55 protein-coding genes (1 of these 55 only partly in view) are annotated in these 56793 nt (G+C 65.5%); 30 read left to right on the top strand and 25 right to left on the bottom strand.

Annotation, left to right across the window (positions count from 1 at the left end):
* From HCZ97_RS07455 to HCZ97_RS07445, 3 genes are all read right to left on the bottom strand, one after another.
* Positions 1-166: the start of a DctP family TRAP transporter solute-binding subunit gene (locus tag HCZ97_RS07455; RefSeq protein WP_167688060.1), read on the bottom strand. The gene continues 845 nt to the left of window position 1, outside the view; 166 of the gene's 1011 nt are visible here — the first part of the coding sequence; the start codon lies at positions 164-166; its stop codon lies beyond the left edge, outside the window.
* A 352-nt stretch (positions 167-518) separates the two neighbouring features.
* Complete coding sequence (locus tag HCZ97_RS07450; protein WP_167688059.1) at positions 519-1766, bottom strand: sigma-54 dependent transcriptional regulator; 1248 nt, start codon at positions 1764-1766, stop codon at positions 519-521.
* A gap of 79 nt (positions 1767-1845) precedes the next feature.
* Positions 1846-3567: an ATP-binding protein gene (locus HCZ97_RS07445; RefSeq protein ID WP_254871407.1), complete on the bottom strand. Its 1722-nt coding sequence runs from the start codon at positions 3565-3567 to the stop codon at positions 1846-1848.
* Between the two features lie 117 nt (positions 3568-3684).
* Here HCZ97_RS07445 and HCZ97_RS07440 point away from each other — a divergent pair, with 117 nt between their 5' ends.
* Positions 3685-4869, top strand: a complete 1185-nt coding sequence (locus tag HCZ97_RS07440) for a cytochrome P450 (RefSeq protein WP_167688057.1) — start codon at positions 3685-3687, stop codon at positions 4867-4869.
* 254 nt (positions 4870-5123) lie between these two features.
* Here HCZ97_RS07440 and HCZ97_RS07435 read toward each other — a convergent pair whose 3' ends face one another.
* Positions 5124-5585: an Lrp/AsnC family transcriptional regulator gene (locus HCZ97_RS07435; protein WP_167688056.1), complete on the bottom strand. Its 462-nt coding sequence runs from the start codon at positions 5583-5585 to the stop codon at positions 5124-5126.
* Positions 5586-5731: 146 nt separating this feature from the next.
* On the opposite strand from HCZ97_RS07435, the gene HCZ97_RS07430 reads away from it, so the two are divergent.
* From HCZ97_RS07430 to HCZ97_RS07395, 8 genes are all read left to right on the top strand, one after another.
* Positions 5732-6724, top strand: a complete 993-nt coding sequence (locus HCZ97_RS07430) for an NAD(P)-dependent oxidoreductase (RefSeq protein WP_167688055.1) — start codon at positions 5732-5734, stop codon at positions 6722-6724.
* On the top strand, positions 6724-7023 hold the full coding sequence (locus HCZ97_RS07425) for a DUF2849 domain-containing protein (RefSeq protein ID WP_167688054.1): 300 nt from the start codon (positions 6724-6726) through the stop codon (positions 7021-7023). The genes HCZ97_RS07430 and HCZ97_RS07425 overlap by 1 nt, the downstream gene beginning before the upstream one ends.
* 3 nt (positions 7024-7026) lie before the next feature.
* Positions 7027-8700, top strand: coding sequence for a nitrite/sulfite reductase (locus tag HCZ97_RS07420; RefSeq protein WP_167688053.1), 1674 nt, complete (start codon positions 7027-7029; stop codon positions 8698-8700).
* 7 nt (positions 8701-8707) lie between these two features.
* Entirely contained in the window at positions 8708-9451 is a 744-nt protein-coding gene (locus HCZ97_RS07415) for a phosphoadenylyl-sulfate reductase (protein WP_254871406.1), read from the top strand.
* Positions 9448-9834, top strand: a complete 387-nt coding sequence (locus HCZ97_RS07410; protein ID WP_167688051.1) for a DUF934 domain-containing protein — start codon at positions 9448-9450, stop codon at positions 9832-9834. The genes HCZ97_RS07415 and HCZ97_RS07410 overlap by 4 nt, the downstream gene beginning before the upstream one ends.
* A gap of 61 nt (positions 9835-9895) precedes the next feature.
* Positions 9896-10744 (top strand): ferredoxin--NADP reductase, encoded by an 849-nt coding sequence (locus tag HCZ97_RS07405; RefSeq protein ID WP_167688050.1) that lies wholly within the window; start codon positions 9896-9898, stop codon positions 10742-10744.
* Between the two features lie 161 nt (positions 10745-10905).
* Complete coding sequence (infC, locus tag HCZ97_RS07400) at positions 10906-11451, top strand: translation initiation factor IF-3 (RefSeq protein WP_167688097.1); 546 nt, start codon at positions 10906-10908, stop codon at positions 11449-11451.
* Between the two features lie 148 nt (positions 11452-11599).
* Entirely contained in the window at positions 11600-11992 is a 393-nt protein-coding gene (locus tag HCZ97_RS07395) for a VOC family protein (protein WP_167688049.1), read from the top strand.
* 165 nt (positions 11993-12157) lie between these two features.
* On the opposite strand, the gene HCZ97_RS07390 is transcribed toward HCZ97_RS07395, so the two are convergent.
* From HCZ97_RS07390 to HCZ97_RS07380, 3 genes are all read right to left on the bottom strand, one after another.
* Positions 12158-12622 (bottom strand): (2Fe-2S)-binding protein, encoded by a 465-nt coding sequence (locus HCZ97_RS07390; RefSeq protein ID WP_167688048.1) that lies wholly within the window; start codon positions 12620-12622, stop codon positions 12158-12160.
* 109 nt (positions 12623-12731) lie between these two features.
* Positions 12732-13727 (bottom strand): molybdopterin-binding protein, encoded by a 996-nt coding sequence (locus HCZ97_RS07385; protein WP_167688047.1) that lies wholly within the window; start codon positions 13725-13727, stop codon positions 12732-12734.
* Positions 13724-14692, bottom strand: coding sequence for an XdhC family protein (locus HCZ97_RS07380; protein WP_167688046.1), 969 nt, complete (start codon positions 14690-14692; stop codon positions 13724-13726). Before HCZ97_RS07380 ends, HCZ97_RS07385 begins: the two co-directional genes overlap by 4 nt.
* 177 nt (positions 14693-14869) lie before the next feature.
* Here HCZ97_RS07380 and pyrC point away from each other — a divergent pair, with 177 nt between their 5' ends.
* The 15 genes from pyrC to HCZ97_RS07305 all read left to right on the top strand — a co-directional run bounded on the left by pyrC (position 14870) and on the right by HCZ97_RS07305 (position 30378).
* Positions 14870-15919: a dihydroorotase gene (gene pyrC / locus HCZ97_RS07375; protein WP_167688045.1), complete on the top strand. Its 1050-nt coding sequence runs from the start codon at positions 14870-14872 to the stop codon at positions 15917-15919.
* Positions 15920-16029: 110 nt separating this feature from the next.
* Positions 16030-16707, top strand: a complete 678-nt coding sequence (locus HCZ97_RS07370; protein ID WP_167688044.1) for an orotate phosphoribosyltransferase — start codon at positions 16030-16032, stop codon at positions 16705-16707.
* 509 nt (positions 16708-17216) lie between these two features.
* A complete protein-coding gene (locus tag HCZ97_RS07365; RefSeq protein WP_167688043.1) occupies positions 17217-18701 on the top strand; it encodes a replicative DNA helicase in 1485 nt (494 codons plus the stop codon).
* A gap of 347 nt (positions 18702-19048) precedes the next feature.
* Positions 19049-19882 (top strand): DUF1194 domain-containing protein, encoded by an 834-nt coding sequence (locus HCZ97_RS07360; RefSeq protein ID WP_167688042.1) that lies wholly within the window; start codon positions 19049-19051, stop codon positions 19880-19882.
* A 286-nt stretch (positions 19883-20168) separates the two neighbouring features.
* Complete coding sequence (gene alr, locus HCZ97_RS07355; RefSeq protein ID WP_167688041.1) at positions 20169-21218, top strand: alanine racemase; 1050 nt, start codon at positions 20169-20171, stop codon at positions 21216-21218.
* Positions 21215-21997 (top strand): ABC transporter permease, encoded by a 783-nt coding sequence (locus tag HCZ97_RS07350; RefSeq protein ID WP_167688040.1) that lies wholly within the window; start codon positions 21215-21217, stop codon positions 21995-21997. Before alr ends, HCZ97_RS07350 begins: the two co-directional genes overlap by 4 nt.
* Positions 21994-22740: an ABC transporter ATP-binding protein gene (locus HCZ97_RS07345; protein WP_167688039.1), complete on the top strand. Its 747-nt coding sequence runs from the start codon at positions 21994-21996 to the stop codon at positions 22738-22740. Before HCZ97_RS07350 ends, HCZ97_RS07345 begins: the two co-directional genes overlap by 4 nt.
* Before the next feature lie 461 nt (positions 22741-23201).
* Complete coding sequence (locus HCZ97_RS07340) at positions 23202-23984, top strand: DNA repair protein (RefSeq protein WP_167688038.1); 783 nt, start codon at positions 23202-23204, stop codon at positions 23982-23984.
* Between the two features lie 168 nt (positions 23985-24152).
* Entirely contained in the window at positions 24153-25520 is a 1368-nt protein-coding gene (gene radA, locus HCZ97_RS07335) for a DNA repair protein RadA (protein WP_167688037.1), read from the top strand.
* Positions 25521-25543: 23 nt separating this feature from the next.
* Entirely contained in the window at positions 25544-26116 is a 573-nt protein-coding gene (locus HCZ97_RS07330; RefSeq protein ID WP_167688036.1) for a CvpA family protein, read from the top strand.
* Between the two features lie 358 nt (positions 26117-26474).
* Positions 26475-27968 carry an amidophosphoribosyltransferase gene (gene purF, locus HCZ97_RS07325; RefSeq protein ID WP_368484333.1) on the top strand — a complete coding sequence of 498 codons (1494 nt, stop codon included), beginning with the start codon at positions 26475-26477 and terminating at the stop codon, positions 27966-27968.
* Positions 27969-28140: 172 nt separating this feature from the next.
* Positions 28141-28701, top strand: a complete 561-nt coding sequence (locus HCZ97_RS07320; protein WP_167688035.1) for a DUF2199 domain-containing protein — start codon at positions 28141-28143, stop codon at positions 28699-28701.
* 177 nt (positions 28702-28878) lie between these two features.
* Complete coding sequence (locus HCZ97_RS07315) at positions 28879-29136, top strand: pilus assembly protein PilP (protein WP_167688034.1); 258 nt, start codon at positions 28879-28881, stop codon at positions 29134-29136.
* A 39-nt stretch (positions 29137-29175) separates the two neighbouring features.
* A complete protein-coding gene (locus HCZ97_RS07310) occupies positions 29176-29598 on the top strand; it encodes an iron chaperone (RefSeq protein ID WP_167688033.1) in 423 nt (140 codons plus the stop codon).
* Between the two features lie 126 nt (positions 29599-29724).
* On the top strand, positions 29725-30378 hold the full coding sequence (locus tag HCZ97_RS07305) for an SDR family oxidoreductase (protein ID WP_167688032.1): 654 nt from the start codon (positions 29725-29727) through the stop codon (positions 30376-30378).
* A gap of 233 nt (positions 30379-30611) precedes the next feature.
* On the opposite strand, the gene HCZ97_RS07300 is transcribed toward HCZ97_RS07305, so the two are convergent.
* From HCZ97_RS07300 to HCZ97_RS07260, 9 genes are all read right to left on the bottom strand, one after another.
* Positions 30612-31922 (bottom strand): LysM peptidoglycan-binding domain-containing protein, encoded by a 1311-nt coding sequence (locus HCZ97_RS07300; RefSeq protein ID WP_254871404.1) that lies wholly within the window; start codon positions 31920-31922, stop codon positions 30612-30614.
* Between the two features lie 73 nt (positions 31923-31995).
* Positions 31996-32655, bottom strand: a complete 660-nt coding sequence (locus HCZ97_RS07295; protein WP_167688031.1) for a protein-L-isoaspartate(D-aspartate) O-methyltransferase — start codon at positions 32653-32655, stop codon at positions 31996-31998.
* Between the two features lie 138 nt (positions 32656-32793).
* The gene (gene surE / locus HCZ97_RS07290; RefSeq protein WP_167688030.1) at positions 32794-33576 is read right to left on the bottom strand and encodes a 5'/3'-nucleotidase SurE; all 783 of its coding nucleotides are present in this window, start codon (positions 33574-33576) and stop codon (positions 32794-32796) included.
* A 245-nt stretch (positions 33577-33821) separates the two neighbouring features.
* Entirely contained in the window at positions 33822-34691 is an 870-nt protein-coding gene (locus HCZ97_RS07285) for an ATP-binding protein (RefSeq protein ID WP_175581662.1), read from the bottom strand.
* A gap of 7 nt (positions 34692-34698) precedes the next feature.
* Positions 34699-35601: a twin-arginine translocase subunit TatC gene (gene tatC / locus HCZ97_RS07280; protein ID WP_167688028.1), complete on the bottom strand. Its 903-nt coding sequence runs from the start codon at positions 35599-35601 to the stop codon at positions 34699-34701.
* Positions 35602-35869: 268 nt separating this feature from the next.
* On the bottom strand, positions 35870-36490 hold the full coding sequence (gene tatB, locus HCZ97_RS07275; RefSeq protein ID WP_254871402.1) for a Sec-independent protein translocase protein TatB: 621 nt from the start codon (positions 36488-36490) through the stop codon (positions 35870-35872).
* A 15-nt stretch (positions 36491-36505) separates the two neighbouring features.
* Positions 36506-36721 carry a twin-arginine translocase TatA/TatE family subunit gene (locus HCZ97_RS07270; RefSeq protein WP_167688026.1) on the bottom strand — a complete coding sequence of 72 codons (216 nt, stop codon included), beginning with the start codon at positions 36719-36721 and terminating at the stop codon, positions 36506-36508.
* Positions 36722-36963: 242 nt separating this feature from the next.
* Positions 36964-38070: an ABC transporter ATP-binding protein gene (locus HCZ97_RS07265; RefSeq protein ID WP_175581661.1), complete on the bottom strand. Its 1107-nt coding sequence runs from the start codon at positions 38068-38070 to the stop codon at positions 36964-36966.
* Positions 38071-38083: 13 nt separating this feature from the next.
* Positions 38084-38863, bottom strand: a complete 780-nt coding sequence (locus tag HCZ97_RS07260; RefSeq protein ID WP_167688093.1) for an SDR family oxidoreductase — start codon at positions 38861-38863, stop codon at positions 38084-38086.
* A 154-nt stretch (positions 38864-39017) separates the two neighbouring features.
* On the opposite strand from HCZ97_RS07260, the gene HCZ97_RS07255 reads away from it, so the two are divergent.
* From HCZ97_RS07255 to HCZ97_RS07230, 6 genes are all read left to right on the top strand, one after another.
* Positions 39018-40049 carry a Hint domain-containing protein gene (locus HCZ97_RS07255; RefSeq protein ID WP_167688025.1) on the top strand — a complete coding sequence of 344 codons (1032 nt, stop codon included), beginning with the start codon at positions 39018-39020 and terminating at the stop codon, positions 40047-40049.
* A gap of 209 nt (positions 40050-40258) precedes the next feature.
* Positions 40259-41866: a peptide chain release factor 3 gene (locus tag HCZ97_RS07250; protein ID WP_167688024.1), complete on the top strand. Its 1608-nt coding sequence runs from the start codon at positions 40259-40261 to the stop codon at positions 41864-41866.
* A gap of 38 nt (positions 41867-41904) precedes the next feature.
* Positions 41905-43650 (top strand): glycosyltransferase family 2 protein, encoded by a 1746-nt coding sequence (locus HCZ97_RS07245; RefSeq protein ID WP_167688023.1) that lies wholly within the window; start codon positions 41905-41907, stop codon positions 43648-43650.
* Positions 43647-44606 carry a glycosyltransferase family 2 protein gene (locus HCZ97_RS07240; RefSeq protein WP_167688022.1) on the top strand — a complete coding sequence of 320 codons (960 nt, stop codon included), beginning with the start codon at positions 43647-43649 and terminating at the stop codon, positions 44604-44606. Before HCZ97_RS07245 ends, HCZ97_RS07240 begins: the two co-directional genes overlap by 4 nt.
* Positions 44607-44840: 234 nt before the next feature.
* On the top strand, positions 44841-46481 hold the full coding sequence (locus HCZ97_RS07235; protein ID WP_167688021.1) for a DEAD/DEAH box helicase: 1641 nt from the start codon (positions 44841-44843) through the stop codon (positions 46479-46481).
* Positions 46482-46601: 120 nt separating this feature from the next.
* Positions 46602-47018 carry a PilZ domain-containing protein gene (locus tag HCZ97_RS07230; RefSeq protein ID WP_167688020.1) on the top strand — a complete coding sequence of 139 codons (417 nt, stop codon included), beginning with the start codon at positions 46602-46604 and terminating at the stop codon, positions 47016-47018.
* Here the strand turns inward: HCZ97_RS07230 and HCZ97_RS07225 are convergent.
* The 9 genes from HCZ97_RS07225 to HCZ97_RS07185 form a co-directional block, all read right to left on the bottom strand.
* Positions 46958-48631, bottom strand: coding sequence for a ribonuclease J (locus HCZ97_RS07225; RefSeq protein WP_167688019.1), 1674 nt, complete (start codon positions 48629-48631; stop codon positions 46958-46960). The two genes, HCZ97_RS07230 and HCZ97_RS07225, sit on opposite strands and share 61 nt — an antisense overlap.
* Complete coding sequence (locus HCZ97_RS07220; protein WP_167688018.1) at positions 48628-49407, bottom strand: type III pantothenate kinase; 780 nt, start codon at positions 49405-49407, stop codon at positions 48628-48630. Before HCZ97_RS07220 ends, HCZ97_RS07225 begins: the two co-directional genes overlap by 4 nt.
* 24 nt (positions 49408-49431) lie before the next feature.
* The gene (locus HCZ97_RS07215; RefSeq protein ID WP_368484332.1) at positions 49432-50193 is read right to left on the bottom strand and encodes a biotin--[acetyl-CoA-carboxylase] ligase; all 762 of its coding nucleotides are present in this window, start codon (positions 50191-50193) and stop codon (positions 49432-49434) included.
* A gap of 3 nt (positions 50194-50196) precedes the next feature.
* A complete protein-coding gene (gene nuoN / locus HCZ97_RS07210; RefSeq protein WP_167688017.1) occupies positions 50197-51633 on the bottom strand; it encodes an NADH-quinone oxidoreductase subunit NuoN in 1437 nt (478 codons plus the stop codon).
* Positions 51634-51648: 15 nt separating this feature from the next.
* A complete protein-coding gene (locus HCZ97_RS07205) occupies positions 51649-53199 on the bottom strand; it encodes an NADH-quinone oxidoreductase subunit M (protein WP_167688016.1) in 1551 nt (516 codons plus the stop codon).
* Positions 53199-55349: an NADH-quinone oxidoreductase subunit L gene (gene nuoL, locus HCZ97_RS07200; protein ID WP_167688015.1), complete on the bottom strand. Its 2151-nt coding sequence runs from the start codon at positions 55347-55349 to the stop codon at positions 53199-53201. The genes HCZ97_RS07205 and nuoL overlap by 1 nt, the downstream gene beginning before the upstream one ends.
* Positions 55350-55353: 4 nt before the next feature.
* Complete coding sequence (nuoK, locus tag HCZ97_RS07195) at positions 55354-55659, bottom strand: NADH-quinone oxidoreductase subunit NuoK (protein WP_167688014.1); 306 nt, start codon at positions 55657-55659, stop codon at positions 55354-55356.
* An 81-nt stretch (positions 55660-55740) separates the two neighbouring features.
* Complete coding sequence (locus HCZ97_RS07190; RefSeq protein ID WP_167688013.1) at positions 55741-56349, bottom strand: NADH-quinone oxidoreductase subunit J; 609 nt, start codon at positions 56347-56349, stop codon at positions 55741-55743.
* Entirely contained in the window at positions 56346-56753 is a 408-nt protein-coding gene (locus HCZ97_RS07185) for a carboxymuconolactone decarboxylase family protein (protein ID WP_167688012.1), read from the bottom strand. Before HCZ97_RS07185 ends, HCZ97_RS07190 begins: the two co-directional genes overlap by 4 nt.
* Between the last annotated feature and the right edge of the window lie 40 nt (positions 56754-56793).

The raw sequence follows: 56793 nt of genomic DNA, 5'->3' as shown, positions 1-56793 counted from the left end.
CCTGCAGCAGGCTGGCCGCGATCCCCTTGGGGTGCTTGTCGGTATTGGTGACGTGGCTGAACTTGATGACGGTCTCGCCGTCGTCGCAGCCCATCGTGTCCGCGCTTGCGGCACCGGCGGCAAAGGCCATGCCCAGTGCAATGGCAGTGGTGGTCATGAATTTCATCTGGATCTCCTCCCGAGTGTCCTTGTCCACGGCCTTCGTCCCCCGAAGACCTGACTGAGGTAAAATTCAGCCGAAGGGCACTCGCACTCAAGAAAAACTATTCAAGGCGTGGTTGCGCCGGAATTTATATTTGAAAACTTCAATTTAGAGCGCGATCTTCACGTATTAATGAAAGTCCGCGCGGGATTCCGTGCGAAGATCCGCACAGTAAGCGGCGCAATTTGTGCGGATTTCCGCACACTCCCCCAACACGGGAATCATGGCAACCCGGGGCGGCAACGCGGGGCCACCCGGGGCACGCGCCCGCCGGGATCACGCCCAGCGCGCAGGCAAGCGCATCGCGCCCCGCCGGTCACTCGCCCTGCCGGTAATCCCCCGGCTTCAGCCCGTATTTCGCCAGCTTGTCATAGAGCGTCTTGCGCGGCAGCTTCAGCGCCTCGGCCACTTCGGCCGCACGCCCCTCATGCCGGCGCAGGGCATTGGCCAGCAGGCTCTTCTCGATCTGCGCCATCTGGTCTGTCAGCCCCAGGTCGCTCTGCCCCACGGCAGAGGCCTCCTCGCCCTCGCCCCCGCTCAGAACGAAGCGCATGGCGGCACTCATCAGCGCACGGGCATTGCCCGGCCAGTCGCGCGCCATCAGGGCGGCGATGACCTCGGGCGTGACCTCCGGGGCGGGCAGACCGGCCTGCTCGGCGGCCTGCCTGACATATTGGCGGAACATCACCGGGATATCCTCCGGGCGTTCCTTCAGCGCCGGGCTGTGCACCCGCATGGTATCGAGGCGATAGAACAGGTCCGGGCTGAACCGCCCCTCCTCCACCGCCGCTTCCAGGTCCGCGCTCGATCCCGCGATCAGCCGCGCGCCGGGCCCCTGCTCCAGCCGATCGACCAGCGCGAACTGCACCTCTCCGGCAAGCTGGCTGACCTCGTCCAGGTACAGCGTCCCCCCCGCGGCCTCGGCAAAGGCGGCTTCAAGCCCCGCCACGCCCAGCCCGGCAGAGGCCCGCTTGACGAAGGGCCGCTGGGCCGCGCTGGAAGACAGGTGAATGACCTCCGCCACCTTGAAGATCCCCGCACCGGGCGCCCCGGTCACCAGGACCTCCGCCGCCGTGGCCGCCACCTGGCGCACCTGGCGACGCAGCACCTGGCTTTGCTCGGACCGCCCGAAGATCATGCGCGAGGCCGGATCGCCCTGTTCCAGCTGGGCCTTCAGACGCCGGTTCTCCAGCACCAGCCCGCGGGTCTTCAGCGCCCGCTCGATCACCGGCAGCAGCTCCGAGGTGGCACAGGGCTTTTCCAGGAAGCCGAAGGCCCCGCGATCCATCGCAGCCACGGCCATCGGGATATCCCCCTCTCCGGTCAGCAAGATCACCGGCAGTTCCGGATCGGCCTTCAGCGCATGATCCAGCAGGTGGAAGCCATCGCGCCCCGGCATCCGGATATCGGACAGGACCACCCCGTCGAACCCCGGCCCGATGTGATCCTTGGCCTCGATGAAAGAGCCCGCGACCATGGGCGACAGCTCCGCCAGCTCAAGCGTCTGGGCCAGCGCCTCGCGCACTGCCTGGTCGTCATCCACCACTAGGACCGTCTTCGTCATCTCGCCTCCGCGCCTTCACAGCCGAAACCTACCCAGCGCCGCCCCGAATGGCGAGTGGTCCCCGCCCCGGCACCGCCCCTCACGCCGCCCGCTGCCCCACGCCGGGCAACTGCACGGTGAACTCCGCGCCCCCCTCGGGATGGTTGCGCCCCCGGATCGCGCCGCCAAAGCTCTGCACCAACCCGTAAGAGATCGACAGCCCCAGCCCCATCCCTTCCGAGGCCCCGACCTCCTTGGTGGAATAGAAGGGATCGAAGATCTTCTCGGGCGCGGCGATCCCGGGGCCCGTGTCCCGCACCCGGATCTCGGGGCGCGGACCGCCCGTCAGCACGATCTCAAGCACCTTCTCCTGTGATCCCGCCATGGCGTCGATGCCATTGGTGATCAGGTTCACCAGCACCTGGGCCAGGCGGACCTCACCCCCCATGGCAAAGACCGGATCATCCGGGGCCTTGCGCTCCAGCCGCACCCCTTCCTGGGCCAGACGCCCCTCCGTCATTTCCAGCGCGGTGGCGATGACCGCCGTCACGTCGATGCGCCGCACCGGGGCGCTTTCCTGGCGGGCAAAGGCGCGCAGGTTGCGGATGATGCGCCCCATGCGCCCGGCCAGGGCCTCGATCCGCGTCAGGTTCTCCGCCGCCTTCTCCGGCTTGCCCCGCTCAAGGAAAAGTGCGCCATTGTCGGCGAACTGGCGGATCGCCATCAGGGGCTGGTTCAGCTCATGGCTCAGCCCCGCGGACATCTGCCCCAGCGCAGACAGCTTGCCCGCCTGCACCAGCTCATCCTGCGCGCGCTTCAGCCGGGCCTCTGCCTCCTGGCGCTCGGCCACCTCGCGGCGCAGCCGGGCATTGGCGCCGGACAGCTCCGCCGTGCGCTCGGCCACCCGGCTTTCCAGCCCCGCGTTGATCTCTGCCAGCGCCTGGCGCCGTGCCTGGGCCGCGATCAGCGCGCCCCCGAAAACCAGCAGCACCAGCCCCACGACAGTGGCCTGAAGCGAGGCGATCCTGCGCGACGGCGCGGCATCCACAAGCGCCTCTGCCTGCATGCCCACCTTGGGCAGGTCCCGGATCAGGTGCAGGGCGCGGCGCGGCAGGTAGGGCGACCAGTTGATTCGCCACAGCTCCCGCCCGCCGATGAACCGCGCGTTGACCGGGCCGCCCTCTCCGCCCGGAGCATTCACGGACAACCCGTCGGCACTGCGCCGCCAGCCCAGCACCTCGGAGCGGTTGGTGATGAAGACCTCGCCCACGTCATCGGTGAAGAAGACCGCCGGGCGATCCCCGCGCCATTCGTCCTCCAGCAGCTCGATGTTCACGCTGACCACCAGGATCCCCATGACTCCGCCCTCCGGCGCATAGCTGGGCGCGGCAAAGACATAGGCGCGCAGCTCCTCGCCGGGATCGACCCCATGGGCATGGCCCAGCGCGCCCTCCCGGGCCCGGTCGATGGCCTCGCGCATATAGGCGGTATCGGGCACGGCCCCGGGGCGCGCCTCTGCCAGGACATTGCCCGCATCATCGAGGTAGGCCATGTTCAGCACGCCCGTGCGATCCGCCAGCCGCAACATCAGGTCCGCCGCCGCCCCGGGAAAGGCCCCGGCACTGACCGACCGCAACGTCGGATGATCCGAGAATAGAACGGCCAGGTCCTGGTAGCGCTGCAATTGCCCCGTCAACCGGTCAGAGGCCAGGGCCAGGTCCGATTCCCCCCGCTGCGCCAGCGCGTTCAGCGACTGCCGGTAGCCTACCTGGAACACCGCCGCCGAAACGACGGCCACCGCCAGCAGCAATGCCAAAACCATCCCGCCCCGGCGCATCGATGAAAACCCTCCCTTGCAGATGACGACGACCCGGGATCAAGACTGGCCCGGATGAACACTGGCTCTTGCCAAGCGCCGCACCGTGCCTATCAAGACGGAATGGCTATCCTCACGCAATCCCCCACCGACCCCGCCTTCGTCCAGAATCCCTATCCCTTCTATGAAGCGGCCCGCGCACAGGGTCCGCTGCATGACTGGACGGATTACGACATGCCCGCCGCCTTCAGCTTCGCCGCCGTCAACGCGATCCTGCGCGATCGCCGCTTCGGGAGCCAATGCCCGCCAGAGCTGGCCCAACCCATCCCCGACCATGTGCGCGATTTCTACGCCGTCGACGGCCTGTCGATGCTTGCGCTTGACGGCGATCCCCACAAGCGCCTGCGCGGTCTGACCCTGCGCGCCTTCACCTCGCGGCGCATCGCCGGCCTGGAACCGGAAATCAAAGCGCTGGCCCACCGGCTGATCGATGATTTCCCCCAGGATGAACCCTTCGACCTGCTGACAGCCTTTGCCAACCACCTGCCTGCGATCATCATCGCCCGGATGCTTGGCGTGCCGGAAGAGATGGCGCCGCAGCTGCTGGACTGGTCCAACACCATGGTCGCCATGTACCAGGCCCGCCGCGACCGCGCCCTGGAAGAGGCCGCCAATACCGCCGCCCTCGATTTCGCCGCCTACATCCGCGACCACGCGGAAGCACGCCGCACCTCGCCGGGCAATGACCTGATCACGGAGCTCCTCCAGGCCGAGGAATCCGGCGACCGCCTGACCATGGACGAGCTGGTCGCCACCTGTATCCTGCTGCTGAACGCCGGGCACGAGGCAACCGTCAACACCACCGGCAACGGTGTGCTGGCCCTGCTGCGCCACGGCGACGCCGCGCGCTGGCTCACCCCCGAAACCGTCGACGCCACAGTAGAGGAAATCCTGCGCCAGGATCCCCCGCTGCATATCTTCACCCGCTACGCCCTGGAAGAGATCGAGCTTCACGGCCGCACCTTCCGGCGCGGCGACCAGGTGGCCTGCGTGCTGGGCGCGGCCAACCGCGACCCCCAGGCCTTCGAGGACCCGGACCGCTTCAACCCCGCCCGCCCCATCAAGCCCAATACCGCCTTCGGCGCCGGAGCCCACTTCTGCATCGGTGCGCCACTGGCACGGCTGGAGCTCAAGCACTCCCTGCCGATCCTCTTCGAACGCTGGCCGAATCTGTCCCTTGCGGAAGAGCCCCGCTACGCGGATCTCTACCACTTCCACGGGCTCGAGAAACTGATGGTTCGGATCTGACGGCCACCGGAGTTCGGGGGCCAGCCCCCGTCACCTACGGTGACTCCCCCCGAAGTATTTCCAGCCAGATGAAGACAGGATCCCTCCTTCATCTGGCCCAAAATACTTTGGGGGGCGCCGCGTCAGCGGCGGGGGGCTAGCCCCCCTGCTCAAACCTTACCGAAAGCACACCGGGGCGTTCGGAGCGCACCGACGTGATACCGACGCAAGACCGACACGATACAGATGCTGTACCGACGGGGATTTCGCCTCTTTCAGAGGGGCAGCGCGCTGGTCGATTTGATCTCTTCCATGGAGAGCAGCGCGGTCACGTTGTGCACCTTCACCTCAGAGATCAGCGCCTGGTAGAAGGCGTCATAGGCGCGGGCATTTCTGACCCGGACCTTCAGGATATAGTCGATGTCCCCGGCAAGGCGGTGGGCTTCCTGCACCTCGGGGCGGTCCTTCAGGGCTTTCAGGAAGGCGGCCTGCCAGTCAGCCTCATGTTCGGAGGTGCGGATCAGCACGAAGAAGCAGGCATCGAAGCCCAGCGCCTCCGCGTCCAGCTGGGCGACCTGTGCGCCGATGATCCCGGCCTCCTTCATCTTGCGGATCCGGTTCCAGACCGGGGTCTTGGATGAGCCCACCTTGCGGGCGATATCATCAAGCGATTGCGCCGCGTCCTGCTGCAATTGCAAAAGGATTTTCCGGTCTGTTTCGTCAAGACGGACAGTCATTCGCCCTTTCTCCCCTCTGGTGGAACGGATACCGGTTCACTGCACCGGCAGGAAACAGAATTCCTTATTTCCCCGGCCCCATGGCCTAGGTCAGGGACTATTTCCTATATTGAGGGCAAGTCAACGTCCGGGGTGAAACCAGAACCATGCGTCATTTTCCGATCTTCCTCGATATGGACCGCGCCAGCATCCTGCTGTCGGGCGGCGGGGATGCTGCGGTTGCCAAGTTGCGCCTGCTGCTGAAGACCGGCGCGCGGATCACCGTTCACGCTAGGGCCCCCGTCCCCCTGATCCGCTCCTGGGCCGACCAGGGCCGGCTGACGCTGCTCGAGGCCCCCTTGCACGCCGCCGATCTCGCCGGCGCCACGCTGGTCTATGCCGCTGACGAGGATGCCGCGCTGGATGCCACCACCGCCGCGCTGGCCCGCGCCGCGGGCGTGCTCTGCAATGTCGTCGATGACCTGGAAGCCTCCGATTTCATCACGCCGGCCATGGTCGATCGCGCGCCCCTGACCGTCGCCATCGGCACCGAGGGCGCCGCCCCCATGCTGGCCCGTGCCGTCAAGCGGGATCTGGAAGAGCGCCTGCCCGCTTCGACCGCCGACCTGGCACGGGCCGCCCAGGCCTTTCGTCCGCGGGCAGAGGCGCTGGCCCCCGGTCGCACCCGCCGCACCTTCTGGGAGCGGTGGTTCGCCGAGGCGGGCCCCGCCGCGCATGCCGCCGGCCAGGACCTGGACCAGGCGCTGGACACCCTGCTGGCCGAGGCGCTTGAGACCCCCGCCGATGGCGGACGCCTCACGCTGACCTTCACCGGCTCGGAAGACCCCGAGCTGCTGACGCTGAAGGCCCGCAAGGCGCTCGACCGGGCGGATGTCATCGTGCATGACGCTGAAATCGCGCCCGAAATCCTGGAACTCGGCCGCCGGGAGGCGCGTTACCTTTCGCTTTCGCGGCCCACCGTTCCCCCGCTTCACCAGATCCTCTCACTGGAGGCTGACACTGGCGCCCATGTGCTGTACCTGGCCGCCGATACGCTTCCCCGGCACCTGATCGCGGCCCTGCGCCGAACCGGTCTGCCGCTTGACCTCATTCCCGGCATTGCCGCGCCGAAAGCGGCCCAATGGAAGGAAACAGCCTGATGCCCCGCGCTTTCACGCCCAAAGTCGTCACCGCAAACGCGCTCCTTGAGGGCGATGTGGTCTATTTCACGGCTCAGGGGACCTGGACCCGCGCGCTCTCAGAAGCAGAGCTGCTGAGCGAGGAAACCCAGGCCAAGGAGCGCCTGGCCGAGGCCGCGAAGCAGCAGGACCAGATCGTCGGGGCCTACCTCGCGGACATGGCCGATGGCGACGCGGGCCCCGTCCCCACCCATTTCAGAGAGGAGTTCCGCCGTACCGGACCCTCCAACTACTTCCACGGCAAGCAAGCGGAGGCGTAAGCCATGTATAGCTACAACGAATTCGACACGGCCTTCCTTGCAGAGCGCAACGCGCAGTTCCGCTCCCAAGTCGAACGCCGCATCGACGGCTCTCTGACAGAGGACGAGTTCCGCCCCCTGCGGCTGATGAACGGCCTCTACCTGCAGCTGCATGCCTACATGCTGCGCGTCGCCATCCCCTATGGCACGCTGCGCTCCGAGCAGATGCGCATGCTGGCGACGATCGCGCAGAAGTGGGACAAGGGCTACGGCCATTTCACCACGCGCCAGAACATCCAGTATAACTGGCCCAAGCTGCCGGATGTACCCGATATCCTGGATGCGCTCGGCACGGTTCAGATGCACGCGCTGCAGACCTCGGGCAACACGATCCGCAACGTGACCGCGGACCATTTCGCAGGCGCCGCCGCGGATGAGGTCGCGGACCCCCGTCCCGTGGCGGAGCTGCTGCGCCAGTGGTCCACCGACCACCCGGAATTCCAGTTCATGCCGCGCAAGTTCAAGATCGCCGTCACCGGGGCCGAGGCCGACCGGGCGGTGATCCGTGCCCATGACATCGGCATCCAGATCGTCGAGCGCGACGGGCAGATCGGCTACAAGGTCCTGGTCGGCGGCGGCCTGGGCCGCACCCCGATGATCGGCAAGGTCATCAACGACTTCGTGCCCGAGCCGGACCTGCTGCCCTATTGCGAAGCCATCGTTTCCACCTGGAACATGCTGGGTCGGCGCGACAACAAGTACAAGGCGCGGATCAAGATCACCGTGCATGAAAACGGCCTCGAGAGCTTCCGTGAGCTGACAGAGCGCCGCTTTGCCGAGGTGAAGCCTCAGTTCGGCGGCGTCGATCAGAAGATGCTGGAAGAGATCCGGGGGATGTTCGCGCCCCCCGCCTTCCGCAATGCGCCCGTCGATGCCTTCGAAGCCGCCCGCGACGCCGATCCGGTCTTCCGGGCCTGGGCCGATACGAACCTCAGCGCGCACAAGCACGACGGCTATGCCATCGTCTCCATCTCACTGAAGAAGCACGGCGAAACCCCGGGCGATGCGACGGACGAGCAGATGCGCGCCATGGCCGACCTGGCAGAGCAATATGGCCACGATGAGCTGCGCATCTCCCATGAGCAGAACGTCATCCTGCCCCATGTGCACAAGTCGGACCTGCCGGCGGTGCACGCCAAGCTGCGCGAACACGGTCTGGCCACGGCCAACATCGGGCTGGTGTCGGATATCATCGCCTGCCCCGGCATGGATTATTGCGCGCTGGCAACGGCCCGTTCGATCCCGGTCGCCCAGGAGATCGCCAGCCGCTTCGAGGATCTCAAGCTGGAGCATGAGATCGGGCCGCTGAAGATCAAGATCTCCGGCTGCATCAACGCCTGCGGCCACCACCACGTGGGTCACATCGGGATCCTGGGCCTGGATCGCGCAGGGGTGGAGAACTACCAGATCACCCTGGGCGGCGACGGCACCGAAGACGCCCGCGTGGGCGACCGCACCGGCCCCGGGTTCGCCTTTGATGAGATCACCGGCGCGATCGAGACCATCGTGAAGACCTACCTGGCCGAACGCGACGGCCCGCAGGAAACCTTCCTGGACGCCTACAAACGCCTGGGCGTGGGGCCCTTCAAGGCCGCGCTCTACCCAGAGAAAGCCGAAAGCAAAGCCAATGCCGCCTGAAGCAGCCATGGATTTCAGCACCGCGCCCGCTCCCGAGATCGCGGAGAAGGTGCGCATGCTGAACAACCGGTACCGGCATCACGGCGCCACCTCGGTGCTTGAGCTTGCCCTGAAGGACCACGATGTGGGCGACCTTGCCATGGTCAGCTCCTTCGGGGCGGAATCGGTCGCGCTGCTCCACCTTGTCTCGGTCATCGACAATACCGTGCCGGTGCTTTTCATCGACACGCAGATGCTCTTTGCCGAAACGCTGGAGTACCAGCAGGAGGTCGCGCAGCGGCTGAACCTCAAGGACGTGCGGGTCATCCATGCCGCGGAAACGGACGTGGCGCGGGAAGATCCCGACGGCACCCTGCACCAGTTCGACACCGATGCCTGCTGCGACCTGCGCAAGACGCGGCCCCTGCAAAGGGCGCTGCGCGACTTCGATGGCTGGATCACGGGGCGCAAGCGCTTCCAGTCCTCCACCCGCGCCGCGCTTGAATTCTTCGAGGCCGACGGACCGGACCGCATCAAGGTCAATCCGCTGGCCCATTGGCACCCCGAAGACGTGCGCAACTACATGGAAGAGAACCGCCTGCCCAAGCACCCGATGGTCGCCAAGGGCTATCCTTCCATCGGCTGCGCGCCCTGCACATCCCCCGTCGCGCCCGGCGAGGATCCCCGCGCGGGACGCTGGCGCGGACAGAACAAGGTCGAATGCGGCATCCACGTGGTGGATGGCAAGATCGTGAGAGGACCGCAAGCATGAGTGTTATCGTTACAGACCAGGGCTTTGCCGAAACCGATTGGGCCGCCGACCTGCCCGAGGCAGAGATGCTGGCCCTGCCCTCTGACACAGATCCCCACGGCCTGGACGTGGCCAGCCTGCCCGCGCTGGTAAGGGTCGAATTCCCCAGCTTTGCCGATGGGCGCGGCTTCACCATCGCCCGCGTGCTGCGCGACCATGGCTATGCCGGGAAGCTGCGCGCCTCGGGCCACGTGATCGCGGATCAATATGCCATGGCGCGGCGCTGTGGCTTCGACGAAGTGGAGATCAGCGAAGAGCTCGCCGCCCGCCAACCGGAAGAACAGTGGAAATTTCGGGCAGATTGGCAGGCACACAGCTATCAAAACCGTCTGAAGCGTGCGTGAAACTTTCCAAATGGTCAAAAACCAGCTAGGGATGGGATTGTAAGAAATCCTTTGTGTACAAATGACAGATACAGCCGTGAACCAAGAAGCTCCCGCGCCCAAGGCGCCTACACTGCCGGACGCCCAGACTGTTACGTTCGTAAAGCACTGGACGGACAAGCTGTTTTCCTTCCGCGTGACGCGGCCTGCCTCCCTGCGCTTCCGCTCGGGTGAATTTGTCATGATCGGCCTGATGGGCGACGTGAATGAAAAGACCGGCAAGGCAAAGCCGATCCTGCGCGCCTATTCCATCGCCTCCCCCTCCTGGGACGAGGAGCTGGAGTTCTACTCGATCAAGGTGCAGGACGGTCCGCTGACCTCCAAGCTGCAGAACATCAAGGTCGGGGATGAGATCATCCTGCGTCCCAAGCCCGTGGGCACGCTGGTCCATGACGCGCTGCTGCCCGGTAAGCGCCTGTGGTTCTTCGCCACCGGCACGGGCTTTGCGCCCTTCGCCAGCCTGCTGCGCGAACCCCAGACCTATGAAGATTACGACGAGGTCGTGATCACCCACACCTGCCGCACCGTGGGCGAGCTGACCTATGGCGCGGAGCTGATCGAAAGCATCCGCAAGGATGAGATGCTGGCAGAACTGATGGGCCCGGACTTCCACAAGAAGATCCGCTACTACCCCACGACGACCCGCGAAGAGAGCCCCAAGATGGGCCGGATCACGGACCTCATGCGCTCGGGAAAAGTGTTCAAGGACCTCGGGATCGAGCCGATCAACCCGGACACCGATCGCGCCATGGTCTGCGGCAACCTGGCCTTCAACATCGACATCAAGGAGCTTCTCGAAGGCTACGGCCTGGAAGAAGGCGCCAATTCCGCTCCCAAGCAATACGTGGTGGAAAAGGCCTTCGTGGACTGATCCGCGCGCAGATAAAGCGAAGGGGTGGCACGGAACCCGTGCCGCCCCTTTTTCGTTTTACCCTTGCCAAGGGGCCTATCAGGTGTTTTGGCGCTTGAAAAGCAAAGGTGCCGGGTCTATTTTCCCGGCTCAAATTCGATAACGATTAAAGGAAGAAAACCATAGCCCGCAGACCCCACAACGCGCCGCCGACCCGTGACACCGGCCCTCGCGTAAACGACCGAATCCGCTGCCCCGAAGTCCGCCTGATCGGCGCGGAAGGTGAAAATGTCGGCGTCGTGACGCCCGCACGTGCAATGGCCCTTGCTGAAGAGGCCGGGCTGGACCTGGTCGAGATTTCGCCAAATGCCGCCCCGCCGGTCTGCAAGATCATGGATTTCGGCAAGTTCAAGTACGAACAGCAGAAGCGTGAATCCGAAGCGCGCAAGAAGCAGAAGATCATCGAGGTCAAGGAAGTCAAATTCCGTCCCAACACCGATGTGCACGACTACGAAGTCAAGATGCGCAACGTGGTGAAGTTCCTCGAAGCGGGCGACAAGGTCAAAGTCACCCTGCGCTTCCGTGGCCGGGAAATGGCGCACCAGAACCTTGGTCGTGAGCTGCTCGAACGCGTGGCCGAAGACGTCAAGGAAATCGGCAAGGTCGAGAATATGCCGAAGATGGAAGGCCGCCAGATGGTCATGATGATCGGCCCGCTGCCGCGCTGATCTCCCATCCCGACGCCAGTTTGAACGCCCTCCCCTTGCGGAGGGCGTTTTCTTTTGCGCCCCCTCGACGCGCGCAGGCCCGTCCCTTTACCCAAAGGCAGTCCCCCGCCAGACTGCCCTCGCCGCAGTCGACGAAAGCCCCGCGCCCATGACCTTCCTCAACGGCCTCCACCACGCCGCGATCATCGCCTCGGATTACCCGCGGTCCCGGGATTTCTACACCCGCGTCCTGGGCCTCGACATCCTGATGGAAAACTTCCGGGAAGAACGCCGCTCCTGGAAGCTGGACCTCGCCCTGCCCGATGGCAGCCGGATAGAGCTCTTCTCCTTCCCCGACACCCCGCCGCGCCCCTCGCGGCCAGAGGCCCACGGCCTGCGCCACCTGGCTTTCGCCGTGCGTGATCTCGACAAGGCCGTGGCCCGCCTCACCGCCCAGGATGTCGCGGTCGAACCGATCCGCCGGGATCCCTACACCGGCGCCCGCTTCACCTTCTTCCCGGATCCCGACGACCTGCCCCTGGAACTCTACGAAACCGCCTGAGCCCCCGCCGCCCCACTGCCCAGGAACACCCCGTCAGGCAGGCCGCAAGGCACGCGCGCCACGGCAATGGCACCGCACCCCAACCTTCTTCTTGCCAAAAAACTCCCGCCGGAGGCCCGATCAGCCACCGGGCTCCCCGCAAGCCAATTCAAGAGCTGACCGGCTTCAAAGCTGACCGGAAGCCGCCAGCGCCGCCTTGACGATATTGTGGTAGCCCGTGCAGCGGCAGATATTGCCCTGCAAGTGGTCCCGGATCTCCGTCTCCGACGGCTTCGGGTTCTCCTTCAGCAGGGCATCCAGCGACATGACCATACCGGGCGTGCAGAACCCGCATTGCAGGCCATGGTGATCCTGGAACGCCTGCTGCAGCACGGACAGGGAGCCATCCTCGGCTGCCATGCCCTCGATCGTGGTGACATCGGCGCCCTCGGCCTCCAGCGCGAACATGGTGCAGCTCTTCACTTGCACCCCGTTCACATGCACCGTGCAGGCGCCGCATTGGCTGGTATCGCAGCCCACGTGGGTGCCGGTCAGCCCCAGCGTCTCGCGCAGGAAATCCACCAGCAGCGTGCGCCCCTCCACCTCTCCCGAAGCGGCTTTTCCGTTCACCGTCAGCTTGATGCTCGGCATGGCGTTCCCCTGTGTTGCGGCCCGTTTTGAAACCCGTATCGGGTGCCGTGTTCCGGCTATCCTTGACGGACTAAACCATGGCAATCCGGCAGAGAAAAGAGGCAAGCCCTCATTTCGGATCCCTCGGCTGCGGACGTGTCGGTATTTCCTTCAGAAGACCACCGACCCCCATGGCGGCGATATCCTCCGCCTCCAGCGCCTGCCCGCAGAGCATGCGTTCCAGCACCCAGTCGGCGCCGTTCAGCGCCGGCGCCCGGGCACAGCCCGGCAAGCCGATCACCGGCAGATCCCCAAGCGCGCCGAAGAACAGCAGGTTCCCCGGATCCACCGGCATCCCGAAGCGCGTGACCTGCCCCCCCGCTGCGCGCAAGGCCCCCGGCGCCACGTCCTGCGGATCCGAGGTGGCAGAGCCGGTCAGGATCAGCACCGCGTCGCAGACATCTGCCGCGCGGCGCAGCGCGGCCGCCAGCGCCGCGCCCTCATGGGCAACGGTCTCCGCATGCACCAGCCTGCCGCCCAGCCGCGTGACCCGCAGCTCCACCGCGTCTCGGCCCGCCTCCGGATTGGCCTGCCCGTCGATCCGCGTCAGAATTAACCCGACGCGCCGGTGCTGCATGGGGCGCAGGCAGAGCGCGCCGGCGCCGGCCGCACAGGCGGCCTCCAGCGCCGCACCCGGCACCGCGTAAGAGATGATCTTGACCGTGGCGACCATGGTCCGCTCTGCCACGCGCTGCCATTCGGGCACGGTGGCCAGGGTGATCATCGGCTCCACCGCGTTGAGCGCGCGGACCTTTCGCGCGTCGACCTGCGCCAGCCCCGGGCCGTCTGCGTAGATGTTCACCCGGCCGGTGCCCGCGCGCCCCAGCCGCAGCCCGCCCCGGTCCGCCACCAGCGCGCGCGCCAGGGTTTCGGCCGCGGCATCCTCTGCAACGTCGCCGGGATCCAGCCGCGCCACGATGACCTCTTCGACCCCCGCCGCCGCCAGAGCGTGCAGCTCTGCCGCGCCCAGCAACGCGCCCTTGCGCAAGCGCCCCTCGGGCAGGCGCATGGAATGGGCCAGCAGCGCGCCCTCGGCCTGCGCCAGCGGCACGGGGCCGAACCTCATGCGCCTTTCCTCAGCACCCGCACCATTTCCGCCAGGATCGACACGGCGATCTCCGCAGGCCCTGCCGCGCCGATATCCAGCCCCACCGGCCCGTGAATACGCGCGAGCTGATCGGGCGTCGCCCCGCCTTCGCCCAGCCGCGTCAACCGCTTGGCATGGGTCCGGCTGGAGCCGAGCGCGCCGATGTAGAAACATTCGGACTCCAGCGCCAACTCAAGCGCCGGGTCGTCGATCTTGGGATCATGGGTCAGCAGGACCAGCGCCACCCGGGAATCAAGGCCCAGCCTTGGCAGCACCTCGTCCGGCCAGTCTGCGTGCAGCGCGGTGTCCGGGAAGCGCTCCTTGGTGGCAAAGCTGTCGCGCGGGTCGATCACCACCGGGTCAAAGCCCGCGATCCGTGCCATGGGCACCAGCGCCTGCGCGATGTGCACGGCCCCCACCACGAAAAGCCGCAACGGCGGGTTGAAGATGCAGACAAAGGTCTGCCCATCCTCTTCAAGGCCGGAGCGGTCCATGCGGAAGCGCTCCTCGAATCCCTCCGACACCAGCTCCCGTTCACCGCCCTCGGGCGGGACGACATAGGCGACCGGACGGCGGGCGGCGCGCGCCGCGACCAGCTCTTCCAGAAGCGGCTCGGGCATGGCCGCGCCGATGGGCTCAACCAGCACCCGGATGGTGCCGCCGCAGGCCAGTCCCACGGCAAAGGCATCATCGTCGCTGACACCGTATTCCAGCACCCTGGGCTTGCCGTCCTCCAGCGCCTCAAGCGCCTCAAGCACCACCGCGCCCTCCACGCAACCGCCAGAGACCGAGCCGGCCATCTCTCCTGCGCCGCTGACGGCCAGCTGGCTGCCCACCCGGCGCGGCGCACTGCCCCAAGTCTGCATCACCGTGGCAAGCACCGCGCCCGCGCCGGCGCGATGCCAGGCAAGCGCCCGCTCCGGGATATCGTCGAACAGATCCATGGGCCCTCTCCTGATCTCCGCCTTGGCGAAGCCGAAGTCTCTGCCATCCCCGCGTCGGCTGCAAGCCATGCGCCCGCGCCGCCCCGCGCGCCACACGCCGCGCCGGCGACACGTCAGCGCCCATTTCCCCCACGTAATCCACTGGCGCTTTGCACAAAGCTGCGCTAATCGACCCCCATGACCGACAGCCTCACCATCCGCCGCCCCGACGACTGGCATCTGCATCTGCGCGATGGCGCGATGCTGAAGGCCGTTCTGCCCGAAACCGCACGCCATTTCGCCCGCGCCATCGTGATGCCCAACCTGGTGCCGCCCGTGGTGACCGGGGCCCAGGCCGGCGCCTACCGCGACCGCATCATGGCCGCCCTGCCCGATGGCATGCAGTTCGAACCGCTGATGACCCTCTACCTGACGGAGGACACCGATCCCGATGACGTGGCCGCCGCCGCGGCCTCGGGCCTCGTGAAGGCGGTCAAGCTCTACCCGGCCGGGGCGACGACCAACTCCGCCTCCGGCGTGTCGGATTTCCGCAAGGTGATCCCGGTGCTGGAACGCATGGCCCAGATCGGCCTGCCCCTTTGCACCCACGGAGAAGTCACGACGCCAGAGGTCGACATCTTCGACCGAGAGGCCGTCTTCATCGAAACCGTGCTTGATCCCCTGCGCCGCGAGATCCCCGAACTGCGCGTGGTGATGGAACATATCACCACCTCGGATGCAGCCGATTACGTGCGCTCGGCCGGGGCGGGCCTGGGGGCCACGATCACCACGCATCACCTGGTCATCAACCGCAACCACATCCTGGTGGGCGGGATCAAGCCGCATTACTACTGCCTGCCGGTGGCGAAACGCGCCACGCATCAGCAGGCCCTGCGCAAGGCCGCGACCTCGGGCGATCCGCGCTTCTTCCTGGGGACGGACAGCGCGCCCCACGTCGATGCGGCCAAGGAAACCGGCTGCGGCTGCGCGGGCTGCTTCACCGCCACCAACACCATGGCGATCCTGGCCCATGTCTTCGAAGAAGAAGGCGCGCTGGACAAGCTTGAGGGCTTCGCCTCGCTCAACGGGCCGGCCTTCTACCGCCTGCCGGTGAACCCCGGCAAGCTGACGCTGAAGCGCGCGACCACGGATTACCCCGCCAAGATCGAAAGCGACGATGGCCCCGTCACCGTCTTCGATCCCGGTTTCACCCCCGCCTGGCATGTCGCAGAGGTCAGCGCGGACTAACAGATTTCAGACCCGGACAGCCCCGGCCCGCCGGATCGCCGCACGCCCGCGCGATCCCGGGCCACCACCGGGCCCCCGGACCAAGAGAACGCCAGCAAGAGGACCGAACGATGATCCCCAGCTCCTATCCCACCAAGGAAGAGATCGCCCGGCTCAGCGCCGCGATGCTGCTTGATATCCAGGCAGTGCATTTCAACGCAGAGGAGCCCTTCATCCTGGCCTCCGGCCTGCCCTCGCCCACCTATATCGACTGCCGCAAGCTGATCTCCTTCCCGCGCATCCGCTCCACGCTGATGGACTTCATGGCCTGCACCGTGATGCGCAACGCCGGGCTCGAGGCCTTCGACAACGTCGCGGGCGGTGAGACCGCCGGCATCCCCTTCGCCGCCATGGTGGCAGAGCGCATGGTGCTGCCCATGACCTACGTGCGCAAGAAGCCCAAGGGCTACGGCCGCAACGCGCGCATCGAAGGCGCGATGTCCGAGGGCCAGCGCGTCCTGCTGGTCGAGGACCTGACAACCGATGGCGGCTCCAAGCTGTCCTTCGTGGACGCGATCCGCGAAACCGGCGCGGAATGCGGCCACACGGCGGTGATCTTCTATTACGGCATCTTCGATGGGGTCGAGGAATCGCTGGGCGCCCATGGCATCGACCTGCACTACCTCTGCACCTGGTGGGACGTGCTGGCCGTGGCGCGTGAACGCGACACCTTCTCCAAGGAAACGCTGGACGAGGTCGAGGCCTTCCTCAAGTCGCCCCGCGCCTGGCAGGAGGCCCGCAAGGGCTGACAAGCCGACTCAGTCGGGCCGGGCCCCGCCCCGGCAGACGCCGATCCGCGCCATTTGGGCGGGGATCGGCCCCCGCTGTCCCCGCCGGCACGGCCCGACCCGGAGCACGGGTCAGAAAAAGGCGCTTTTCCACAGGCCAAATGCGCACATCTTCGCCGGCGCCCACGCATATCTTGACCCGAAGGGGCCTTTGGCCACATCATATGGTCAAGGCGAACCTATGCACAGCTTATCCACAGGATATCCCATTTGCCTGTGGGGGCCCGGGTTCTGTAAGAAGCTTGCTCACGGGGGTTTTCGACCGATCCAGATTCCGGAAGACGTCACCAGGGCAGCACGGCGGGCAGCAGCCAGCCGCTGAACCGGCGAAGGCGCAACGACGGGCAGCTGTTGCGACCGGACCAGGTCACCCCCCGCACAGGCAACAATGACCCGCGGATCATGCCGCGGGCCGGGGCGACTTTTCCGGGACATCCCCGCAGGTGCGCCCCGCATCGAGGAGAGGCCAGATGAACGACGCTTCCGTCTTCAACGCCACCGGCACCAATGTCGAGCTGGAAGGCAACATGCCCCATTCGGTCGAGGCCGAGCAGCAGCTTCTGGGGGCGATCCTCACCAACAACGATGTTTATGACCGGGTCGCGGCCATCATCGGCGCCCAGCATTTCTACGATCCCGTCCATGCCCGGATCTTCGAAACCGCCGCGGCGCGGATCGCCAAGAACAACCTCGCCTCTCCCGTCACGCTCAAGGCCTTCCTGGCCGAAGACGAAGGGCTGAAGGAACTGGGCGGCCCGTCCTACCTGGCCAAGCTGGCCGGTGCCGCGATCTCGTCCTACGCGGTGCGCGACTATGCGCAGATGATCTATGACCTGGCCGTGCGCCGTGAGCTGATCCGCCTCGGGGGCGATATCTCTGCCCGCGCCAAGAAGGTCGATGTGGACAGCGATCCCAAGGAACAGATCGTCGAGGCCGAACAGAAGCTCTACAAGCTGTCCGAACAGGGCCAGGCCGACAGCGGCTTCGTCTCTTTCCTGAAGGCCGTGACCGAAGCCGTGCAGACCGCCAACGCCGCCTACATGCGCGAAGGCGGGCTGGCCGGAGTCTCCACTGGGCTTATGGACATGGACCGCAAGCTGGGCGGCCTGCACAAGTCGGACTTGCTGATCCTGGCCGGGCGCCCCTCGATGGGGAAAACCTCGCTGGCCACCAACATCGCCTTCAACGTCGCCAAGGCCTACAAGCGCGGCCAGCTGCCCGATGGCTCCATCGGGGCGGTCGAAGGCGGCGTCGTGGGCTTCTATTCGCTCGAGATGTCGGCAGAACAGCTGGCCTCGCGGATTCTGTCGGAAGCCTCCGAAGTGCCCTCGGAACAGATCCGCAAGGGCGACATGACCGAAGAGGAATTCCGCCGCTTCGCCCAGGCCGCCCGCGACCTGGAAAGCTGCCCGCTGTTCATCGATGACACCCCCGCCCTGCCGATTTCCCAGCTGTCCGCCCGCGCACGGCGGCTCAAGCGGACCCATGGGCTGGACGTGCTGATCGTCGACTACCTGCAGCTTTGCCGCGGTACCGCCGACAACCGGGTGCAGGAGATCGCGGAGATCTCCATGGGTCTGAAGGCCATCGCCAAGGAACTGCAGATCCCGGTCATCGCCCTGTCCCAGCTGTCGCGTTCGGTCGAAAGCCGCGAAGACAAGCGTCCGCAGCTGTCCGACCTTCGGGAATCGGGCTCCATCGAACAGGATGCGGACGTCGTGATGTTCGTGTTCCGGGAAGAATATTACGTCGAACGTGAGAAACCTTCCGACGACAAGCTGGATGAAATCGCCGCCTGGCAACAGCGCATGGAGCGCCTGCACGGCAAGGCAGAGGTGATCATCGGCAAGCAGCGCCACGGCCCGATCGGCACGGTCGAGCTCAGCTTCGAAGGCCGCTTTACGCGCTTCGGCAACCTTGTCAAACCCTGGCAACAGGGCGCCGAGGAGTACTGACCCCGCCCAGGGTCAGCCAATGTTCTCAAGACGTTCCGCCCCGTCACGGGGCGGAGGATCCGTGCTATACTGACCCCGCCAGGCGGGGTGCATCTGCGTTGGGCGAGACCGGCCTTTCGCACCTGCAGCAAATACTTGCGAAACTATTAAGCAAGCGAACGCCCCCCACCACCGACATTGAATCTGAGATTTTCTCAGTAAATTTGGAAATATTCTTCCGGGTAGTCTCGTATTAACGAGAGGTCGCCTATTCTCTGTGCACCACATGCGGGTTCAACCGCATTTCACGCGCTGCGGCGCAGCATAAGACTGGACAGACTCACTGAACCAACGGGACATTTGTTTTCATGCGGTACATCCTCCTCTTCCTCCTCGCGCTTCTCCCCGCCCGCCTCTCGGCCGATTTCACCGACTTCTCCTATGATCCGACCCTGATCGAAGTCGATGTCGAGCTTGCCCTCATGGTCGATGTCTCGCGGTCCATGACCCCGAACGAGCTTGAGATCCAGCGCCGGGGCTATGCCGCCGCGCTGACCAGCGACGTGGTGCTGGACGTGATCCAGCAGGGCTTCCTGGGCCGCATTGCCGTGGCCTATGTCGAATGGGCCGGCCCGGGCAATCACCGGGTCGTGGTGGACTGGACCACCATCGCCACCATGGAGGAAGCGCGCCGTTTCTCTGCCACGCTGATGGATAACCGGCCCTACGGGATGCAGCGCACCTCGATCTCTTCCGCGCTGGATTACGCCGCCGACATGATCGACGGAAACCAGTACCAGGGGCTTCGCCGGGTGATCGACGTCTCGGGCGACGGGCCGAACAATTCCGGCACCCCTGTCGCTCCGGCGCGGGACCGGGTGCTATCTCGCGGGATCGTGATCAACGGGCTGCCGCTGATGACCAACGAAGGCGTCGGCAGTCGCTGGACCATCGATGATCTGGATGCCTACTACCGCGACTGCGTGATCGGCGGCCAGGGGGCCTTTGTCATTCCCGTCGCCAGCTGGGAGGAATTCCCCCGCGCCGTGCGCCAGAAGATCCTGCTTGAGATTGCCGCGATCCAGCCGCGCATCGTGCGTGCCGGAAACGTGATCCCCGCCGCCGGGACAGCGCCCGGAACCTATGATTGCCTGGTCGGTGAAAAGACCTGGGAACGGTTCCGCCAGAACTGGGAACCCTGATTTCCCAGCCCCCGCCATGATCCGGTGATGCCGGATCCGGGCAACGCCCTACGCAATCCAGTCCCTAGAGATGGTCAGCGCCGCCGCATCGCTGGCCATTTTTCTTGCCTCCCTCCCGGGGCTTGATCCCCCTGCCCGGCAGCGAGCCCGCAAGGGCCGTGCGGCGGCAAAACCGGCTTTCCAGCCGGGGTCAGGGGCGCTTTTCACGCCTCTTCCGCGCGACCATCCGCCGTTCACGCCGATATTCCCCTTGCGCAAGCCGTTCAGCCCTTCCAAAAAGCCCCCCATGAGCACCGCGACATTGACCATCGACCTCGACGCGCTGACGACCAATTGGCGCATGTTGGATTCCGTATCTGCCGACCGGGTCGACACCGGCGCGGCGATCAAGGCAAACGGCTACGGACTGGGCATGGCCCCCGTGGCACAGGCCCTCGCCCAGGCGGGGGTCAGGCGCTTCTTCGTCGCCACGGCGGAAGAAGGCGCCGAGGCCCGCGCCGCCCTGGGCGACGGGCCAGAGATCAACGTCTTCTCCGGCCACATGGAGGGCGATGCAGAGCTTCTGGGCCAGCACGCCCTGACGCCGATGATCAACTCGGCCGACCAGCTGTTGCGCCAGCTCGAACTGCTGCCCGGCCACCCCTTCGGCATCCAGGTCGACAGCGGCATGAACCGCCTTGGCATGGAGCCCGCCGAATGGGACAGCCTGCGGGAGATCGCGCTCAGCCAGAACCCGACGCTGATCATGTCCCACCTGGCCTGCGCCGATGAACCGGGCCACCCGATGAATTACCGCCAGCTGCAGACCTTCCGCGGCATGACGGACGGCCTGCCGGTCAAGCGCTCGCTCGCGGCCACCGGGGGCATCCTGCTGGGCCCGGAATACCATTTCGACGTGACCCGCCCCGGTGTCGGCCTTTACGGCGGCATGCCGTTCGAGGAAGCCCGCCCCGTCGTCCAGGTCGACTTGCCCGTGATCCAGGTCCGCCGCGTCGAGGCCGGCGAAAGCGCCGGCTACGGCAATACCTGGACAGCCAGCCAGCCGGCGACCATCGCCACGGTCTCCGCCGGTTACGCCGACGGCATCCACCGCGTCCTGGCCCCCAAGACCAAGCTCTACGCCGGAGAGGTCGCCTGCCCGATCGTGGGACGGATCTCCATGGATCTCATCACCGCCGACATCTCCGACCTGGAGGAATACGTGCCGGAGACCCTGAGCCTGCTGAACAGCGTCCAGACCGTGGATATCCTAGCCGATAACGCCGATACCATCGGCTATGAGATCCTGACCTCGCTGGGTGCGCGCTACGCCCGCCGCTTCGGGCCGCTCGCATGATCCTGCTGAGCCCCCTCGCTGCCCTGGGCCGCGCGGCGCTCGGTTTCCTCGCCATGGTGGGGCGGCTGTCGATCTACTTTGGCCAGACGGTCTCCCACATGGTGCGCCCGCCGTTCTACGGGCGCGAATTCCTGGTGGCGCTCGGCAATATCGGCTGGCTCTCGCTGCCTGTCGTGGGCCTGACGGCCGTCTTCACCGGCGGCGCGCTGGCGCTGCAGATCTACGCCGGCGGCTCGCGCTTCGATGTGCAGGCCGTGGTGCCACAGATCGTCGCCCTGGGCGTGGTGCGTGAACTTGGCCCGGTCATGGTCGGGCTGATGATCGCCGCGCGCGTCACCTCTTCCATCGCGGCAGAGATCGCCACGATGAAGGTGACCGAACAGATCGACGCCCTGGTCACCCTCTCCACCCACCCCATGAAGTACTTGACCGTGCCGCGCGTGCTGGCCGCCCTGATCACCGTGCCGCTGCTGGTCGGTATCGGGGATATCCTGGGCATCATGGGCGGCTACGCGGTCTCCGTCCATTCGCTGGGCTTCAACCCGGGCACCTACCTCAAGAACACGATCGAGTTCATCGAACCGCTGGATATCGTCTCTTCCCTGGCCAAGGGCGCGGCCTTCGGCGTCATCGCCACGCTGATGGGCTGCTATCACGGCATGAATTCGGGCCGCGGCGCACAGGGCGTGGGGCGCGCCACGAAGTCCTCGGTCGAGGCCGCAGCCGTGCTGACACTGGCCGCCAACTTCCTCCTGACAGGGATCTTCTTTACCGCATGATCAAGCTTGAACAGGTAGAAAAGAGCTTCGGCTCCAACGCCGTCCTGCGCGGCGTCGACCTGGAGATTCCGCGTGGCACCTCCATGGTGATCATCGGCGGCTCCGGCACGGGCAAGTCCGTGCTGCTGAAATGCGTGCTTGGCCTTGTCACCCCGGATTCCGGGCGCATCCTTGTCGACGGCAAGGAAGCCGCCAAGGCGGACCAGGATGCCTTCCTTGCGCGCTTCGGCATGCTCTTCCAGGGCGCGGCGCTGTTTGACAGCCTGCCCGTCTGGCAGAACGTCTCCTTCCGGCTGCTGCGCGGCGCGCTCAAGCGCCCGCGCGCAGAGGCCAAGGAAATCGCCATCGAAAAGCTGCGCCGCGTGGGCCTAACCCCCGACGTGGCCGAACGCCTGCCCGCAGAGCTTTCCGGCGGGATGCAGAAACGCGTGGGCCTGGCCCGCGCCATCGCCGCCGATCCAGAGATCATCTTCTTCGATGAGCCCACCACCGGGCTTGACCCGATCATGGCCGGCGTCATCAACGACCTCATCCGCGAGATCGTGACAGAGATGGGCGCGACGGCCATGACCATCACCCATGACATGTCCTCCGTCCGCGCGATCGCGGATAACGTCGCCATGCTCCACGGCGGCAAGATCCGCTGGACCGGTCCGGTGGCACAGCTGGATTCCTCGGGCGATCCCTATGTGCAGCAGTTCATCACCGGCAGTCCCGATGGCCCGATCGAGGCTGTCCGCTAAGCTGGCAAGCACCGCGGATCGAACCGGCTGATCCCCGCTGCCCGGACCAGCGGCGCGCCGCTGCCGGCCCCCGTGCCACCTGCCGATCTCCCGATTTCCCGGCCTGCCCGCCCCGCGCGCATGAATTTTCTTGCGGCCAGGAAACGGCTGGGCGATTCGCCCCGATTGGACGTCTCCAAGGCCACACGCCAGCGAATGGGTCCGCGCGCCCTCTTTGGCTAGTGGGCTGATCCCCAACCATATTTTCCAGAACCCTGGCCCCGGGCCACAAGATCTGCGGCACCGGCCCCGCTTTCGCCTCATCCGCGCCGCAAATCACGATATACGTGTTGAAGAAAGCACAACTTCTCTCAATACGTGTATAATGGGTTAATATTTTGGAACCAGAACCGGTTTCCCACGGTTCATTCGACAGCCAGCAAGATTTCGCCAGCCCTGTCCAGCTTCCGAAAGGAACTCCCATGTCCCCGACGACCCAGCCCCCGCACCTGACCATGTCTCTCGTCATGGCCGTCACCCAGCGTGTCCTTCAGCTGACAGCCGTGTGTCTGCTTTGTCTGCTTGCCATCGCCCTCACCGGCGCAACGATCCTGGCCGCCTTCGGGACCCTGCCCTGGCCCGATATCGCCATGACCTATGGTGAGACGACCTACCAGATCGGGGCCGGCGTGCAGATCGGCCTGACGCTTCTGGCGGTGGCGCTTTGTGCCTATGTGCCGGCCAATGGGCGCATCATGGCGCTTGAGACCTCGCACCGTCGGTTCCGCATCTCGATGCAGGACGTCATGCAGGCCTACCAGGCCGCCCATGCGGCCGATCGGGCCGGGCATTTCTCCATGTCGGAACAATATGACGCGGTGCGCGAACGCATGCTCTACCTGCGCGATCACCCGGAACTCGGCGGCCTTGAGCCCGATATCCTGGAAAGCGCAGCACAGATGTCCACCATCTCCCATGACCTGGCAGAGACCTATTCGGACGAGGCCGTCGCCCGTGCCAAGGGTTTCCTGCGCCAGCGGCAAGAGGAATGCGCGAGCTTCGAGAAACGGATCGAGGACGCCAAGCACAAGACCCATGAGATCCGCCAATGGGCCCATGAGGTCGAGATGGACGAAAGCGTGGCCCGCGCCCAGGTGGATCGCCTGCGGGATGAGCTGTCCGATATCCTGCCGGAACTGGCCGCCGAAACGCCGATGGATCCGCGCCTGAATGCCTCCCCGGCCAATCGGATGCCCGCGGAATAACGGCTTCTGACACCCCCTTTGCAAACCGGCCTCCCTCGGTTTGCAAACCCTATGCGGGACGGCGGGCGGGGCGTCTCGCGCACCGCGAGCGCGCCGTATGCCGGACAGCGCTCTGCCCGCCCCCTCTCCGCGATTGACGCCCCCGCAAAGCGCGGGCACAACCCTCCCATGGCAAAGCCCGTCACGACATTCTCCTGTTCCGCCTGCGGGGCAACCTCCTCCAAGTGGTCCGGCCGCTGCGAAGCCTGCGGCGCCTGGAACACGATCACCGAAGATGTCCCGCTCTCCGCCGGGCCCAAGGGCAAATCCCTGGGCAATATGCGTGGCGCGAAGATCGCCCTGACCGATCTTGCCGCGAAAGAGGCACCGCCCCCGCGCACCGCTTCCGGCATGGCAGAGCTGGACCGCGTGCTTGGCGGTGGCCTCGTGCCCGCCTCCGCGATTCTCGTGGGCGGCGATCCCGGTATCGGTAAATCCACCCTTCTGCTGCAGGCCGCCGCGGCCTTTGCCGGCCAGGGCCTGAAAACCTTCTATATCTCCGGCGAAGAAGCCTCGGCCCAGATTCGCATGCGTGCGGATCGCCTCGGGCTGTCGCAATCGCCCGTGCGCCTTGGCGCGGATACCGCCCTGCGCGATATCCTGACCACGCTGGATGACGAACGCCCGGACCTGGTGATCATCGATTCGATCCAGACCATGTGGTCGGACATGGTCGACAGCGCGCCCGGCTCCGTCTCCCAGGTGCGGGCCGCCGCGCATGAGCTGACCACCTTTGCCAAGCGCCGGGGCGCGGCGGTGGTGCTGGTCGGCCATGTCACCAAGGAAGGCCAGATCGCCGGCCCCCGCGTGGTCGAACACATGGTCGACACGGTGCTCTACTTCGAGGGCGAGCGCGGCCACCAGTTCCGCATCCTGCGCGCGGTCAAGAATCGCTTCGGCCCCGCAGATGAAATCGGCGTTTTCGAGATGACCGGCGCCGGCCTGTCCCAGGTCACCAACCCCTCTGCCCTGTTCCTGTCCGAACGCGGCACGCCCAGCCCCGGCTCCGTCGTCTTTGCCGGGATCGAGGGCACGCGCCCCGTGCTGGTAGAGATCCAGGCCCTTGTCGCCCCCTCGCCCCATTCCCAGGCCCGGCGCTCCACCGTCGGCTGGGACGGCGGGCGGCTGGCGATGATCCTGGCGGTGCTGGAAAGCCGCTGCGGCATCCCCTTTGCCGGGCTCGACGTCTATCTCAACGTCGCCGGCGGCATGAAGATCTCCGAACCAGCGGCAGACCTTGCCGTGGCCGCCGCGCTTCTTTCCGCGAGGGAAGACACCGCCCTGCCCGCCGATACCGTTGTTTTCGGAGAGATTTCGCTCTCCGGGGCCCTTCGTCCGGTCGGTCAGACGGAAAACAGGTTGAAAGAAGCGGAGAAACTTGGTTTTTCATCCGCAATCGCTCCGACCGGTGGCAAGACCGTCGGGGCCGAGGGGCTGCGGCTTACCCGAATGGGCGATCTGACGAGCTTCGTGGGTGAGATTTTCGGCGCCGGATAGAGCGCCAGAGGAGCACGGGCAGTATGGAAGGCTTTACACTAATCGACGCCATCGTGGGCGCGGTCATTCTGCTATCGGCGCTGCTGGCCTATTCGCGCGGCTTCATGCGCGAGGTCCTGGCGATCATTGGCTGGATCGTGGCAGCGGTCCTGGCCTTCATCTTCGCGCCCAGCATCATGCCGCTGGTGCGCGAGATCCCCTTCGTCGGCGATTTCCTCTCCGACAGCTGCGAATTGTCCGTCATCGCCTCCTTCGGGGTGCTCTTCGCCATCGCGCTGGCGCTGGCCTCGCTCTTCACGCCGCTCTTCTCGTCGGTGGTTCAGCGTTCGATCCTGGGCGGCATCGACCAGGCAGCCGGCTTCCTCTTCGGGGTGCTGCGCGGCATCCTTCTGGTCGCCATCGCCTTCTTCGTCTACGTCACCGTGCTGACCTCCACCTCCGTGCCCATGGTGGACAACTCGCGCTCTGCCGTCGTGTTCTCCGACATGATCGGCAAGATCGAAGACAACGACCCGGCGCGCGCCCTTGGCTGGATCACCGACAAGTACGAAGAGCTGACCGGCACCTGCACGATCCCCGGCGCCAACGACGCCTGAGCGCCCAAGGTTCAAGGCCCCGGTCTTTCCAGGCCGGTGGCTTTTCCGGCCCGCGCCCACTCCGGCGCGGGCCGAACTCCGTCTACCGCTGACATCAGCCGTGCGCCCCCGCACCCTCTGCCTGCCAATTTTCCAAGCACCCGCGCCCCATTCCGGCGTCTTCCCGCACGCTCCGGCAGGCCATTGGGCCGGCTGGGGCATTGTCACATTTACGCCCCTTGCCCCTAGGGTCACCAAAGTGTCATGATCCAGCCGTGACACCCGAAGCCAAGGGGCGTATGAGGAGCCCGACGGACATGACCGGATTCGGAGCACCTCCTTGCCCAAGCCACAGCATCCCTGCCAGGAGCGGCCAGTAGTGACCCCCAAGACACCGATTTCACTCTCGGAGGCCCCGCGCTTCCGCGCCCACCCCTTCGACGACGACAAGCTAAAAGAGGAATGCGGCATCTTCGGTGTCATCGGCGTGACCGATGCATCAAGCTTTGTCGCCCTGGGCCTGCATGCCCTTCAGCACCGTGGCCAGGAAGCGGGCGGGATCGTCTGCTATGACCCGGAAGAAGGCTTCAACTCTGCCCGCCGCTTTGGCTACGTCCGTGACAACTTCACCTCCCAGGACGTGATGCAGACGCTGCCGGGGCCGCTGGCCATCGGCCACGTGCGCTATTCCACGGCCGGCAAGAAGGCTGCGGTGATCCGCGACGTGCAGCCCTTCTTCGGGGAATTTTCCCGTGGTGGCGCAGCCATAGCCCACAACGGCAACATCACCAACGCAGAGGCCCTGCGCCGGGAACTGATCGAGCGCGGCTCGATCTTCCAAAGCTCCTCTGACAGCGAATGCATCATCCACCTGATGGCGCGCTCCCTGCAGAAGAACGTCCCCGAACGGATGGAAGACGCCCTGCGCCGCGTCGAAGGCGCCTTTTCCGTCGTGGCCATGACCCGGACCAAGCTGATCGGCGTGCGTGACCCGCTGGGCGTGCGCCCGCTGGTGCTGGGCAAGGTCGCCGACGGCTGGTGCCTGTCTTCGGAAACCTGCGCGCTCGACATCATCGGCGCTGAGTTCGTGCGTGAGATCGAGCCGGGCGAGATGGTTGTGATCAGCTCTGACGGCAAGGTGGAAAGCCGCCACCCCTTCCGGGCGCAGCCGTCCAAGTTCTGCATCTTCGAACATGTCTACTTCTCCCGCCCCGATTCGATCATCGGCGGCAAATCGGTCTATGACACCCGCCGCCGCATCGGCGTGGAGCTGGCCCGCGAAGCCCCGGTAGAGGCAGACCTGGTCTGCCCGGTGCCCGACAGCGGCACGCCCGCCGCCATCGGCTACAGCCAGGAAAGCGGCATCCCCTATGCCATGGGGATCATCCGCAACCAGTACATGGGCCGGACCTTCATCGAACCGACGGAACAGATCCGCAACATGGGCGTGCGGCTCAAGCTCAACGTCAACCGTGCGCTCATCAAGGGTAAGCGGGTGGTGCTGGTGGACGACTCGGTGGTGCGCGGCACGACCTCGCGCAAGATCAAGGAGATGATCCTGGATGCCGGCGCGGCAGAGGTCCACTTCCGCATCGCCTCCCCGCCCACGGCCTGGCCCTGCTTCTACGGCGTCGACACCCCGCAGCGCGAAAAGCTGCTGGCGGCCACGATGTCCGAAGACGAGATGTGCGAATACCTCAACGTCGACAGCCTGAAGTTCATCTCGCTGGACGGTCTCTACCGTGCGGCGGGCCAGGAACAGGGCCGTGACAAGGCCTGCCCGCAATATTGCGACGCCTGCTTCTCGGGGGAATACCCGGTCGAACCCTCCGACATGATCGAAAAAGGGTTCGAGCTGAAGGCGGCCGAGTAACAGGCTCTGCCCCCCGGGGGTTGTCCCGGCCCGCACAGGCCATACATCAAGGCACCCGGATCCTCGCGATCCGGGTGTTTCTTTTTGCGGATCCGGACGCCCCCCCGGCGCCCCACTGGCCCCGCGTCCCACTTTCTGGCACCCTGCCCGAAACCAGATACCAAAGGCTCTCATGTCCCTGCTTTCCCTCGACGCCCGCTGGCAGCGCTTCAACGATCCCGATTTCCGCTCGCCCATCGACGGGCGCAGCTTCTCCGGGATCTACGACCTGGGCTTCGACGCCCCCGATGACTGGCCCCATGGCCCCCGCCCCGAGGGCACAGAGGTGCTGGAGCGCGGCGAAGACCGCCTCTCCGCAGAGCTCTGCCGCCTGGGCGAGGCCCGTTTCCTGCGGATCGTCCTGGCCCTGCCCCTGCGCGGCACGGATGAGCTGTTCTTCATGGCCCCCTGGGCGCAGGTCTCTCCGGCGGATTTCTACCGCTGGCTCGACGCCGCCGGCAGCGGTGAGACCCCGGAGCTCGAAGGCCTGCTGGCCAATGCCCTGCCCGGGTTCGAGGAAGAAGAGGCCGCGCCGCTCACCCTGCTGCCCGCCGCGCCCCAGGAACGGCCCCGCGCGCAGGTGCAGACCGGCCCGCTGGCAGAGCTCCAGGCAGAGGGGCTGTCCTTCGACCATCTGCTGGATGTCTATGCCGCCGCCGGGGATGACATCCGCCCGCATCTCACCGCCAGGTAAGCGCGACGCGCGCCCCGGGCGCAGGCTCAGTGGCGGTCCGCGGCCGGCCCTTCCCCCACGCATCGGCAAGCAAGCGCCCGCCCGGGCGGCCTGCCGAATTCGTGACCGGGCGTTCCCCTTTCGCGAGGGGGGCAAAGCTGCGATGGCTGCCCCAGGCAACCACGTTGAAGACCGGACATGACCCAGACCCAAATCGCCCAGCATCAGGCCACCCTGGCCGGCCAGCTCCCCTCCGGCGGCATCACCCTTGTCGGCACGATCACCGGTCCGCGCGGCCCCGAGGCCTTCCTGCGCACCTCCAACGGGCGCATCCGCAAGGTCAGCGCCGGGGACAAGCTGGGCTTCGGCGGTCCGCAGGTGCTCGCGGTGGGCAATGGCCAGGTGCGCCTTTACGCCAGCGGCAAGGAACAGATCCTGACGATGCCCGGCCACTAGAGCCTTGCCCGATCTGGCCTCAGCCGCCATGCTGACGCCATGCCAGACACCCCGCCCCCTGACAGACCCTCCCGCAACAGCGCGCCCAGGGCCAGCCCCCATGCCGCCTACCTCGCGGGCTTGCCCGCCGATCAGCGCAAGGCGCTAGAGGTCCTGCGACTGCAGCTCCTGGACCGGCTCCCCAATGCGACACAGGTGCTCTCCCACGGGATGCCGGCCTTCCAGCTGAAGGGCGGCCATATCGCCGCGGGCTTCTCTGCCTGGAAATTCCACCTCTCGCTCTACGCCTTCTCCTCCACCGTCTTCCCCCAGATCGAAGACATGCTGGAAGGCTGGTCCCATACCAAGAGCACGCTGCATTTCACCCCGGAAAAGCCGGTGCCCGATGCGATCCTGAACCGCTTCCTGGAAATCCGCCTGGCAGAGATCGCAGAGCGCCAGTCCCGCGGCAAACGCGCCTGACGCAGCCGCCCTGACCGCGCGCGACACCGCAGCCCAAAGAGCTCCAATCCCGCCCGGCCAAGGCCCCCCGCACCCTGCGACCCCTCGCCCCTTGACCGCCTGTCGGAAAACCCGCAAGACGCGATCATGACTGAGCAGAACCTCCCCGTTGCGCTGATCACCGGCGCCTCCCGTGGCCTCGGCGCCGCATTGGCGCTGGCGCTTGCCCCCACTCACCATATCGTCGCCGTGGCCCGCACCATCGGCGCGCTGGAAGAACTGGATGATTTGATCCAGGCCGCAGGCGGCAGCGCCACGCTGGCGCCCATGGATGTGACCCAACCCGACGCCATGGCACAGCTCTGCCGCTCGATCTGGGACCGCTGGGGCGGTATCGCGCTCTGGGCCCATACGGCCATCCATGCCGCGCCACTGACGCCAGCCGATCACGTCGATGCCAAGGATTGGGAAAAGTCGCTGGCCACCAATACCACCGCCATGGGCCACCTGGTGCCCTATGTGGCGCCGCTGCTGGGCCGCGACGGCCTGGCCCTCTTCTTCGATGATCCCATGGCCCCCGGCGCCAAGTTCTGCGCCAGCTACGGGGCGACCAAGGCCGCGCAGATGGCCATGGTGCGCTCCTGGGCGGCGGAAACGGTGAACACCGGCCCCCGCGTGCAGATCCTCGAACCCCGGCCCATGCCCACCGCCCTGCGCGCGCGCTTCTACCCGGGCGAGGACCGCGATGCGCTGGCCCCCTGCGCCGACGAAGCCGCCCGCCTGCTGCAACAAATCGCCTGAGATCCCCCGGCGCAACGCACGGCCCGCCCCGCAAGGGGCCCCGCCGCGCGTCATCGGCGGCACCTCCCGCCCCGACGGAAAGCCAGGTCCCCGGATCGCAAAAGGCCAGGCACATGGCGCCCGGCCCTTGTTTCTTCTTGCCGGAAAACTCCGGGTGAATTGAGGCCGCAGGCCTCAAGAGGGCAGCGCCCTCCCCCGCCCGCAGGGCGGCCGCGCGGGACCGCCCCCGAAAATTACTTCAGGTAGCCTTCAGGATCCACGGAATCGAGCCCCTTGCGGACCTCGAAGTGGACGTAGTTCGCCGTGCCAGTCGGGATCTTGGCCAGCGACTGGCCCCTGGTGACGGAATCGCCCTTCTTCACCGTGATATCCGCGACGTTGGAATAAAGCGTCAGCAGGTTGTCGGAGTGCTTCACCACAACGACGCTCTGGTTGTCGCTGTCCTGGATGATCGCTGCCACGGTGCCGGCCTCGGCGGCCTTGACCGGCGTACCGGCGGGCGCAGAGATATCGATCCCGTCGTTGCGCCCCTTGGCATAGGCGCGAATGATCGACCCCTGCACCGGGTAGCCCAGCTTGCCGCCGGCCTTCTGCCCGCCACCAAGGTCCGGCGCCACGCTGGGCGGAGCGGACTGGATGGCTTCCGGGCTTTCGCTGGGCAGCGGCGCGCTGGCCGAGGGCGGCGTCGGCGTGGGCGATCCCACGCCCGGCGCCACCGTGGCCCCCGTCGCGACAGAGGCCGCGCTGGCCGAGGCCCCGCTGTCCGGCACCAGCGGAATGATCAGGTACTGACCTTCGCGGATGGTGAAATTGCTGTCCAGCCCGTTCCACTGCGCCAGGCTGCGCACGGAAACCCCGTAAAGCCGCGCGATGGTATAGACCGTCTCTCCGCGCACCACCTGGTGGCGGATCGGCTCCGCGCCCACCTGACGGGCGGGCTGGCCGGTCGGGCTGGCCGGCAGCGTGGCGACAGAGATTTCCTTGTCCGCCGCACGTGCGATGGCAGAGCCGGCCATGTTGGTCAGGTCCACGTCCGCGGGCGACAGGATCGGGCCGGTGCCTGCCGCGCCGGTCGCCGGGGACGGCTCCTGCACGCGCACCGGCAGGGCCAGCACTGCGCCGGTATTGAGCGGATCGGCCGCGTTCAACCCGTTGTAACGCGCCAGCTCCCCAGCGGCGAGGCCAACACGCGCGGCCACGTCGGCCACCGTGTCGCCCTGGCGGGCCACGGCAATCTGGTAATTGGGATAGGAGATCACGCCGCGATTGTCGGGCTGCGGCCGGCTGGCCGAGACATTGCGCGCCGCATCAGCGGTGCTGAAGCCCCCGAGGCCGCCGCGCAGATCCCGGTCCATCGTCCCGCAGGCCGCCACAAGCGCCAGCACCCCAAGTGCCAGCCCCTTTCCAAGCACCCTGCCGCTGCCGAACCCGGGCGCTCTCGCGGCTCCGGACGGTTCGGCCCCGTGCATATCTGACGGGCACGTCGCGGTCCCGATCGTCGCCCACCGGGCCGGTTGCGCCTTGTTGCGGAAATCTCCGGTCATCTGTTCGATCCTCGTCCCGGCCCCCGTTCTTGGCAGGGGCGTTTTGACCCGGTCTGTCCTGCCGGGCTTTTGCTCAGCTATCCTTGCCCATGCCTTCCAGCAAGGGCACGAAGCGCACGGGGCGCAATTCGTCATATTCCAGCCCACCGTCTTCCAGCTTGCGCACGCGGATCAGGCTTTGCACCGTGTCGGACTGGCCAACGGGCAGCACCATGATACCCCCGGTCTTCAGCTGGGCCAAGAGGGGCCCCGGCGGGTCTTCCGCCGCCGCCGTCACGAGAATGCGATCAAAGGGCGCCTGTTCGGGCAGGCCCATGGTGCCATCGGCGGCAAAGGTGGTCACATTGACCAGCCCCAGGCTGTCCAGCACGCCCTTGGCCTCGCGCACCAGGCGGGTGTGGCGGTCCAGCGTGTAGACCCGCCGCGCCAGGTGGCTCAGCACCGCGGCCTGGTAGCCCGAGCCGGTCCCGATCTCCATCACCTTGTCGCGCGGCTGCACGTCCAGCGCCTGGGTCATCAGCCCCACGACGGAAGGCTGGGAAATCGTCTGCCCGCAGGCGATCGGCAGCGGCATGTCCTCATAGGCGCGCTCGGCGAAAAGCCCGCGCACGAAGACCCCGCGATCGACCTTCTCCATGGCCTCCAGCACGCGCTTGTCCGTCACCCCGCGGGATCGCAGGGCAAAGAGGAACTGCATCTTGCGTTCAGCGATGGAGGCCGTCTCTTCGCTCATGCCGGGGTGCCTTGCGTCCTTTTGTGCTCGTCGTCTTTCGTGTGGCCCGTCACGGGCGCGGTTTGCGGATCACGGGAAATCCTGGGGCAAAGATGGGCGAATCCGCGGCCTCGGGGAAGCGCGGATTGAGCCCTGCCCTCATTCGATGGCCCGAAGTGGCTCCAGAAGGTCACTTGCGGTCAGATCTGCCCGCATCGGGGTGACGGTGATGTAATTCTCCAGGTTCAGCGCCACGTCGGAGCCTTCCGCCGAGGGCTTGCGCTGATCGCCGCCCTTCGCCCAGAGGAAGCGACGGCCAGAGGGGCTGTCCTGCGGCAGTACGGAAAAGCTCGTGCCAGACCGGTAGCCCTGCGTGGCAACCTTGCGCCCCTTCACATCGCCCACGGCACAGGGCGGGAAGTTGATGTTGAAGAAGGTCCGGTAGGCATGGCTGCTTTCCAGCGGCGTCTCCAGAATCTTGCGCACGATCTCAGCGCCGAAATGGGCCGCCACCTCGAAAGGATCTTCCAGCCCGGCATTGCCCGGCCCCCAGAACTGCGACAGCGCCATCGCCGGCAGCCCCTGCAGGGCGCCCTCCATGGCCCCGCCCAGGGTGCCCGAATAGACCGCGTTCTCACCGGAGTTGTTGCCCCGGTTCACGCCCGAGAGCACCAGGTCGATCTTCTGGCCCTTCAGCACGTCATGCACCCCGGCCAGCACGCAATCGGCGGGCGATCCCTCGGCGGCGAAACGGCGCGGACCCATCTCGGAAATCATGGTGGGATGGGTGTAGGAAATGCAATGGGCCACGCCCGATTGCTCAAAGGCCGGGGCCACGGTCCAGACTTCCCCCTCCGGGCCTGCAAGCTCGGTGGCGATCCCCTCCAGGGTCTTGAGGCCGCGGGCATTGATGCCGTCGTCATTGGTGATGAGAATGCGCATGGAGGCTCCTTTTCGGCTTGGCTCCTGCATAGGCAAGGGGGACCAGCGGGGCAAGGCGGGCAGCGACGGCAATGCCGGGGCGGTGGCTGAAATGCCGCGTTCGCCGCCCCCCCCTCAGGCCCGCCGACGCCCCGGCCCTGCCGGCCCCCCGGACTGCGCAGCAAAGGCAAAGGGCGCGGGAGGCGCAGCCGACAACGCCCCGCGCCCCCTCGATGGGGGCATGGGGCGTCCCGCCGCCTATGGGATCAGGTGATGGCCAGGCCGTGACGCCCGGCAAGGTCAGTAAAGAACTGCCAGGCCACGCGGCCCGACCGCGCCCCGCGCGTCGCCTGCCATTCGATGGCCTCGGCGCGCAGGGTCTCAGCATCGACCGTCAGTCCGTAATGCGCGCAATAGCCGTCGATCATCGCCAGGAAGTCATCCTGCGTACAGGGATGGAAGCCCAGCCACAGCCCGAAGCGATCGGAAAGAGAGACCTTCTCTTCCACCGCTTCAGAGGGGTTGATGGCAGAGCTGCGCTCGTTCTCGATCATGTCGCGCGGCATCAGGTGGCGCCGGTTCGAGGTGGCGTAGAACAGCACGTTCTCCGGCCGTCCCGCGATCCCGCCGTCCAGCACCGCCTTCAGGCTCTTGTAATGCTGGTCATCGCTGGAAAAGCTCAGGTCGTCGCAGAACAGCAGGAAGCGATGGCTCGACGCCCCCAGCAGCTGCATCAGCCGAGAGACCGTCGGCAGATCCTCGCGTTGCAGCTCCACGATCTTCAGCGGGATGTCCTGGCGCAGCACCTCTGCATGGACGGCCTTCACCAAGGAGGATTTGCCCATCCCCCGCGCGCCCCAGAGCAGCGCGTTGTTGGCGCCATGCCCGCGGGCGAATTGCAGCGTATTGGCCAACAGGATGTCACGGGCCCGATCGACCCCCAGCAGCAGGTCCAGGTTCACGCGGGACACCTTGGCGACCGGCGTCAGCCGTTCGGGGCCCGTCTGCCAGACGAAGGCCTCAGAGGCATCGAAATCCGGGGCATCCAGCGGCGCCGGGGCCATGCGCTCCAGCGCGGCGGCGATGCGCCCGGCGGTGTCCTGCAGGCCCCTATCGGCCGTGTCTTCATCCTTCATCGGCGCCTCACTCATCGCGCTTGGGGTCTTCGGGATCACGCGGCGCGGCGGCAGCGGGCAGATCCAGGTCGTCCGCTTCTTCCTCGTCGTCGAAGTAGCCCTCTTCGCGCAGGCGGGCATCGCGCTTGCGTTCCACCCGGCGCACCAGCCAGATCGAGATCTCGTAAAGGCCGTAGACCACCACGAAGAGGATGATCTGGGTAATGACATCCGGCGGCGTGACCACGGCGGCCAGCAGCAGGATCGCCACCACGGCGTATTTGCGCATGTTGCCCAGGCCCTCGGCGCTGACCAGCCCGGCCTTGCCCATCAGGGTCAGCAGCACGGGAAGCTGGAAGCACAGGCCGAAGGCGACGATGAACTTGATGGTCAGGTTCAGGTATTCCTGCGCAGACCCCTGGAAGGCGATGGAGGCGATCTCGCTGTCCACGCCGGACTCTCCCGTCAGGGAACCGGGTTGCTGGAAGCCCAGGAAGAAGTCGAAGGCCAGCGGCGTCACGACGTAATAGGCAAAGGAGGCGCCCAGCAGGAACATGAAGGGCGAGGCGATCATGAAGGGCAGGAAGGCGCCCTTTTCATTCTTGTAGAGCCCCGGCGCCACGAAGCGCCACATCTGGTAAGAGATGTAGGGGAAGCTCAGGCACAACCCGCCCAGCAAAGAGATGGAGACCGCGACGAAGAAACCTTCCTGCAGCTTGATCAGGATCAGGCCGCAATCGTCGCCCATGGAATCACGGGCCCGGCACAGCGGCTCGGTCAGGAAGTTGAAGATCGGGTTCCAGACGGTGAAGCAGATCACCATGCCGATGACGAAGGCCACCGCACTGTGGATGAGCCGTGTGCGCAGCTCTGCCAGGTGTTCGATCAGGGGGGCGGAGCTGTCCTCCAACTCATCCGTCTCGCTGCTCATGCGTTCTCTTTCCTGGCTCTCGTGACCCGGCGGGCGGGCCGTTGAAACTGTGATCCTGGACCTGCCGTGATGGCCGTGTCCTGCGGGCCTGAAGGATCTGGCCCAGACGAACCGGGCCTGGCGATCGGCTCCGGCCCGGCGACCAGACCCCTCGGGCCGGTCGTGTCATTCAAGGCGCCGGTCTTTGAGGGCGCCGTTCGTTCAACGCATCCTGGCCGGCCCTGATGGCCGACCTGCGGGACCGGCCTTTCGGGCCGGACCCATCACGCTAGTCCTTGCGCACCGGTGCATTGCGGGTTCCGCGGCTGCGCGGGGTCGCGCCACGCTGAACGCCACGTTTCTTCACCGGGCGGTTCAGGGGGCGCGGGGTCGCAGGCTGAACCTGCTGCGCCGCCGGGGGCTGGGCTGCCGCCCGGCTGCCTGAGCCATGGCTGGTGCTGGCGGCCTTGCTGGCCGCGGCACTGGAACTGGGGCTGTGAATGGTCGGCGTGACAGGGGCCTTGGCGACACCGGAGCTCGCGCTGGCCTCGGCTTCCATCCGGCGGGTGGCGGCAGAGGCGGCCGCTTCCTGGATCTTCTTGGAGGCCTCGGCGCGCTCTGCGCTCAGCTTGCCGGTGTTGCTGTCAGGCGTCCACTTGGTCACATCCGTGGCTTCCTTCAGCTTGTCCAGGCCGAAGGACTTCGGATTGGACAGGCCCTTCAGCGTATTGCTGGCCTCACGCATCCCCGACTGATCGGCGGCATCTTCCATGGCGCGCGTGAATTCCCGCGCCATTCCGCGGGCACGGCCCACGAATTGCCCGACGTTGCGAAAGAGCCCCGGAAGCTCCTTTGGACCCACCACGATCAGGGCCACGACCCCGACCACGAGGATCTCAGTCCACCCCATTCCAAACATGGGGGATCAGACCTTGTCTTTCGACTCTTCCGGCGTGACGTCCTGTGCGGATGCCGCCTTCTCGTCTTCGATTTCCTGCGTTCCGTCCGTCACGCCCTTCTTGAAGGCAGTGATCCCCTTACCGACTTCCCCCATGAGAGAGGAAATCTTGCCGCGGCCAAACAGAACCAGCACGACGACGGCGATAAGCAGAAGGCCCGGCAGGCCAATGTTGTTAAGCATGTCAGCTCTCCCCTGTCCGGGCGCGTGGTTTCGCCCGGTGTCCCAGCGTATCTAATGGCTTCATGGAAGGGATGAAAGGTGGAATGCACAAGGCCCACGGAAATTTGCATACCCGCGCTCTCCTCACCTCGCGTCATGTAACATTTCCCTGACGGGATCGCGGGCAGCGCCGCGCCGAAGGCCGGGAGGGGTGCGCGCCGGTGGCCGCAGTCCCCGCCCCCGGCTCCCCCCTCAGCTTGCCCTCAGCTTAGCGGGAAAACAAAGCAGCGATCGCGCCGGATTGTCAGCCAGAGCGGCTTTCCCGGGCGCGGCAGGAAGACATTGGGCACCGTCGCCTTCAGGATGGAGCCATCGTGATCCATGCGGAATTCCACCAGGGATTCATTGCCCATGAAACGGGCACGATGCACCACGCCGCGCGCCGGCGTGCCGTGTTCGGCGGTCGGCAGCGGCCCCGATCCGTTGCGATCGAAGTCGATGCGCAGGTGCTGCGGGCGGATCACGATCTCAACCTCCGCGCCATCGGGCTGGCCGGGGGCCAGGAACTGGCCAAAGGGCGTCTCTGTCAGCGCACCCTGCACCCTGCCCCGGATCACATTGATATCGCTGAAAAAGGCCACCGCCGCCTTGTCGCGCGGAGCGTTGTAGATGTTGTAGGGCGCGCCCTGCTGCACGATGAACCCGTCGCGCATCAGCGCGATCTCATCGGCCATCCGCATTGCCTCTTCGGGCTCATGGGTGACCAGCAGGACCGCCGTGCCCTCCTGTTGCAGCAGCGCCAGGGTTTCGTCGCGGATGCCGTCGCGCAGCCGGTTATCGAGGCCGGAGAAGGGCTCGTCCATCAGCATGATGCGCGGACGCGGTGCCAGGGCACGGGCCAGGGCCACGCGCTGCTGCTCGCCGCCCGACAGGTGGTGCGGGTAATTGTCGATATGCCCCAGCAGGCCCACGCGGCCCAGCAGATCCTCGACCCGCGCGCGCTGCTCGGCGCGGGGGCCGGACAGGCCGAAGGCCACGTTCTCGGCCACGGTCAGATGGGGGAACAGGGCAAAATCCTGGAACATCAGGCCGATCCGGCGGGATTCGGGCGGCACGTTGCAGCCCGGCCCGCAGATCACCTCTCCATCAACTAGGATCTCTCCCTCGTCGGGGCTTTCCACCCCGGCGATCATCCGCAGCGTGGTCGATTTGCCGCAGCCAGAGGGCCCAAGCAGGCAGCAGACCTGCCCCGGCTCCACCGACAGGGAAACATCGCGCACCACCGCCCGCCCGCCGTAACGACGGGTCAGCCCACGGATCTGCAAGCGGGGCGCGGGCCGCTCTGCGGTCTGCGCATCTGCCAGGGTCATCTGCACGGTCCGGTCAGACCGTCTGGTTGTTGGCGCCGCCGTCCAGCAGGACATTCTGTCCCACCATGAAGGCCGCGTGCTGAGAGCACAGGAAGGCACAGGCCTGGCCGAAGGCCTCCGGCGTGCCGTACTTGCGCACGGGGATCGTCGCCTCGCGTTGCGCGCGCGCTTCCTCCAGCGTGATGTCCTTGGCCTTGGAAACCCCCGTATCCAGGCTGATCGCGCGATCCGTGTCATGGATGCCGGGCAGGATGTTGTTGATGCAGACGCCGTAAGGCGCCACCTGGCGCGAGGTCCCGGCCACGTAGCCCGTCAGCCCCGCGCGGGCAGAGTTGGAGAGGCCAAGCGCCCCGATCGGCGCCTTGACCGACTGCGAGGTGATGTTGACCACCCGGCCCCAGCCCTTGTCCATCATGCCCGGCAGCTGGGCCTTCATCAGCGCGATGGGCGTCAGCATGTTGGCATCCAGCGCGGCGATGAAATCCTCGCGCTCCCAGTCCTGCCAGCTGCCCGGGGGCGGGCCGCCCGCGTTGGTCACCAGGATATCCACCTGGCCGGCGGCCTCCAGCACCTTGGCGCGCCCCTCGGCATCCACGATATCGGCCGCCACGGTGGTCACCGGCACGCCGAAGCGCCCGCGGATCTCCTGGGCGGTGGCCTCCAGCGCCTCTGCGCCGCGGGCGTTCAGGATCAGCTCCACGCCGGCTTCCGCCAGCGCCATCGCCACGCCGCGCCCCAGCCCCTTGGAGGATGCCGTCACCAGCGCGCGCTTGCCCTTGATACCAAGATCCATCGTCATGTCCTTTCCTGTCGCTGTCGGCCCGTACCTTGACGTTCGGGCAGCAGTGATGCGTTTCACTAATTTGCAGCCATCTTTCGGATATCCTGCCGGGAATATCAACAAAGGCTCTTGCGGCCCGCGACCGCAAGCTTAGCTTGAGGAGGCCATGCAGATAGAAACCACCCGTCCCACACTCACTATTCCCGTCTACCTTTCGGCGACCTTCCGGGTCGTCCATGGCGTGAACGAAGGCGATGCGCTCTCCTTCGCCAATGAGCTGGTGCCGGATGACATCTACTGGTTCACCCCGACTCTCAAGCAGAAGCGGCTGATCGTGCACCCCGGCGCCTATGGCCAGGGGGAGCTTGCCCAGAGCACGGAGATCGGCCAGCCGGGCGCCACGCTGCACCTGGACAGCTACCTGACCTTCATGTCCCCGGACGGGTCGACCACCGAATTGCTCGTCCTGGTCGAGGTCGCCTCCGACGGCACCGTGAACGAGGTTTACGCCCTGCCCCTTTCCACCCCCGTGCCGCGCACGGATTACCAGCTGGTCGGGGTGGACCGCGACAATGCCCCTACCAAGATGGCAGAGGTCACCTGCGTGTCCTTCACCGAAGGCACCCAGATCACCATGGCCAACGGCATGCAGCGCGCCATCCAGGACCTCAGGATCGGCGACCGTATCCTGACCCGGGACAACGGCCCGCAGGAGCTGCGCTGGATCGGCCATTCCACCATCCGCGCGGTCGGGGCCTTTGCCCCCATCGTGATCCGCGCCGGCGAGCTGGCCAATACCAATGACCTTGTCGTCAGCCCCAACCACCGGCTGTTCATCTATCAAAGAGAGGACACGCTGGGGATCGGGCGCAAGGAAATGCTGGTGCGCGCCCGCCACCTGGTCAACGGCACCACGATCTACCAGATGGATGGCGGCTTCGTAGAATATTACCAGCTGCTCTTCGACAATCACGAAATCATCTATGCAGAGGGCATCGCGGCAGAGACCATGCTGCTGAACGCCGCCGCCCAGGCCACGCTCATGCCCGACCTGGATGAGAATTTCTCCGGCATCCTGCCCGGCCAGAGCGATGAGCACATGCTGGACCTGGAAGTGAAGCACAGCGACCTGAAACGCCCCGATGCGCTGGAGCTGCTGCGCAAGGCCACCAACCGCGTCGGCCGGCACGACAGCTGAACGGGCCCGCCAGGCGCCCCGGGGCGCGGCACACCCCTTTCCGGTTCCTTAACGCCCCCTTCCACCACCGCGCGGAGCGCACCGACGTAATACCGACGCGATACCGACGTGATACAGACGCCGCACCGACGTCGATTTTCGCCCCTTGGCGCGCCCCGCCCCCGACGCGCGCGCTTGCCCTTTTTCGGGGGTCTGGTATAGGCCCGGACATGTTGGACACTCCCTCGAACCGCCCTGATCTGCCCGCTGAAATCGCGCGCCGCCGGACCTTTGCGATCATCTCGCATCCGGACGCCGGCAAGACGACCCTGACAGAGAAGTTTCTCCTTTACGGTGGCGCCATCCAGATGGCTGGCCAGGTGCGCGCCAAGGGCGAGGCACGGCGCACGCGCTCGGACTTCATGCAGATGGAAAAGGACCGCGGGATCTCCGTCTCCGCCTCTGCAATGTCGTTCGATTTCAAGACCTTCCGCTTCAATCTTGTCGACACGCCCGGCCACTCGGACTTCTCCGAAGATACCTACCGGACGCTGACGGCGGTCGATGCGGCCGTCATGGTGATCGACGGCGCCAAGGGCGTGGAAAGCCAGACGCAGAAGCTGTTCGAGGTCTGCCGCCTGCGGGATCTGCCGATCCTGACCTTCTGTAACAAGATGGACCGCGAAAGCCGGGACACCTTTGATATCATTGACGAAATTCAGGAGAACCTGGCGATCGACGTGACGCCGGCCTCCTGGCCCATCGGTGTGGGCCGGGATTTCCTGGGCTGCTACGACATGCTCAATGACCGGCTGGAACTGATGGATCGCGCAGACCGCAACAAGGTCGCAGAATCCATCAAGATCAACGGCTTGCAAGACGAACTTCTTGCAGAACACATTCCCGCCGACATGCTGGAGAAGCTGCGCGAAGAGGTCGAAATGGCGCGCGAACTGCTGCCCGCCTTCGACCGCGAAGCGCTTCTGGAAGGGACGCTGACACCGATCTGGTTCGGCTCCGCGATCAACTCCTTCGGGGTCAAGGAACTGATGGATGGCATCGGTGACTTCGGGCCCGAACCGCAGCCGCAAAGCGCCTCTCCCCGACAGGTTTCTCCGGAAGAAACAAAGGTTTGCGGCTTTGTCTTCAAGGTGCAGGCGAACATGGATCCCAAGCACCGGGACCGCGTCGCCTTCGTGCGCATGGCCGCCGGCCACTTCAAGCGCGGCATGAAGCTGACCCATGTGCGCACCAAGAAGCCGATGGCGATCTCCAATCCCGTGCTCTTCCTCGCCTCTGACCGTGAACTCGCAGAAGAGGCCTGGGCCGGCGACATCATCGGCATCCCCAACCACGGCCAGCTGCGCATCGGTGACACGCTGACCGAAGGTGAGATGATCCGCGCCACCGGCATCCCCTCCTTCGCGCCGGAACTGCTGCAAAGCATCCGCGCCACCGATCCGATGAAGGGCAAGCACCTGGAAAAGGCGCTGATGCAATTCGCCGAAGAAGGCGCGGCCAAGGTCTTCAAGCCCGCCATCGGCTCCGGTTTCATCGTCGGGGTTGTCGGCGCGCTTCAGTTCGAAGTGCTCGCCTCCCGGATCGAGCTGGAATACGGCATCCCCGTGCGCTTTGAACCCTCGCAGTTCACCTCTGCCCGCTGGGCCAATGGGGACCGACAAGCCGTTGATAAGCTTGTGAATGCCAACAAGCAGCACATCGGCTACGACCATGATGGTGACATCGTCTTCCTGACCCGGCTGCAATGGGACATCGACCGCGTCGTGCGCGACTATCCCGATGTGACCCTGACCGCCACGAAAGAGATGATGGTCTGACGCTTGCACGCGCCTTCGGGCGCGGGCATCTTTCGCTCATGACTGGCTCCAGCACATACGGCGGCTTCGACGCCCTCCTGACCCGGATGGAGCGCCGCCGCCTGCCCATGCAATTCGGCCCCGAAGAGCGCCTGCCCTCGGTTGACGTGGACTTAGCGCCGCTCAAGACCTCCCTGGCCGGGATGGTGCAGGAGCCCTATGCCAGCTCGGGCACGAATTTCGCATTCAAGGTGCGGGAATTGCACCGGGAATTCGATGGCGCGCCAGAGCTTCTGCACCTGCACGGGCTGCTCATCGCCTGCCTGCGCCGCCGTGACCAGCCGCCGGAAACCGCGCCGCTTTTCCTGCGGCTCTGGGCCGAAGAGGCGCCCTTCCTGCTGCGGCACCTGAACCTGCGCTGGCAGGTCTCTGCCATCACCACCTTTGGCGATCACGGGGCCACCCCGGCGCAGCGCCAGCTGGGCCAGTCGCTGTCGATCCTGTTCAACGTCATGAAGCTGTACGAAAGCGAGCGGCTTTACTCCGGCACCCCGCCGGACAGGCCCTTTGCCGGGCCGCGCATCACCCACAGCCTGCCGCTGCAGATGGACACCTATGCGCTGATGAACGGCGGGCTGGATGTGAACCTGCTGGGCCGGCTCTGGCTGGATGCAGAGCGCGACGCGGTCATCGCCCCGCTCGCCCGCCACCTGCTGCAGGCGCTGGACGAGGATTCGCGTACTGTTTTCAGGCGCCTGCATCTGATGCGCACCGCGCGCCGTGACAGTGCGGACAACCAGACCAGCGACCTGATCCACCGGCTGCCCTCGCGCGGGCCGGCCAATGTCGCCCCCCCGTCATTGCGCCGCAAGCCGCGCGACCTGCCCAGTTGGGGCATCGTCAGCACGGTCAAGGCGCCCTTGCCCCAGATCGCCCGGTTCGTCGCCTATCACCTGCGGATCGGCGCGGCGCGGGTGCATGTCTACCTCGACGATCCAGACCCCGCCGCAGAGGCCTTCCTGACCCAGGACGAGCGCGTGCATGTGGTCCAATGCGATCGCAGCTACTGGAAGGCCCGGCACGGCAAGCGCCCCCGCACCCACCAGCGCCGGCAGGTCTGCAACGCCACCCATTGCTATCGCAAGACCCGGCTGAACTGGCTGGCCCATGTGGACGTGGATGAATTCATCATGCCGCCCAGGAGCATGGCAGAGGTCCTGGCCCTGATGCCCGATGACCTCTGCCAGCTGCAACTGCGCCCGGCAGAAATGCTGGCCGGCCCGGACAGAAACCACTTCAAGCTGACCGCCCGCTTTGCCGGCGTCGACAGCACCGCCCTGCCAGAGGTCTATCCCACCTTCGGAGAGTTCCTGCGCGGCGGCTACATCAGCCACCTCGAGGGCAAGCCAATCGTGCGCACCGGCATCCCGGACGCGCGCCTGGGCATCCACACCATGCTGACGGACGAAAAGCCAGTCACCAATGCCGCAGAGCTGCTTGAGGGCTGGCTGGGCCACGCCCACGCCCCGGACTGGGAGCACTTCCGCGAGAAGCTTGAGTTCCGCCTGACCCAGGGCTCCTACCGTGGGACCGAGGACCGCTTTGGCCTGGGCGAAGTGCTGAAGTTCCTTCAGGAAAACGAGGGCGAAGAGGGGCTGAAAAGCTTCTTCGAAGAGGTCTGCGCCGATACCCCTCGTCTGCGAGAGGCGCTCTCGCGCTACGGGATGCTGGTGACACTGGACCTCGAGCTGGACCAGACCTGCAAGGACGTCTTCGGCAGCCTGCCCGAAGATATCCCCGCATGAGCCTTCGCTGGGGCATCGTGGCCACGATGAAGGCGCCGGCCCAGGCCGTGCTGGACTTCGCCGCCTGGCACCTGGAGCTGGGCGCGCATCGCCTTTACCTGCACCTCGATGATCCCGCCGATCCGGTGGCGCCCACGCTGAAGGCCCACCCCCGCATCCGCGCGATCCGCTGCACCGATGGCTACTGGCAGCGCCAGGGCCAGCACCCCAAGCGGCACCAGGTGCGCCAAAGCGCCAATGCTACGCGGATCTACCACGCGGCCGCCGGAAAGGTGGACTGGCTGACCCATATCGACGTGGACGAATTCCTGATGCCCGCGACAAGCGTGCACGCCAGCCTCTCTGCCCTGCCCGCCAGCTGCCAGAGCGCCCGCATCCGCCCGATGGAGGCGCTGGCCCCCGATGGCCCCGCCCCGGATGACGCCTCCTCCCTCGTGCGGTTCAAGCGGTTCTCGCCCGATCCCGACCTGCGCCGCGCCCAGACCAGCCGGATCTACCCGCAGTTCGGGGACTGGCTGAACGGCGGGATGCTCAGCCACGTGGCCGGAAAGCTCTTCGTGCGGCCGGGTCTGCCGGGGGGCGTGCTGAAGATTCACAATCTCTTCACGGACATGGGCCAAAATCCAGGTATTCGCGATCTTGCGGACATGGCGCTTGCCCACTTCCACGCCGCCGATTGGGACAGCTGGTCAGCCCATTTCGCCTACCGGCTGGAAAAGGGCTCCTACCGCGAAACGCTGAAGCCCGCCGCCCCCGGCCAGGAGACGCTGCATGAGCTGCTGGCACGGATCCATGGCGCCGAAGGTCAGGACGGCCTGCGCCGCTTCTACGATGCCGTCTGCCGCGACACGCCGGAGCTGCGCGCGCGCCTTGCGGCAGAGGATCTTCTGAGCGAAGCACAGATGGATTTCCCCGCCCTGCGCCGCCGTCATTTTCGGCAAGCGGCTCACCCCTGACGGGAACCCGTGACGCTGCGTTTACCTTAAGGTAATTATTGCGCTTCCGGGCCGGCGTAATATATCGGAAAACAAGGCGAAACCACGGCCAAGATTGACCGCGCAGCCTATCTGCTGTAAATGGCGGACACTTGCCAGAGTGCGGCCCATCTGCTGCCTGGCTTCATGCCGGACCAAGGGGTCCGGACTTTCACACGCTACGGGCCCGATTGTGTCCGTAAACCACGGATACACATGACCAAGTTTTCTGATCTCAACCTGGACCCCAAGGTCCTGAAGGCAATCGAAGAAGCGGGCTATGAGCAGCCCACGCCGATTCAGGCGGGCGCGATCCCCCCTGCTCTGGCGGGCAAGGACGTTCTGGGGATTGCCCAGACCGGCACCGGCAAGACCGCTTCCTTCACCCTGCCTATGATCACGCTGCTCTCCAAGGGCCGCGCGAGAGCGCGCATGCCGCGCTCCCTGGTCCTTTGCCCGACCCGCGAACTCGCCGCGCAGGTGGCTGAGAACTTCGACACCTACACCAAGCACATGAAGCTGACGAAGGCCCTGCTGATCGGCGGCGTCTCCTTCAAGGAACAGGATGCGCTGATCGACCGTGGTGTGGACGTGCTGATCGCCACCCCCGGCCGCCTGCTGGACCATTTCGAACGCGGCAAGCTGCTGCTGACCGGCGTGCAGATCATGGTCGTGGACGAAGCGGACCGGATGCTCGACATGGGCTTCATCCCGGATATCGAACGCATCTTCTCTCTGACGCCCTTCACCCGTCAGACGCTGTTCTTCTCCGCCACCATGGCGCCTGAGATCGAGCGGATCACCAACACCTTCCTTTCCGCCCCCGAGCGGATCGAGGTTGCGCGCCAGGCCACCACCGGCGCTAACATCGAACAGGGCGTGGTAATGTTCAAAGCCTCCCGCAAGGATCGCGAAGGCTCTGAGAAACGCAGCCTGCTGCGCAAGATCATCGACCAGGAAGGCGACAGCCTGACCAATGCGATCATCTTCTGCAACCGCAAGACGGACGTGGATATCACCGCGAAATCGCTGAAGAAATACGGCTACGACGCGGCGCCGATCCACGGTGACCTGGACCAGTCGCAGCGCACCAAGACGCTGGACGGCTTCCGCGACGGCTCGCTGAAGATCCTCTGTGCCTCCGATGTGGCGGCCCGTGGCCTGGACGTTCCTTCCGTCTCCCACGTGTTCAACTTCGACGTGCCCTCCCATGCGGAAGACTACGTGCACCGCATCGGCCGCACCGGCCGGGCCGGTCGCAAGGGCAAGGCCGTGATGATCTGCGTGCCGCGCGATGAAAAGAACCTGGCCGACATCGAAAAACTGGTCGAGAGCGAAATCCCCCGGATCGAGCTGCCCGGCGTGAAATCCTCCGCCCCCGCTGCTGCGGCACCTGCCGCCGCCGAAGAGGTCAAGGCAGAGGATGCACCGAAGCCCAAGCGCACCCGCACCCGGTCGCGCAAGAAGACCGAAGAGCCCAAGCAAGAGGTCGCAGAGGCCAAGGCAGACAGCCAGCCAGCCAAGGACGATGCGCCCCAGGCAGAGGTCAAGGCAGCTGACAAGCCGGCCGAGAAACCTGCCGACACGGCCCAGAACAAGGGCCAGGACAAGGCCCAGGAGAAAGCTCCGGAAAAAGCTGCAGACAAATCCGCGGGCGACCGGAACAACGATCGCGGCAACAACGACCGCAACAACAACGATCGTAACAACGACAAGGGCAACAGCCGCTCGAACAACAACAATTCGCGTGGCAAATCCCGTGGCGGTAACAACGACCGCGACAAGAAGGTCGTGGGCATGGGCGATCACCTGCCCAGCTTCATCGCCCTCTCGTTCGAGGAACGTCGCGCGGGCTGACCTTCCGAGTATAGAAACACTGAATGAAAAACGACGCCAATTGGCGTCGTTTTTTTTGTTTGAGTTCAAGGATTGGTAAGCGCGCGCTCCTATGCAACTGGCATCTACAGGAGTGGCATGATGGCAAGACTTCTCAATCCGGGCCCCCGCCATGAGCGGCGGCTCGCTACCCGGTACAAGGTCAAGATGGACTGTCGGTTGCATGTCGGGGATCGCTCCCTGACCGCCGTGCTTGAGGACATCTCGCTTGGCGGCGCCGGGATCCGGCTTCCGAACGTGGTGTCCAGCTATGGCAGTTTCGAGGGGCTGCGGTTCCAGATCGTCGACGTGGGCTTCCTGAGGTCACGGATGCGCTGGAAGAACGATCGGCGCGCGGGGATCCAGTTTGAACCCACCGCGCATCGTAGTGCAGGGCTGAACGCCCTGATCGCCAGGCTGGAGCAGGAGGGCGCCGCCCTGCCCGCTCCCGAGTGGGATCAGGCGCTGAGCCGTGAGATCACCACCGTGACCTCGGGTTTCTTGCCGACCTCGTCCTGAGAGGAGTTGCGCACGATCCGGCGCAGCGCCTCTTCCAGCTTGGCATCGTCGCGCAGCGTCTTGGCGTCTGCTCGGCCCAGGAACTGGCTCAGGTCCTCTTCCAGAACGTCGACCAGCGGCGCATTGGACTTGCCGGTTTCCGACAGGCCCTTCACGTCGCACCAGGCGTCGCCCAGCGGTTCGTCTTCTTCATCCAGCACAAGGGTCACGACCACGTGACCGTTCAGCGCCATGCGGATACGGTCGCGCACGATCCCGTCCATCGCGCCGATCTGAACGGAGCCATCCAGGTAGGTGCGCCCGGTGTCGATGTATTCCGCGACCTTGGGCTGGTTGCCGGAGAGGTCGATCATCATGCCGTTGACGGCGATGACCGCCGCGCGGCCGTTGGCCTCTGACAGGCGGGCAAGTTCGCGCAGGTGACGGTGTTCGCCGTGCATCGGGATCACCATCTGCGGTTGCACCACCTCCTGCATCTTCAGCAGGTCGGGCCGGTTCGCGTGACCGGACACGTGGTACATTCCGCCGTTGTCATCCACCACGTTCACGCCCTGCTCGGAGAAGGCGTTCATGATCGCGATCACGCCCTTCTCGTTGCCCGGAATGGTCTTGGAAGAGAACAGGAAGGTATCGCCTTCCTGCATTGTGAAACCGTTGTACTTGCCCCGTGCCAGCTGGGCAGAGGCTGCGCGCCGCTCCCCCTGAGAGCCGGTGACGATCAGCATCAGGTTCTCCCGCGGGATATCGCGGGCCTCTTCGGGGCTGACCACCGTGGGGAAGTTCTTGAGCACGCCAGTGGCGACGGAGGCCTCAATCATGCGGCGCATCGCGCGGCCCAGCAGGCAGATGGAGCGCCCGGCGCGGTCGCCCGCCTCTGCCAGCGTCTTCACCCGTGCCACGTTGGAGGCAAAGGTGGTGGCCACGAACATGCCCGAGGAGCTGGCGACCAGCTCCGTGATCGGCTCGCCCAGCTCGCTTTCGGACCGCCCTGCGTGGGGCGAGAAGACGTTGGTACTGTCGCAGATCAGCGCCTTGACGCCATCCTTGGACACCTCGCGGAAGAGGTTTTCGTCAAAGGCTTCGCCGACCAGCGGGTTGAGATCCAGCTTGAAGTCGCCGGTGTGCACGATCCGCCCTTCCGGCGTGTCGATGACCAGGCCGGAGCTTTCCGGGATCGAGTGCGAGATCGGCAGGAAACCCACGGTGAACGGGCCCAGCTTGATGGTCTCGGGCCAGGCGGAGGCCGTGGTGACGACCTCATCGCTGAATCCGTATTCGGCCAGCTTGCCGCGCGCGATATTGGCGGTGAAGGCGCGGGTGTAGATCTTGGGTGCGCCCAGTTTCTCATAGAGATGACCCACAGCGCCCACGTGGTCTTCGTGGGCGTGGGTGATGAACAGGGCTTCGATCCGGTGCTTGTTCTTCGCCAGCCAGGTCGTGTCCGCAAAGATCAGGTCCACGCCGGGCGTAGTGTCCATGTCCGGGAAGGCCACGCCAAGGTCCACGACGATCAGCCGCTCTTCCCCAGGCGCGCCATAGCCGTAGACATAGGCGTTCATGCCGATTTCCCCGGCGCCGCCGAGGGGGAGATAGATCAGCCGGTGCTTGCTCATGGGTTGCCTAACGCTTTGTTGTAATCGTGGATGATCCTGAGGCCGTGAATGGTCAGGAATTCATCGAAATGGTCGTAGAGCGTATCGCCCTGCGCGAACAGCGGCGCAAGCCCCCCGGTCGAGATAATCCGCATGGGCCGGTCATATTCGCTGCGTATCCGCTCGCAAATCTCCCGAACCAGGCCGATATAGCCCCAGAAGACGCCGCTCTGCATACAGGTCACCGTATTCGTGCCGATCACCTTCTGCGGGCGGGTCACGTCCACATGCGGCAGGGCGGCGGCCATTTCGTGCAGCGCCTGGAGCGACAGGTTCACGCCCGGAGCGATCACGCCGCCGACGTAAGCGCCGTCTTCGGCCACCACGTCAAAGGTCGTGGCCGTGCCGAAATCGACCACGATGATATCGCCGCCGTAGCGCTCGAAGGCGCCGGCAGCATTGACCAGCCGGTCCGGGCCCACCTGCGTCCCCTCGTCCACGCGCGGCGGATTGGGCAGCAGGCATTCGGGCTTTCCCACCACAAGGGGGCGGCAGTTGAAATAGCGATCCGACAGGACCCGCAGGTTGAAGACCACCCGCGGCACGGTGGTCGAGATGATCATCGCATCGATATCCATCGGGATGCGATGATGGGCCAGCAGGGTCGACAGCCAGACGTAATATTGGTCCGCCGTGCGCTGATGCTCGGTCGAGGTGCGGAGCGTGCAGAGAAAGCGCTCTCCGTCCCAGATGGAGAAGACGGTATTGGTGTTACCGCAATCGATGGCCAGAAGCATGTGATCCTCCCTCGCGGGCCTGGGTCAGAAGAAGACGTCCGCAGCCGCGATCCTGTGCCGGGTCGCACCTGTTGCAAGCACCAGGTGACCTTTTTCATCCACCGTTTCGAAGATACCGGTCAACTCGGTATTGCCGAAACGGGCCGTGATCTGTTGTCCGACATGGCTGGCGCGTTGCAGCCAGGCCTGGCGGATGGGGCCAAAGCCGAAGGTGCGGAAGGTCACCTCATGGGCGGCATAGGCCACCGCAAGGGCGTTCAGCATCTCTTCCTGACTCACCTTGGCGCCGGTTTCCGCCAGAAGGGAAACGGGATGCAGCGCGCGGGCTTCCACTTCTTCTGGCACCGGGGCTTCCAGCAGGTTCACACCGATCCCGATGGACAGTCCGGTCTGCCCCTTCCGGTTCATCCCTTCCAGCAGGATGCCGGCCAGCTTGCCACCGTTGAGAAGAACGTCATTGGGCCACTTCAGCGTCAGCCCCTCTGCCCGCCCGGTCAGAGAGGTGACGGCTTCATGCAGGGCCAGGGCAGCAACGAAGCTGCGCAGCGCGGTCTTTTCAGGGGGTTCGACAAGGGGAAGGACAAGCGTGGCGGCAAAGTTGCCCTTCGGGGCGAGCCAGGGCCGCCCGCGGCGGCCCCTGGCCTTGGTCTGTTCCCGGGCCATCAGCCAGAGCGGACGACGCAGGGTTTCGAACCGTTGCGCCGCCTCGTCCAGCGTGGACCCGACGGAGTCCAGCACGACCCGGTCGTAGCCTCCTGGCCAGTCTTCCGGGATCGGCTCTAGCACCTTTTACTGCACCAGGGTCTGGGCAGCGGCCGCAGCGATGCCCTCGATCCCGAAGAGGTTCACGACGCCCAGCAGCATGATCGCCGCAGAGACCATGAGTGCCCCCGCCAGCATCGGTGCCTTCGTGGCCGGAAGCGGCTCGGAGTTTTCACCGAAGTACATGTAGTAGACGATCCGCAGGTAGTAGTAGGCACCGATGACAGAGGCGACCACACCCAGGATGGCCAGCCAGGCCAGCCCGCCCTCGTATGCCGCACGCAGCACGTAGAGCTTGCCGAAGAAGCCCACCAGCGGCGGAACACCGGCCAAGGAGAACATCAGGATCAGCACGGCCAGCGCACGGCCCGGGTTGGTGGTGGAGTAGCCCTTGAGCGCCGCGATATCCAGAACCGGACGGCCGTCACGCTCAAGCGTCATGATGAAGGCAAAGGTCCCGATGTTCATGACCACGTAGATGGCCATGTAGATCAGCATCGCCTGCACGCCGAACTGGGTGCCGGAGGCCAGGCCCATCAGGGCGTAGCCCATGTGCGCGATGGAGGAATAGGCCATCAGGCGCTTGATGTTGGTCTGACCGATCGCCGCGATGGAGCCCAGGAACATGGACAGAAGCGACATCAGCGCGATGACCTGCTGCCAGTCCGCCACGATATCGCCGAAGGCGTCATGCACGACCCGCGCGAAAAGCGCCATGGCGGCAATCTTGGGGGCGGTCGCGAAGAAGGCGGTAACCGGGGTCGGCGCGCCTTCGTAGACGTCCGGGGTCCACATGTGGAAGGGCACGGCAGAGACCTTGAAGGCCATGCCGGAGATCATGAAGACCAGGCCGAACAGCAGCCCGAGGGGCGCGCGCCCCTCGCCCGCGGCTTCGATGATGCCGGAGAAGAGCGTGGTGCCGGAGAAGCCATAGACCAGCGAGGCACCATAAAGCACCAGACCGGACGACAGCGAGCCCAGCACGAAGTACTTCAGGCCGGATTCCGTCGACTTGATGCTGTCACGGCGCAGCGCGGCCACGACGTAAAGCGCCAGCGACTGCAGCTCCAGCCCCATGTAGAGGGAGATCAGGTCACCGGCAGAGACCATCACCATCATGCCGACCACCGCAAGGGTGATCAGGATCGGGTATTCAAAGGTCAGCAGACCACGGCGGGACATGTAGTCCTGCCCCATCACCAGCACGACCGCGCCGGACAGCAGGATGGCAACCTTGGCATAGCGGGCGAAACCGTCCGCGATGAACATGCCATGGAAGGCCGTGGGTGCCACATCCCGCGTCGCGATCCACAGCGCCGTCACGGCGAAGATGACCGCCGTGGCCCAGACCAGCGCCGGGGCTGCCTTGTCCTTGCTGGTATAAACCGCGCCGACGAGCGCCAACATGGCGCAGCAGGCCAGTATGATCTCCGGCAGGATTACGTTCAGATCGGCCTGAAGCATCAGGTAGCCTCCAGATCAGTGAGACGCGGCCATGGCCGTATCGCCCAGGCGATCGGCCGCGGCAAGCGCGGTTTCGTGGTTGTCGACAAGCAGCTCGACCGAGGGGCCGATGATGTCCGTGACAAGAGAGGGGTAGACGCCAAGCAGCAGGGTCATGGCCACGAGCGGAGCGAAGATCCACTTCTCACGCGTGTTCATGTCCTTGATGGAGCGCAGGCTCTCCTTGATCAGGTCGCCCATGACGACCCGACGGTAAAGGAACAGCGCATAGGCGGCAGAGAAGATCACGCCGGAGGTGGCGACCACCGCGACCCAGGTATTGACCTGGAAGATACCAACCAGCGTCAGGAATTCACCGATGAAGCCGGAGGTGCCGGGAAGGCCCACGTTCGCCATGGTGAAGAACATGAAGATCAGCGCATAGGCCGGCATCCGGTTCACCAGGCCGCCGTAGGCAGCGATGTCACGGGTGTGCATCCGGTCGTAGATCACGCCGACGCAAAGGAAGAGCGCGCCGGAGATGAAGCCGTGGGACAGCATCTGGAAGATGGCCCCATCCACGCCCTGCTGGTTCGCCGCGAAGATACCCATGGTGACATAGCCCATGTGCGCGACGGAGGAATAGGCGATGAGCTTCTTCATGTCCTCCTGCACCAGCGCCACGAGGCTGGTGTAGACGATGGCGATGGCAGACATCCACAGCACCAGCGGCGCCATGACGTCAGCACCAACCGGGAACATCGGCAGGCTGAAGCGAAGGAAGCCGTAGCCGCCCATCTTCAGCAGGATCGCCGCCAGCACAACGGAGCCCGCGGTGGGCGCCTGCACGTGGGCATCCGGCAGCCAGGTGTGCACCGGCCACATCGGCATCTTCACCGCGAAGGAGGCGAAGAACGCGATGAACAGCAGCGTCTGCATGCCGCCCATTATGTTCAGGCCCAGCACGGTCATCGGGGTGGAGGCGAAGTCGAAGGTCAGCAGCGTCGGGATGTCGGCGGTGCCGGCCTCCGTGTACATCACCACCATCGCGACCAGCATCAGGACGGAGCCGAGGAACGTGTAGAGGAAGAACTTGAAGCTCGCGTAGATCCGGTTCGCCCCGCCCCAGATGCCGATGATCAGGAACATCGGGATCAGGCCCGCCTCGAAGAAGAGGTAGAACAGGACCATGTCCAGCGCCATGAAGACACCCAGCATCAGGGTCTCAAGCAGCAGGAAGGCGATCATGTATTCCTTGACGCGCGTCTTGACGCCCCAAGAGGCCCAGATCGTCAGCGGCATCATGAAGGTGGTCAGCAGGACGAAGAGAACTGAGATCCCGTCGACGCCCATCTTGTACTTGAGGCCCAGCAGCCAGTCGCGTTCCTCGACCATCTGGAACCCGGTGTTCGACGGATCGAAACCGGCCAGGATGAAGAGAGAGACGACGAAAGTCAGCGTGGTGGCGATCAGCGCGACCCATTTCGCGTTGCGCTGTGCCGCGCCGTCCTCGCCCCGCAGGAAGACCGCCAGGATCAGCGCCGCGATGGCGGGCATGAATGTGACGATGGAGAGTAGGTTGCTCATTATTCCGCCCCTCCGGTGAGCGTCATCCAGGTAACGAAGACTGCGATGCCGATAACCATCGCGAAGGCATAGGTGAAGATGTAGCCGGACTGCCACCGCCCCGCGAGGCGCGTGAAATAGGGAATGATCCCCATCGCAAGCCCGTTGATGGAGCCGTCGACGATCTTGCCGTCACCGCCCTTCCAGAACAGGCGGCCAAGGCGGCTCGCGTTCTTCACGAAGACAGCGTCGTAGATCTCATCGAAGTACCACTTGTTCAGCAGGAACAGGTAGAGCGGACGGTTGGTTTCCGCGAAGCGGGCCGGCAACCAGGTGAACTTGATGTAGAACAGCCAGGCCACGATCAGGCCGCCGAGCATCGCGAAGAACGGGCTCAGCTTGACCCAGGTCGGGGCATGGTGGGCTTCTTCCATCACGTGGTTGTCCGGCGCCATGAAGATCGCACCCTCAGGGGCAACACCAGCTTCAGCCATGTGGCCGGCCGCTGCGGCGTGATCGCCTTCGGCGGCGTTTTCGCCCTCGGCTGCGTGGTCCGTTGTCGCGAGCACACTGCCTTCGGCACCATGTCCGGCGTCTGCCACTTCGCCATGCGCGTCACCGCCTTCAGTGGCTTCCGCGTGAGCAGGGATACCGAAGAAGCGGTTCACGGAGTCATGATCGCCGAAGAAGGAGTTGTACCAGAGCATCCCGGAGAAGATCGCGCCAAGGCTCAGCACGCCGAGCGGGATCAGCATGACCTTCGGGCTTTCATGGGCGTGCTCATGGGTGTGCTTGTCACCGCGCGCCTCGCCGAAGAAGGTCAGGAAGATCAGCCGCCAGGAATAGAAGCTGGTGAAGGCCGCCGCGATGACCAGCATCCAGAAGGCATAGCCCGCCCCGACACCGCCCCAGGCGCTCTCGATGATCGCGTCCTTGGAGAGGTAGCCGGCAAAGCCGATGTGGGTGAAGGGAATGCCGACGCCGGTGATGGCAAGAGTGCCCAGGATCATCGCCCAGAAGGTATAGGGCAGTTTCTTGCGCAGACCGCCGTAGTTCCGCATGTCCTGCTCGTGGTGCATCCCGTGGATCACCGAACCGGCGCAGAGGAACAGCAGCGCCTTGAAGAAGGCATGGGTCAGCAGGTGGAACATGGCCGCCGAGTAGACACCAACGCCGGCTGCGACGAACATGTAGCCCAGCTGGGAACAGGTCGAATAGGCGATGACGCGCTTGATGTCGGTCTGAACCAGACCCACGGTCGCGGCGAAGAAGGCCGTCGTGGCACCCAGGAAGGTGATGAAGGCCGTCGCATGGGGAGCGTATTCCATCAGCGGCGACATGCGGCAGACGAGGAAGACACCGGCGGTGACCATGGTCGCGGCGTGGATCAGCGCCGACACGGGCGTCGGGCCTTCCATCGCGTCCGGCAGCCAGGTGTGCAGGAACAGTTGTGCCGACTTACCCATCGCGCCGATGAAGAGCAGGAAGGCGATCAGCTCTGCCGCGTTCCAGTCGCGCCACAGGAAATGCAGGCTGGTTTGAGCCAGCACCGGTGCCTGGGCGAAGATCACGTCGAAGCTGACGCTGTCGGTCAGGAAGAACAGCGCAACGATGCCAAGTGCGAAGCCGAAGTCACCGACCCGGTTCACGACGAAGGCCTTCATGGCCGCGGCACCGGCAGAGGGCTTCTTGTAGTAGAAGCCGATCAGCAGGTAGGACGCCAGGCCCACGCCTTCCCAGCCGAAGAACATCTGCACCAGGTTGTCCGAGGTGACCAGCATCAGCATGGTGAAGGTGAAGAAGGACAGGTAGGCGAAGAACCGGGGACGGTATTCCTCGGTTTCCTTGAAGTTCTCATCATGCGCCATGTAGCCGAAGCTGTAGAGGTGCACGAGCGCAGAGACCGTGGTGACGACGACCAGCATGATGGAGGTCAGCCGGTCCAGCCGGATACCCCATTCGATCGACAGCGCGCCACTTTCGATCCAGCGCATCAGCGGGATGTACTGGGTCTGCTCGGGCGTGTTGAAGAACACGATCCAGCTCAGCAGGCAGGCCAGGAACAATAGGCCCGTGGTCAGGTATTGCGCACCCTTGACCGTGATCAGCCGCCAGCCGAAGCCCGCGATCACGGCCCCGATCAGGGGCGCGAAGAGGATGATCGATACCATGGGCTCAGCCTTTCATCACGTTGACGTCTTCCACGGCGATGGTGCCGCGGTTGCGGAAGAAGCAGACCAGGATGGCAAGCCCGATCGCGGCTTCCGCAGCCGCCACCGTCAGCACGAAGAGCGTGAAGACCTGACCGGCGAGATCCCCCAGGAAACTGGAGAAGGCCACCAGGTTGATGTTCACCGACAGCAGGATGAGCTCGATGCTCATCAGCAGGATGATCACGTTCTTTCGGTTCAGGAATATCCCGAAGATGCCGATGACGAACAGCGTCGCCGCGACGGTCAGGTAATGTTCGATTCCGATCATGTCCCTCGGTCCCTCAATTCTTTCTGGCTGCCCGTCCCAGGGTTCTGGCCCCGGCGGCGGCTTGGTCCGGTGCGTTCAGGCTCAAAGCCCCTGCCCCGGTTTCACATCTTTCAGTTCCATCGCCTTGGCCGGATCACGCCACATCTGCTGCAGCACGTCCTGACGCTTGATGTCCTGACGGTGGCGCAGGGTCAGCACGATGGCCCCGATCATCGCCACCAGCAGCACCAGGCCGGCCAGTTGGAAGGCCAGGAAGTAGCGGTCGTAAAGCAGCAGACCCAGGGCGGCGGTATTGGTCATCCCCTCGGGGGTCACGGCGGTCCGGGCGGCCTGAGCGCCTTCCGCGGCGGTCCAGTTGCCGAAGGCGATGCCGAATTGCATCAGCAGGATCAACCCGATCAGCAGGGCCAGCGGCATGTACTTTGCCATCTCTGCCTTGAGCTCGGCGAAGTCGACATCCAGCATCATGACCACGAAGAGGAAGAGCACCGCGACCGCGCCCACGTAGACGATGATCAGCAGCATCGCGACGAACTCCGCCCCGAGCAGCACGAAAAGCCCCGCCGCAGAGAGGAAGGTCATGATCAGCCAGAGCACCGAGTGCACGGGATTCCGCGAAACCACGGTGAAAAGCCCCCCGACAATCGCGCAGAGCGCGAAGAGGTAGAAGGAGAAGGCGGCGACAGTCATGTCTCATCATCCTCTTGTTCGTCCATGACCTCCTTGGCAAGCGCAGCGGCTCGGGTCATGGCGGGTATACCGGCGAACATCGACATCTGTGCGATGGCCTCGGCGATTTCCTGTTTCTTGGCGCCCGCCTCAAGGAGGTGGCGCACCGTGATGCGCAACTGGCTGTCCGCCTGCGCGCCTTGCATCGTCAGACCGGCCAGCACCAGCATCAGCCGGGTCTTGCTGTCCAGGCCGTCGCGGTTGAAGCTCTTGCCGAAGGTGAATTCCATCCACTCCTTCGGCATCGTCGGCCAGAGCGCCTCGAACCCCTTGGGATTGAAGTTCTCCAGCGCCGGATTCATCGACTTGGCCATGTCCTGCGCCTGCTGGATGAAATACTCGAACGGATTCAGGGGATCAGCCATGGTGACCTCCCCCGGTCCGAAGACCCTCATCGGCGCCGCG

The organism is Pseudooceanicola sp. HF7 (assembly GCF_011806405.1).
Classification (GTDB): domain Bacteria; phylum Pseudomonadota; class Alphaproteobacteria; order Rhodobacterales; family Rhodobacteraceae; genus Pseudooceanicola.
The sequence above is the reverse complement of the archived record's forward strand: the minus strand, read 5'-3'. Positions and strand labels throughout refer to the sequence as shown.

Bases quoted from the DNA above. Each gene is read 5' to 3' on its own strand.
- HCZ97_RS07260 (WP_167688093.1), bottom strand. From the start codon at position 38,863: ATGGATCTTGGTATCAAGGGCAAGCGCGCGCTGGTGACGGCATCCTCC.
- HCZ97_RS07345 (WP_167688039.1), top strand. From the start codon at position 21,994: ATGATCAAGCTTGAACAGGTAGAAAAGAGCTTCGGCTCCAACGCCGTC.
- HCZ97_RS07205 (WP_167688016.1), bottom strand. From the start codon at position 53,199: ATGAGCAACCTACTCTCCATCGTCACATTCATGCCCGCCATCGCGGCG.
- pyrC (WP_167688045.1), top strand. From the start codon at position 14,870: ATGACCGACAGCCTCACCATCCGCCGCCCCGACGACTGGCATCTGCAT.
- radA (WP_167688037.1), top strand. From the start codon at position 24,153: ATGGCAAAGCCCGTCACGACATTCTCCTGTTCCGCCTGCGGGGCAACC.
- HCZ97_RS07340 (WP_167688038.1), top strand. From the start codon at position 23,202: ATGTCCCCGACGACCCAGCCCCCGCACCTGACCATGTCTCTCGTCATG.
- HCZ97_RS07350 (WP_167688040.1), top strand. From the start codon at position 21,215: ATGATCCTGCTGAGCCCCCTCGCTGCCCTGGGCCGCGCGGCGCTCGGT.
- HCZ97_RS07190 (WP_167688013.1), bottom strand. From the start codon at position 56,349: ATGACTGTCGCCGCCTTCTCCTTCTACCTCTTCGCGCTCTGCGCGATT.
- HCZ97_RS07320 (WP_167688035.1), top strand. From the start codon at position 28,141: ATGTCCCTGCTTTCCCTCGACGCCCGCTGGCAGCGCTTCAACGATCCC.
- HCZ97_RS07220 (WP_167688018.1), bottom strand. From the start codon at position 49,407: ATGCTTCTGGCCATCGATTGCGGTAACACCAATACCGTCTTCTCCATC.
- HCZ97_RS07330 (WP_167688036.1), top strand. From the start codon at position 25,544: ATGGAAGGCTTTACACTAATCGACGCCATCGTGGGCGCGGTCATTCTG.
- surE (WP_167688030.1), bottom strand. From the start codon at position 33,576: ATGCGCATTCTCATCACCAATGACGACGGCATCAATGCCCGCGGCCTC.
- HCZ97_RS07385 (WP_167688047.1), bottom strand. From the start codon at position 13,727: ATGAGGTTCGGCCCCGTGCCGCTGGCGCAGGCCGAGGGCGCGCTGCTG.
- HCZ97_RS07255 (WP_167688025.1), top strand. From the start codon at position 39,018: ATGCAGATAGAAACCACCCGTCCCACACTCACTATTCCCGTCTACCTT.
- HCZ97_RS07390 (WP_167688048.1), bottom strand. From the start codon at position 12,622: ATGCCGAGCATCAAGCTGACGGTGAACGGAAAAGCCGCTTCGGGAGAG.
- HCZ97_RS07425 (WP_167688054.1), top strand. From the start codon at position 6,724: ATGCCCCGCGCTTTCACGCCCAAAGTCGTCACCGCAAACGCGCTCCTT.
- nuoK (WP_167688014.1), bottom strand. From the start codon at position 55,659: ATGATCGGAATCGAACATTACCTGACCGTCGCGGCGACGCTGTTCGTC.
- HCZ97_RS07235 (WP_167688021.1), top strand. From the start codon at position 44,841: ATGACCAAGTTTTCTGATCTCAACCTGGACCCCAAGGTCCTGAAGGCA.
- HCZ97_RS07250 (WP_167688024.1), top strand. From the start codon at position 40,259: ATGTTGGACACTCCCTCGAACCGCCCTGATCTGCCCGCTGAAATCGCG.
- HCZ97_RS07415 (WP_254871406.1), top strand. From the start codon at position 8,708: ATGGATTTCAGCACCGCGCCCGCTCCCGAGATCGCGGAGAAGGTGCGC.
- HCZ97_RS07225 (WP_167688019.1), bottom strand. From the start codon at position 48,631: ATGAGCAAGCACCGGCTGATCTATCTCCCCCTCGGCGGCGCCGGGGAA.
- HCZ97_RS07450 (WP_167688059.1), bottom strand. From the start codon at position 1,766: ATGACGAAGACGGTCCTAGTGGTGGATGACGACCAGGCAGTGCGCGAG.
- HCZ97_RS07430 (WP_167688055.1), top strand. From the start codon at position 5,732: ATGCGTCATTTTCCGATCTTCCTCGATATGGACCGCGCCAGCATCCTG.
- HCZ97_RS07295 (WP_167688031.1), bottom strand. From the start codon at position 32,655: ATGAGCGAAGAGACGGCCTCCATCGCTGAACGCAAGATGCAGTTCCTC.
- HCZ97_RS07435 (WP_167688056.1), bottom strand. From the start codon at position 5,585: ATGACTGTCCGTCTTGACGAAACAGACCGGAAAATCCTTTTGCAATTG.
- HCZ97_RS07370 (WP_167688044.1), top strand. From the start codon at position 16,030: ATGATCCCCAGCTCCTATCCCACCAAGGAAGAGATCGCCCGGCTCAGC.
- tatB (WP_254871402.1), bottom strand. From the start codon at position 36,490: ATGGGGTGGACTGAGATCCTCGTGGTCGGGGTCGTGGCCCTGATCGTG.
- HCZ97_RS07300 (WP_254871404.1), bottom strand. From the start codon at position 31,922: ATGACCGGAGATTTCCGCAACAAGGCGCAACCGGCCCGGTGGGCGACG.
- HCZ97_RS07445 (WP_254871407.1), bottom strand. From the start codon at position 3,567: ATGGTTTTGGCATTGCTGCTGGCGGTGGCCGTCGTTTCGGCGGCGGTG.
- HCZ97_RS07310 (WP_167688033.1), top strand. From the start codon at position 29,176: ATGCCAGACACCCCGCCCCCTGACAGACCCTCCCGCAACAGCGCGCCC.
- HCZ97_RS07360 (WP_167688042.1), top strand. From the start codon at position 19,049: ATGCGGTACATCCTCCTCTTCCTCCTCGCGCTTCTCCCCGCCCGCCTC.
- HCZ97_RS07265 (WP_175581661.1), bottom strand. From the start codon at position 38,070: ATGACCCTGGCAGATGCGCAGACCGCAGAGCGGCCCGCGCCCCGCTTG.
- HCZ97_RS07380 (WP_167688046.1), bottom strand. From the start codon at position 14,692: ATGGATCTGTTCGACGATATCCCGGAGCGGGCGCTTGCCTGGCATCGC.
- HCZ97_RS07270 (WP_167688026.1), bottom strand. From the start codon at position 36,721: ATGCTTAACAACATTGGCCTGCCGGGCCTTCTGCTTATCGCCGTCGTC.
- HCZ97_RS07240 (WP_167688022.1), top strand. From the start codon at position 43,647: ATGAGCCTTCGCTGGGGCATCGTGGCCACGATGAAGGCGCCGGCCCAG.
- HCZ97_RS07285 (WP_175581662.1), bottom strand. From the start codon at position 34,691: ATGAAGGATGAAGACACGGCCGATAGGGGCCTGCAGGACACCGCCGGG.
- HCZ97_RS07395 (WP_167688049.1), top strand. From the start codon at position 11,600: ATGACCTTCCTCAACGGCCTCCACCACGCCGCGATCATCGCCTCGGAT.
- alr (WP_167688041.1), top strand. From the start codon at position 20,169: ATGAGCACCGCGACATTGACCATCGACCTCGACGCGCTGACGACCAAT.
- HCZ97_RS07420 (WP_167688053.1), top strand. From the start codon at position 7,027: ATGTATAGCTACAACGAATTCGACACGGCCTTCCTTGCAGAGCGCAAC.
- tatC (WP_167688028.1), bottom strand. From the start codon at position 35,601: ATGAGCAGCGAGACGGATGAGTTGGAGGACAGCTCCGCCCCCCTGATC.
- HCZ97_RS07305 (WP_167688032.1), top strand. From the start codon at position 29,725: ATGACTGAGCAGAACCTCCCCGTTGCGCTGATCACCGGCGCCTCCCGT.
- HCZ97_RS07185 (WP_167688012.1), bottom strand. From the start codon at position 56,753: ATGGCTGATCCCCTGAATCCGTTCGAGTATTTCATCCAGCAGGCGCAG.
- HCZ97_RS07365 (WP_167688043.1), top strand. From the start codon at position 17,217: ATGAACGACGCTTCCGTCTTCAACGCCACCGGCACCAATGTCGAGCTG.
- HCZ97_RS07440 (WP_167688057.1), top strand. From the start codon at position 3,685: ATGGCTATCCTCACGCAATCCCCCACCGACCCCGCCTTCGTCCAGAAT.
- HCZ97_RS07410 (WP_167688051.1), top strand. From the start codon at position 9,448: ATGAGTGTTATCGTTACAGACCAGGGCTTTGCCGAAACCGATTGGGCC.
- HCZ97_RS07405 (WP_167688050.1), top strand. From the start codon at position 9,896: ATGACAGATACAGCCGTGAACCAAGAAGCTCCCGCGCCCAAGGCGCCT.
- nuoN (WP_167688017.1), bottom strand. From the start codon at position 51,633: ATGCTTCAGGCCGATCTGAACGTAATCCTGCCGGAGATCATACTGGCC.
- HCZ97_RS07245 (WP_167688023.1), top strand. From the start codon at position 41,905: ATGACTGGCTCCAGCACATACGGCGGCTTCGACGCCCTCCTGACCCGG.
- HCZ97_RS07230 (WP_167688020.1), top strand. From the start codon at position 46,602: ATGGCAAGACTTCTCAATCCGGGCCCCCGCCATGAGCGGCGGCTCGCT.
- HCZ97_RS07315 (WP_167688034.1), top strand. From the start codon at position 28,879: ATGACCCAGACCCAAATCGCCCAGCATCAGGCCACCCTGGCCGGCCAG.
- nuoL (WP_167688015.1), bottom strand. From the start codon at position 55,349: ATGGTATCGATCATCCTCTTCGCGCCCCTGATCGGGGCCGTGATCGCG.